This window comes from Pseudomonas sp. GW821-FHT09H03, from assembly GCF_059415945.1.
In genome coordinates this window covers 1-56,549 of record NZ_JBWKOF010000021.1, presented here as the reverse complement: position 1 = coordinate 56,549, position 56,549 = coordinate 1, and the positions used below count along the sequence as shown (strand labels likewise).

Below are 56,549 nucleotides of genomic sequence, written 5' to 3'. Positions count from 1 at the left end.
TAGCAGACCGATTCTCCCGATAGGGGTGTCAAACACCGGGAATCCCAGGTTTCCAGGGGTAAACCAGAGCTTCTCCATATTCCACAAGTGGGCTTTGCGGTACTTGCCAATAAAGCCGTCAGGGCCCAGCAGAACTGCCGTGTCGAACAATTGCATTCCATCTCGCTCGGCAACACCAGCGACTAGATAAACGTCGTGTTTCTTCGCGAAGTCCATCCAGATCTGGACGCTAGGGCCATTCGGCACACCTTCCGCATGCTCGAAAGCTTCCTGCCGATTGGTAAAGAGATAGCCCGTGTTTGCAAGCTCCGGCAACACAATGAGGTTCGCACCACCTTCGACTGCCTGTAGCGCCATTGCCAAGCCGTGCCTCAAATTGCGCTCACGGTTTTCCATGCCGACCTGAGGATCGAACTGCACCACAGCCACTCGAACTGGACTCACTTTCTCTTTCGTACTTTCGTTCATCGCTGAAACCTCGTCTTTATTGTTTTAACCCAAACGTTTGGGTTTGGCGGCGGATCGCTACCCAAACGTTTGGGTAGGCAAACTATGCTCTGAATATTTGGAAAGTCAATATGGTAGGATTGTCCATTCGTCGGCGCAGAATGGAGCCTAAAAGACGATTTTTTCTAGAAAAAGCGCCGAAATTCGTCCGATGTGTTCAAAATTTGGCCCGAAGCCCGCACACTCAAACGTTTGACAATCTCGGGCTTTCGCCCCCTATTGGGCTGAAATAGTCGCGTGAGAAGGAATGTATGAGCACACCAGGAAAACCGATCACACTGAGAGCACTCTCGCAGCAGCTCGGCGTTTCTGTCTCCACCGTTTCCCGCGTCTTGAATGGCTCACAAGATGACGCTGCTTTGGCGGCATCTGCTGAGACAGTGTTGCGAATTAGGAAACTGGCTGCCGAACTGCAATATCGCCCAAACCCACACGCTACCAGCCTGAAAACACAACGTAGTCAGGCGGTCGGCGTACTCGTACCGAGGCTGTCCGACCTTGTACTGGCAACGATTTACGAGGGCATTGACGAAGCTGCCTATAAGAATCGGGTCTTCACCTTCGTTTCCAACACCCAGGATTCACCAGCCATCCAGCGAGAGCTGGGTGAAATGGCGCTGGCACGCCGAGTTGACGGACTGATTATTGGTGATGCACATGTGGACTCGGCCAATGAGTTCCTAGAGGACATCGCAGGACGAGGCATACCGTTTGTACTGGTTAGCCGTCGCGCTGGCGATTACTGTTCTGTCACTTGCGATGACTACCGGGGTGGGGCTCTAGCAGCTGAGCACTTCATTTCTCAAGGGCATACGCAACTCGCAGTGATTGCAGGGGAGTCCTTTGCGAGTACCGGCGTAGAGCGTGCAGCGGGCTTTGTGGGTTATTGTCGAACTGTTGGCATCGATATCTCATCTGACTTGATTGTCCCAAGCCATTTTGATACCGCAGCAGGTTACGAAGCAGGGATGAAGCTTCTCTCGCGATCAATACGCCCTACTGCCGTATTCGCCGTAAACGACTTCATCGCGATTGGCGTCATGGGGGCAGCGCGTACGCTCGGCCTCACACCAGGGCACGACATAGCAATTGTCGGCTTCAACGATACCCCTCTGGCTGCGCAGCTTCCGATTCCACTCAGCAGCATTCGGTCGCCGATGCATGAAATGGGGTATCGAGCTATGGAACTGCTACTTCAGAAAATTAAAGGGAGGTCAGTTAGCTCAATCAGGCTAGAACCCGAACTTGTTGCCCGTGACAGTTCACTTCTACGGTTGAATTAACTTTATGAACTAATGCGATGGATACGCGGAGTACACATCCCTCATGCTAAGTGATGATTCGATTTTCGTCACCAACCTCACTTTTAAACTGGCCGATGCGACTTGCTGAAACACCTTGGAGAGAAAATCTATCTGGTTACCCATCCCCTTGGAGGCACCTTGAGGCTGGGCTGAATATAGAGTGGGGTGAAAAGGCCTGATTGGCTCGGAGCCCGGTGTTCGATCTACATTCCCAGCTCAGTCTCAAGCCGGAAACCCTTCAAGCTAGACGGTAGAATGAATCGCCCCGGGTTTTCTAGACACTCTCCAAGCTCGCTGTGTAACGCTTTTCAAACTCTACCGGTGACAGCTGATTGTTGAAACCATGGCGACGCTTCGAGTTGTAAAACATCTCGATGTAATCGAACACATCACCACGAGCATCCTGTCGTGTGGTGTAAATTTTCCGCTTGATCCGTTCCAGTTTCAGCAGCTGGAAGAAGCTCTCAGCTACGGCATTGTCGTGGCAGTTTCCTCGACGGCTCATGCTGGCGACCAGGTTGTTGGCCTTTAAAAAACTGCGCCAATCAGAGCTGCTGTACTGGCTGCCCTGATCAGAGTGAATCATCACCTCCTGCTTCGGTTTGCGCCTCCAAACCGCCATCAGCAGCGCATCAATGGCCAAGTCGCTGGTCATTATGGATCTTGCGATAGCGATAAACACCACCGCTTTCCAACCAGGAATGCTTGATCAAACCGAGCAATCGCTGATCGTCTTTAGCCCGAGCAGATTTCGGTTCGGACAGCCACGCGTAGTAGCCGCTGGGATGAACCTTCAGCGTCTGGCAAAGCCGTCGAATGGAGTAGTCGTCCGCAAGATGCTTAATAAAGGCGTACTTCAGCCGCACTCCTTGGCAAAGTACGCGGCGGCCTTTTTTAAGATGTCTCGCTCCTCCGTCACCCGCTTTAGCTCAGCACGTAGACGGCGAAGCTCAGCGCTCTGATCGTCCTCCTGGACGCGCTGCTCTTGGGGCTTGGTGTAGCGCTTAATCCAAGCATAGAGGCTGTGCACGGACACGCCCAATCGCGCAGCCACCTCTGAGACAGGAAGCTGCTTTTCGGTCACTTGGTTGACCGCTTGGATTTTGAATTCTTCGGGATAACGCTGGTTGCTCATGGCACCTCCTAATGGGCCTCATTTTAAGGCTTGGAGGTGTCTACGAAACCCGGGGCGATTCAGAAGGGATTTTTTCATGTAAACCAAAAACCCCCTTTATTATCAGGGGGTTGGTGGTGTCTTGCTAGTTAATGTATACGTTTATTTGTACCTGGCTCTCATTGGCAAGCTTCGCAATCCGGCTCGTCGATGGCGCAAGCCTTCGGTACCGGAGCAGGACCTGCAGGAGCTGCCAGGACCGAGTCGTCACCGTGGTTGCCGCCGCTGGAAACAGCGTTCAGCTTACCGGTGTTGATGGTCGACTTCTCGGTGCTGGTCGCGGCCAGGGCACGGAGGTAGTAAGTGGTTTTCAGACCACGGTACCAGGCCATGCGGTAGGTCACGTCGAGCTTCTTGCCCGATGCGCCGGCGATGTACAGGTTCAGCGACTGGGCCTGGTCGATCCACTTCTGACGACGGCTGGCCGCGTCAACGATCCACTTGGTGTCCACTTCGAACGCGGTTGCGTAGAGCTCTTTGAGTTCTTGCGGGATGCGCTCGATCTGCTGCACCGAACCGTCGTAGTACTTCAGGTCGTTGATCATGACCGAGTCCCACAGACCGCGAGCCTTGAGGTCGCGAACCAGGTACGGGTTGATCACGGTGAATTCGCCCGACAGGTTCGATTTCACATACAGGTTCTGGTAGGTCGGTTCGATCGACTGCGATACGCCGGTGATGTTGGCGATGGTCGCGGTCGGTGCGATGGCCATGATGTTGGAGTTACGAATGCCTTTCTGCACACGGGCACGTACCGGCGCCCAGTCCAGGGATTCGTTCAGGTCAACGTCGATGTACTTCTGGCCACGGGCTTCGATCAGGATCTGTTGCGAATCCAGCGGCAGGATGCCTTTGGACCACAGCGAACCCTGGAACGTCTCGTAGGCACCGCGCTCGTCAGCCAGGTCGCAGGAAGCCTGGATCGCGTAGTAGCTGACCGCTTCCATCGACTTGTCGGCGAACTCGACGGCAGCGTCGGAACCGTAAGGGATGTGCTGCAGGTACAAAGCGTCCTGGAAGCCCATGATGCCCAGGCCGACCGGACGGTGGCGGAAGTTCGAGTTCTTCGCTTGCGGCACCGAGTAGTAGTTGATGTCGATCACGTTGTCGAGCATGCGCACGGCAGTGTTGACGGTGCGTTGCAGCTTGGCGGTGTCCAGCTTGCCGTCGACGATGTGGTTCGGCAGGTTGATCGAGCCCAGGTTGCAAACGGCGATCTCGTCCTTGTTGGTGTTCAAGGTGATCTCGGTGCACAGGTTCGAGCTGTGGACCACACCCACGTGTTGCTGCGGGCTACGCAGGTTGCACGGGTCTTTGAACGTCAGCCATGGGTGGCCGGTTTCGAACAGCATGGACAGCATCTTGCGCCACAGGTCTTTGGCCTGGATGGTCTTGAACAGCTTGACCTTGCCCGGGTACTCGGTCAGGGCTTCGTAGTACTCGTAGCGCTCTTCGAAGGCCTTGCCGGTCAGGTCGTGCAGGTCCGGAACTTCCGATGGCGAGAACAGGGTCCACTTGCCGTCATCGAAGACGCGCTTCATGAACAGGTCAGGGATCCAGTTGGCGGTGTTCATGTCGTGGGTACGACGACGATCATCACCGGTGTTCTTGCGCAGTTCGATGAACTCTTCGATGTCCATGTGCCAGGTTTCCAGGTAGGCACACACAGCGCCCTTGCGCTTGCCACCCTGGTTAACGGCTACGGCGGTGTCGTTCACTACTTTGAGGAACGGCACGACGCCCTGGGATTTGCCGTTGGTGCCCTTGATGTAAGAGCCCAGTGCACGGACCGGAGTCCAGTCGTTACCCAGGCCGCCAGCGAATTTCGACAGCATGGCGTTGTCGTGGATCGCGTGGTAGATGCCCGACAGGTCATCCGGCACGGTGGTCAGGTAGCAGCTCGACAGCTGTGGACGCAGGGTACCGGCGTTGAACAGGGTCGGGGTCGAGGACATGTAGTCGAAGGACGACAACAGGTTGTAGAACTCGATCGCACGGTCTTCTTTGTGCTTCTCTTCGATTGCCAGGCCCATGGCCACGCGCATGAAGAAGATCTGCGGCAGTTCGAAACGCACGCCATCCTTGTGGATGAAGTAACGGTCGTACAAGGTTTGCAGGCCCAGGTAGGTGAACTGCTGGTCGCGCTCGTGGTTGATCGCCTTGCCCAGTTTTTCCAGGTCGAAGGAGGCCAGCACAGGGTTCAGCAACTCGAATTCGATACCCTTGGCGATGTAGGCAGGCAGGGCCTTGGCGTACAGGTCGACCATCTCGTGGTGGGTTGCGCTTTCGGCGACGCCGAGGAAGCCCAGGCCTTCGGCACGCAGGGTGTCCATCAGCAGGCGGGCGGTGACGAACGAGTAGTTCGGCTCACGCTCGACCAGGGTACGGGCGGTCATCACCAGGGCGGTGTTGACGTCGGTCAGGGCCACGCCGTCGTACAGGTTCTTCAGGGTTTCGCGCTGGATCAGGTCGCCGTCGACTTCTTCCAGGCCTTCGCACGCTTCGGTGACGATGGTGTTCAGGCGGCCCATGTCCAGCGGCGCCAGGCTGCCGTCGGCACGGGTGATGCGGATCGACGGGTGCGCTTGTACCGGCTCCTCGGTGGTGCGAACGGCACGTTCCTTGGAACGGGCGTCACGGTAGATCACGTAATCGCGGGCGACTTTCTGCTCACCGGCACGCATCAGGGCCAGTTCGACCTGGTCCTGGATTTCTTCGATGTGGATGGTCCCACCCGATGGCATGCGACGCTTGAAGGTCGCGGTGACCTGTTCGGTCAGGCGGGCCACGGTGTCATGGATTCGCGACGAGGCAGCAGCGGTGCCGCCTTCAACTGCGAGGAACGCTTTGGTGATGGCGACGGTGATCTTGTCATCGGTGTAAGGAACGACAGTGCCGTTACGCTTGATCACACGCAGCTGACCTGGCGCGGTGGCGGACAGATCCGAATTCGAATCGGCGGCCTGCGGCAAGGTACCCTGCGGGTTCTCGCGAGTTGTGTCGGTTTGCATGGGGGAGTGTCTCCACATTCTCTATGTTTGTTTGGGCACCATCACGGTGCCCACCGTTCTGTCCTGAAGCACTACAACCGGCGTGGGGCCGGGCATAACAACTTCGGGACAGTAGGAAAAGGCTAATGATGCCGCTTCCTTGCCGAAGTCTTTGGCCGCGAGCCTGGCCTCGAGGCCGGATTCCTTTCTGGGGTGTCAGTGATGACTGCAACACCCGTACCGTTTTGACCCTTCTGGCCTGAAAAAACGGTGCCCTCCGCGTACGCAGTTTGGGCTTGTAAAATCGTGCTTGGTTCAACCATAAACTGGCAATAAAAGCGCTTGAGTTTGTGGTCTGAAATGTGGTTGGGCTTTTAAGCTAAAACCCTACATGTAGGGTTTTTTTAGCGCCGAGGTACAAGATAATGCGTTTTGGAGGGGGTTGCAACGTACTACCTGTGGATAAACCTGTGCGTAAATTGTGTGTGAAAGAGCGAACGGGCGTGTAGGCCGCGACCTAGCTGGAGCGGAGTGTTTTACACTGGTTTTCAATGATCGAAAACAGTCGTTCTGATTTTTAAGGGCGCGAACCCTATCACAAAAGAGCCCGTTGTCCGAACGCATTTGCCCGCTTGTGTTCTCGGCGGGTGGCGTTTATACAATCGGCCAGCATGTACAGCGTTTTATCCTCCCCAATCATTACAAAAAGACGGGCGGATCCTTCCTTATTAGTGTTTTTGGCAAGCAGAGGTCACCGTGGAACAAGAAGCCTGGCAGGTATTGATTGTGGAGGACGACCAGCGACTGGCCGAACTGACCCGCGATTACCTGGAGGCCAATGGCCTGCGTGTTTCAATCGAAGGTGATGGCGCACTGGCCGCGGCACGCATCATCAATGAGCAGCCGGACCTGGTGATCCTCGACCTGATGCTCCCGGGTGAAGACGGCCTGAGCATTTGTCGCAAGGTCCGCGCCCGGTATGACGGTCCGATCCTGATGCTCACCGCCCGCACCGATGACACCGACCAGATCCTTGGCCTGGACCTGGGTGCCGATGACTATGTGTGCAAACCCGTTCGCCCGCGCCTCTTGCTGGCGCGTATCCAGGCTCTATTGCGACGCAGCGAAACCCCTGAGGCAATCCCGGAAAAACAACGGCGCCTGCAGTTCGGTCCACTGATCGTGGACAACGCCTTGCGCGAGGCCTGGTTGCAGGGCAACGGCATCGAACTGACCAGCGCAGAGTTCGACTTGCTCTGGCTGCTGGTGGCCAATGCCGGGCGCATCCTGTCCCGGGAAGAAATCTTCACTGCGTTGCGGGGCATCGGTTATGACGGCCAGGACCGCTCCATCGACGTGCGCATTTCGCGCATCCGCCCCAAGATCGGCGACGACCCGGAGCACCCGCGCCTGATCAAGACCGTGCGTAGCAAAGGCTATCTGTTCGTGCCCGAAGCCTGCGTAGACCCGTCCCTGTGAATTCAATCTTCCTGCGCATCTATGGCGGCATGTGCGCCGCGCTGATTCTGGTGGCGGTGCTGGGCGTGCTGGCCTTGCATCTGCTCAACCAGGTTCGCAGCGAGCAGTACCGCGAGCGTCTGGCCCACGGCACGTTTTCGCTGATGGCCGACAACTTGCAACCGATGAACCAGACCGAGCGCCACCGGGCCTTGCTGGTGTGGGAACGGCTGCTGGGGATTCCGCTGGGGCTGAAAACCTTTGCCGACACCGACCTTGACCTGACCCAGCGCACTCGTGTGTTACGCGGCCAGGCATTGGTCGAACAGATCGGCCCGCATGCGGCGAAGGTATACAAGCTGGTCAGCGACAAGGAACAGTTGATGCTCACCGGGGAAGTGCAGCAGATCAGCGAACAACTGGCCCGGGCGACCATCTACCTGTTGACCGATGAACTGGTGCGCACCCCGGTAGCCGATCAGCCCATGCGCCTGGCGCAATTGAAGGAAAGCAAGGGGTTCGGCTTCGACCTGCGGCTGGTCACGGTGGATGAAGCGGACATGGACGAGGACCAGAGCCGCCGGGTGTCCGAGGGGGACACCGTGATGGCGCTGGGCAAGGGCGGCGACTCGATCCGCGTGTTCGCCGGCATGGTCGGCACGCCGTGGGTCCTGGAAATCGGTCCGTTGTATCAGATGAATCCTTATCCGCCTGAGTGGTTGGTGCTGATTGCCGCGCTCGGGTTGACGCTGATCGGTTTGATTGTCTACCTGCTGGTGCGCCAATTGGAGCGGCGCTTGCGGGGCCTCGAAGCCGCCGCGACGCGCATCGCCCAGGGCAGCCTGGAAACCCGTGTGCCGACCCGCGGCGCCGACTCGGTGGGGCGCCTGGCGTCGGCTTTCAACGGGATGGCCGAGCACTTGCAACAGTTGCTGGCGATCCAGCGTGAACTGGTGCGCGCGGTATCCCACGAGTTGCGCACGCCGGTGGCGCGCCTGCGTTTTGGCCTGGAAATGATCGGCTCGGCCACCACGCCGCAAGCCCTGGAAAAATACTGTCAGGGCATGGACAACGACATCGAGGATCTCGACCGCTTGGTGGACGAGATGCTGACGTACGCGCGGCTGGAGCAGGGTTCGCCGGCGCTGAATTTTCAGCGTATCGATCTGGACGCCTTGGTCAATCAAGTGATCGAGGAACTCGCGCCCTTGCGTGCACAGGTCACGGTGCAACGGGGCTTGTGCCTGTCGGCCGCCGATTGCGATGACGCCTGGGTCGAGGCCGAACCGCGCTACCTGCACCGGGCGATCCAGAACCTGGTGACCAACGCCATGCGTCACGCGCAATCACGGGTGACCATCAGTTACCAGGTCGGGCAGCAACGTTGTCGGGTGGATATCGAAGATGACGGGCCGGGTGTGCCGGAGTCGGCGTGGGAAAAAATCTTCACGCCATTCCTGCGCCTGGACGACAGTCGCACCCGTGCTTCGGGTGGGCATGGGCTGGGGTTGTCGATCGTGCGGCGGATCATCCATTGGCATGACGGGCGCGCCTTGGTCGGCAAGAGTAAAAGCCTGGGCGGGGCGTGTTTCAGTTTGAGCTGGCCGAGGAATCAGGAGCGACGTTGATATTTGTGTGTGCGTTGCGACCTGGGGGGGGGCAGCGCCCTGATAGACTTCAGGCCTTGATACTTACCAGACTCAACAACTGCCCGTCCCTGACTGCGAACTGCGCATCCAGTTCGGTGCCATGGCGCCATTCATTGGACAGGTCGGTCAACAAGCGCAAGCGTACTTCCCCCGTCTCGTGCCACTCCAGCACTTCGGCATGTTCAAAATAAAAACGCTGCTCAACGATCGGATAAAGCGCCTTGAACAGGCTTTCCTTGACCGAGAAGGTCAGGGTTACCAGCAGGGCCAGATGGTCTCGGGGGCCGGCCGCCATGCGCTGTAGCTCCGCGGGGTTGAGGATTTCCCCGGCCAGGCGCTCGGCCCGTTCGGCATTCAACAGGTTTTCCAGGTCCATGCCCAAGCCGCGCCAATGGCGCTTGTTGGCGACGATTGCTGCTGCCCGGCCGGTGCTATGGGTGATCGAACCTGCGATATGGGCCGGCCAGACCGGAGCGCGGTCCTCACCTATGGCTGGAGTGAAGTTCAATCCTTCCAGTCGCTGCAATGCGGCCCGGGCGCAAACCCGTCCGGCAAGAAACTCCGCCCGGCGTTTGGCGACCGAACGCTGGATGCTCGCCGGCACCTCGACAGCACTGCGCTGAAAGTCATCAGGCGCCAATTGCAAACTGTCGAAATGAGTACTCAACAGCACTGTATCCGGCAGCAGCAAAGGCAACGGCCAATGGTCATCAAGTGGGGTGCAGCAGAGGGGCAGGGCGGGGACATGATTCATGGCGGGTATTTTGCCGGGTTGCCTTGACGGTGGGTAGTTCTGAAATCGTGTACCGCCAAGCTCAATTCTCCTGTTGAAAACTATTGAGACATTCAGGCCGGGTTGGTTCAGCCCAGGTTCAGAGTGCGTTCAGGGGGAGTTCAGGGCTCCGTGGGTAATCTTGCCCCGTACCCAAAAGCAACTACCCCCAACAGGAACGACACCAATGACTACATTGAAGAATCTGCTTCTGGCTTTCACCGTAATGGGCGCCAGTGCCGCCGTTCAGGCCAACGATAACTTCGCGGGCCTTACGCTTGGACAGACCAGTGACAAAGTGAAAAAGTCCCACGCACTGAACGATAACCTCAATAGCCCGAACGCCGATGGCGTGATCGGCAAGGACACCACCTGGGGTGTGCGTGCGGGTCAGCAAAACAGTCAGGGCCGCTACTACGCTACTTACGACAACGTGTCGGGCTCGCACAATGGCATTAAACTGCGTCAGGAAAACCTCCTGGGCAGCTACGACCTGTTCTATCCGGTAGGCAGCGACACCAAGCTGTTCGGCGGTGCCACTGCCGGTCTGACCAAGCTGACACAGGAGTCGTCTGGCTTCAGCCGCGACAGCAACATCGGATACGCCCTGGGCGGACAAGTCGGTGTCCTGCAACAGGTTTCAAAAAACACGTCGGTTGAACTGGGTTATCGTTACCTGCGCAGCAATGCCAGCACCGAGATGGTTCAGCGCAGTGGCAGCAAACAAGGTTCGCTGGATCTGACCAGCAGCGCCCAGACTTACCTGGCTGCCAACTTCGCTTTCTAAAAAGTGTATTGCAATGGTCTGCGCCGGATCGCCTCAGTGGCTGATCCGGCATAGTCCTGTTAGCCGCCGAGGTACACTGTCGCACCTTTGCAGATGTTGATTTGCCTGGAGAGCGTTATGAAATTGCTGGTCGTCGAGGATGAAGCGCTATTGCGTCATCACCTGCAAACCCGCTTGACCGATAGTGGCCATGTGGTCGAGTCCGTTGCCAATGCCGAAGAGGCGCTGTATCAGACACAGCAGTTCAACCACGACCTGGCGGTGATTGACCTGGGCCTGCCGGGCATGGGCGGCCTCGACCTGATCCGACAACTGCGCTCCTCGGGCAAGACCTTTCCGATCCTGATCCTTACGGCTCGAGGCAACTGGCAAGACAAGGTCGAGGGCCTGGCCGCCGGTGCCGACGATTACGTGGTCAAGCCGTTCCAGTTCGAAGAGCTGGACGCCCGGCTGAATGCCTTGCTGCGTCGCTCCAGCGGATTCACCCAGTCGACCATTGTCGCCGGCCCCTTGTTGCTCGATCTCAATCGCAAACAGGCGTCCCTCGACGAACAACCCCTGGCGTTGACCGCGTATGAATATCGCATCCTCGAGTATTTGATGCGCCACCATCAGCAGGTGGTGCCCAAGGATCGTCTGATGGAGCAACTCTACCCGGATGACGATGAGCGTGATCCGAACGTGATCGAGGTATTGGTCGGCCGCCTGCGCCGTAAACTGGAAGCTCCGGCGGGGTTTAAACCGATCGATACCGTTCGAGGCCTCGGTTACCTGTTCAATGAGCGTTGCACTTGATTCGCTCGCTTCGCGTTCGTCTGATGCTTGCCGCCACGCTCCTGGCGGTGTTGTTCATGCTGGCGTTGTTGCCAGCGATGCAGGGCGCGTTCAGTCTGGCGCTGCAGGATTCCATCGAGCAGCGCCTGGCGTCGGATGTCACCACGCTGATTTCCGCCGCCCGGGTTGAAAACAACGGCCTGCAGATGCCGGCGCAATTGCCTGACGAGCGTTTCAACCTCACCGACAGCCGTTTGCTCGGCTACATCTACGACCGCGAAGGTCAACTGGTTTGGCGCTCGAAAGCCACCCAGGAAGAGCACATCAATTACAAGCCGCGTTATGACGGACGTGGCAATGAGTTCGCGCGAATCCGCGAAGCCAACGGCCAGGAATTCTTCGTCTATGACGTCGAGGTCAAATTGCTGGGCGGCAAGAGTGCTGCGTTCAGCATTGTTGCGCTGCAACCGGTTCGCGAGTATGAAATTACCCTCGAAGGACTGCGGGAAAATCTCTATCTGGGCTTCGGCGCTGCATTGCTGGTGCTGCTGGCGTTGCTGTGGATAGGTTTGACCTGGGGCCTGCAGGCGTTGCGTCGCTTGAGCCAGGAACTGGACCAGATCGAAGGCGGTACGCGCGAAAGCCTCAGTGAAGAGCATCCCCGGGAACTGTTGCGCCTGACCGGTTCCCTGAACCGTCTGCTGCACAGCGAACGTGAGCAGCGCAGCCGCTATCGGGACTCTCTCGATGATCTGGCCCACAGCCTGAAAACTCCGCTGGCGGTGCTGCAAGGTGTCAGCGAGGACATGGCTCAGCGTCCGGAAGATCGTGATCAGGCCTGGGTGCTGCAGACCCAGATCGAACGCATGAGTCAGCAGATAAGCTATCAGTTGCAGCGCGCCAGCCTGCGCAAAAGCGGTCTGGTGCGGCATCAGGTGCGGCTACGGCCGGTGCTGCAAAGTCTGTGCGATACGCTGGACAAGGTCTACCGCGACAAACGGGTGAAAGTCGCTTTTGATCTGCCGGAGCCCTGTTATGTGCCGATCGAGCAGGGGGCCTTGCTGGAAATGCTGGGTAATCTGCTGGAAAACGCCTATCGCCTGTGCCTCGGTGAAATTCGTATCATCGTGCGCCAAACCCTCGGCGGCACCGAATTGTGTGTCGAGGACGACGGTCCCGGTGTACCACAGGATCAGCGCGCGCGAATCCTGCAACGTGGTGAACGCCTGGATCGTCAGCATCCGGGGCAGGGGATTGGCCTGGCGGTGGTCAAGGACATCATCGAGAGTTACAACGCCAAGCTGACCCTGGAGGACTCGTCGATGGGCGGGGCGGCGTTCAGGATCCATTTTCCGGTGGCGTGATTCAGGCGCGAGCCTGTCGCGTCAACCCTCGCAGGAGCCTGGCGTGCAGCGGTGCTCCTACATTTCCTGCGCCCGATAGGCGCCCGGTGTAAGCCCTGTCCACTTCTTGAACGCGCGGTGAAACGCCGAAGGCTCGGAAAAGCCGAGTTGTTCGGCAATCTGTTGCAATGACAAATCGGCGCGGTTCAGGTGATAAATCGCGATATCCCGGCGCAACTGATCCTTCAGCTCCTGAAAACTGGAACCTTCCTCACGCAGGTGCCTGCGCAATGTCTGCGGGCTGATGTGCAGATGTGCCGCCACGGCTTCCAGATCCGGCCAGTGCGAACTGTCGCGGCTGAGCAGGCGCCGCAACTGACTGGTCAGGCTGTCGCCGTCGTCCGGGCGCGACAACAGGTCGGCGGGGGAGCGCTCAAGGAAGTGCTTGAGCGTACGTTCGTCCTGGAGCAGTGGCATGTTCAGGTAGCGACTGTGAAAGCGCAGGCTGCTGCGGTCAGTGGAAAACTCGAGCGGGCAGGAGAACAGTAAATCGTATTCGGCACCGTGGTCGGGCCTGGGGTAACCGAAGGTGGCCTGCTCCAGACGAATGCGCTGGCCGATCAGCCAGCTGCCGAAGCGGTGCCAGATCACCAGCAGACTCTCGCTGAGGAAGTGGTCCGGGTCCCACAGTTGCGAGTCGTCCAGGCTCAGGCACACCCAATCGTCCTCCTGGCTCAGGGTCAGGCGCGGAGCCCCGGGGAATAGGCTATAAAACAATAAGCCGCGACGCAGTGCCTTTTCCAGATTGCGGCAGTGAATCACGGCATGACACATCATCGCGAAGCTGCCTGGTCTGCTTGGGGCTTGCCCAAACCCCAGGTATTCGTCGTCCAGTGCCAGCCATAACCCTTGTATCAGTTGGGTGAACTGCTCTGGCGCAATGCGCGCCTTGGGCTCCTGGAGCAACTCGGGACTGATCCCCAGTTGCTGCAACAGGCCCGAATAATCGTAGCCGTGCCGACGCGCACCGCCGAGAGCGGCCCGGGCGAAATGACTGGCGATGGTACGTTCGCGCATAACAGGCAGATCCATCCATTGAGCGACGGATGGTAGCTGCTCGGCAGCTGGTGTGAACAGGGCGGATATCCGCCAATTTGCAGGACCGGTTTTAGTGGAAGGGCGGATATCCGCCACCTGGATGTAACTGTCAGGCGACCTGGGAAACCCTGCAACCCTTGATGGCATGAGGCTGGCGGAGTTTTCGCATTAAGTGGCACGGGCCTTGCGATGCCATGAGCAGATGCCTGCCATGGAGCAGCTCGGAAAAACAAATCCCTCCAGTGCAGGAGGGTTCGCAATTGAGGTGTCACGTGCAACAGATGGATGTTGTCACCGGGCACCCTTGAGGAACTTTGCAATGACGACTCGTCAGCCACTGTACAAATCCCTGTATTTCCAGGTGATCGTTGCAATTGTCATCGGTATTTTGCTCGGTCACTTCTATCCACAGCTCGGTGTGGCCGTAAAGCCGCTGGGTGACGGGTTCATCAAGCTGATCAAGATGATCATCGCCCCGATCATCTTCTGTACCGTGGTCAGCGGTATTGCCGGCATGCAGAACATGAAGTCAGTGGGCAAGACTGGCGGGTATGCGTTGCTGTACTTCGAGATCGTGTCGACCATTGCCCTGCTGGTGGGGCTGGTTGTGGTCAACATCGTGCAACCGGGCGACGGCATGCATATCGACGTGACGACCCTGGACACCTCGAAAATCGCCAGCTACGTCGCAGCCAGTGCTGATCAAAGCGTTGTCGGCTTCCTCCTCAATGTGATCCCGAACACCATCGTCGGCGCATTCGCCACCGGTGACATCCTGCAAGTGTTGATGTTCTCGGTGATCTTCGGTTTCGCCCTGCATCGCCTGGGCGCCTACGGCAAGCCACTGCTGGACTTCATCGATCGCTTCGCCCACGTGATGTTCAACATCATCAACATGATCATGAAGCTCGCGCCACTGGGTGCCTTTGGTGCCATGGCGTTCACCATCGGTGCCTACGGCGTCGGCTCGCTGGTGCAACTGGGCCAGTTGATGATCTGCTTCTACATCACCTGCCTGTTGTTCATCCTGATCGTGCTGGGTTCGATTGCCCGTATGCACGGCTTCAGCGTGTTGAAGATGATCCGCTACATCCGTGAGGAACTGCTGATCGTACTGGGTACCTCCTCTTCGGAGTCGGTGCTGCCACGCATGCTGATCAAAATGGAACGCCTGGGCGCGCAGAAGTCCGTAGTTGGCCTGGTGATCCCGACTGGTTACTCGTTCAACCTCGACGGTACCGCGATCTACCTGACCATGGCGGCGGTGTTCATTGCCCAGGCAACCGACACTCACATGGACATCACCCACCAGATCACGCTCCTGGTGGTATTGCTGTTGTCCTCCAAAGGGGCTGCGGGCGTGACCGGCAGCGGTTTCATTGTCCTGGCTGCCACCCTGTCCGCGGTGGGCCACCTGCCGGTTGCCGGCCTGGCGCTGATCCTCGGGATCGACCGTTTCATGTCCGAAGCCCGGGCCCTGACCAATCTGGTGGGTAACGCGGTTGCTACCATCGTTGTGGCCAAGTGGGTCAAGGAGCTGGATACCGACGTGCTGCAAGCGGAACTGGCTAGCGGCGGTCGCGGCATCGCCGATGAGCGTCCGCAAGACGACCTGGGTGTGGCCGAGGGCCCGACCCCGAGCAACGTCAAGTAAGACAGGCTGCAATGAAAAACCCGCTTCGGCGGGTTTTTCATGGGCAGGATTTGAGCGTTACGGTCATTGCAACTGGCGCATAAGGTGATTGCCGCAACGCCCTCGGCTGCCTAGGCTGGGGCATCGTAAAGGGAGAACTCTCATGCTCGGTCCACTGGCGTCACTCAAGGTTCTGGATTTCTCGACATTGCTGCCGGGGCCGTTCGCCTCCTTGCTGCTGGCGGACATGGGCGCCGAGGTGTTGCGCATCGAATCGCCGACCCGCATGGACCTGCTGCGGGTCCTGCCGCCCCAGGATCACGGGGTGTCGGCCAGCCATGCCTATCTCAATCGCAACAAACGCAGCCTTGCCCTGGACCTCAAGAAGCCTGAGGCACTGGAGGTGATCAAGCAGTTGCTCGAAGACTACGACATCGTGCTCGAGCAGTTCCGCCCTGGCGTCATGGATCGATTGGGCCTGGGCTATGAAGCCCTGAAGGCGATCAATCCGAAGCTGATCTATGTGTCGATTACCGGTTACGGTCAGACCGGCCCCTACAAGGACCGCGCCGGCCATGACATCAATTATCTGGCGCTGGCCGGGCTGGCGAGCTACACCGGTCGTGCCGACGCGGGGCCGCTGCCATTGGGAGTGCAGGTGGCGGATGTCGCCGGTGGGTCGCTGCACGGGGTGATCGGCCTGCTGGCGGCGGTCATCGCCCGGCAGCAAAGCGGTCTGGGGCAGCATCTGGATGTGAGCATGACCGACTGTGCGTTCAGCCTCAACGCTATGTCGGGTGCCGGGTATCTGGCCTGTGGCGTTGAGCCGGGGCCGGAGGAGCAGCTCCTCAATGGCGGCAGTTTCTACGATTACTACCGCTCCCGGGATGGGCGCTGGCTGTCGGTGGGTAGCCTGGAACCGGCATTCATGAAACCGTTGTGCGCGGCGCTGGGGCTGGAAGAACTGGCCAGTCTGGGTCTGTCAGCGCAACCGGCGCAGCAGAAAAAGCTCAAGGACGCGCTGAAGGTCGAGTTCGAAAAGCACGACTTCGCCGATTTATGCGCGTTGTTCGCCGAACTTGATGCCTGCGTCGAGCCGGTGTTGAGTCTGGGCGAGGCAGTGCTGCATCCGCAGTTGCAGGCGCGGGAACTGGTGACGCAAGTGCCGCGAGGTGATGGTTCGAGCCAGGCGCAGATGGCGTGTCCGTTGAAGTTTTCGCAAGGTTTGCCTGAGCCTCGGCATATTGGCGCGGCGCTGGGGCAACATACCGATCAGGTGTTGGGGGAGTTGGGGTTCAGTGCGCAGCGGATTGAGCAATTGCGGCGAGCCAAGGTAATTCTCTAGCGCCTGCTCTGGCCCCATCGCGAGCAGGCTCGCTCCCTCACAGGTTCTGCGCCGTACACAACATTTGCGTCTGATAGAAATCCAATGTGGGAGCGAGCCTGCTCGCGATGGGCCCCGACCAGACACCGCAAATCTGCTTTACTCAACCCGCATCTCCCCACTGAACACCAGCGTATTGCGACAGCGCCGGCACAAATACCGCCGCCCCTTTCTCACCAAACCATGGCGCTGGGCCGAGAAGGGAAAGTCGCTGTCGGCGCACGGGCACTTGTAGATATAGCGGGTCACGCTGCGGCGCTTGACGTCGTAGGTGTGGCAGCGATTGGGTGGCAGTTCATACACGCCGCGCATGATCAACTGCCACTCTTCGCCGTGGGGCTGGATGCGGTCGCCGAACAATTGATGGGCGATCAGGTGCGCGACTTCGTGGGCCACCGTCTGCTTGAGGAAGTCTGCGCTGTTTTCCCGGTACAGCTGTGGATTGAAGCGCAGCAGGTTTTCGTGCAGGTGGGCGACACCGGCTTTTTGCCCGCGCAACTTGAGGCTGACCACCGGGCGTTTGAACGATCGTTTGAAAAAGGATTCGGCTTGTTGGAAGCAGTCTTCGACGCGGGTATTGAGTTGCTCGGGCATGCTTGATGGATCTCCAGAGCAATCGAGTATGCCGCAACCTTGGGGCCATGCGAATCGTCCGGGCGCCGAATGGTTATTCACCTTGCGATTAACCGGGGAACGAAAAGGCCGCCTTGCGGCGGCCTGTGTCGGCAGATCTGAGTTTTTTGTGGTGAGTTGCTAATTGGTATAGACCGGGCCCACGCCGAGTCCCCAGACAATCACGGTGAATGCCATGATGGCCACCAGCACCACCAGGCCAACGGCGAGCACCGAACTGGAAAACAGGAAGCCCTCGTCGGATGGAATGTTCATGAACGTTGGTAGCCCGACATAGAGCAGGTACACCGTGTAGCAGATGGCCGCGGTGCCGACGATCATCCCCAGCCACAGGTGCGGATACAGGGCCGCGAGGCCACCGATGAACAGAGGGGTCGCGGTATAGGTGGCAAAAGCAATGCAGCGTGCCAGGCTCGGATTGGCGTCATAGGTGCGAGCCATCCAGTGGATGAACGCGCCCATCACCGCGACTCCACCGATCATTGCCAGATACGACATGACCGTCATCCACAGCGCACTCTCCATGGTCAGCATCACCGGTGGCCGATTGCCGATCACCCAGCCGACCTGCGTGGTGCCGATAAAGGCCGACACTGCGGGAATCGCTGCCAGGATGAGGGTATGGGTCAAGTACATGTGGCTGATGCTTTCCTCCTGGTCGCCACGAATATCTTTCCATTCTTGGTCGGGGTGGGTGAAGAGCCCCACTACGTGATGGATCATGCCAGTCACTCCTCTTGTTTTTACCGTCGCCCCCCAGCGGAGCGCCTACGGGCCAAGGTGGCCAAGTAAGTTGCAGGTCTCGTGCGACCTTATGTCGCAGTATAGAAAGGAGTTCCCTCGAGGGCTTAGAGCAAATTGCGCTGTAAAGCCCCCAGGTAATCGCGGTTGTGTCTGTAGAGTCACCGCAGGAGCCGGCTGTGTTCGGCAGCTCTGCACAGGTTCGGATTTTTGCGTAAAATGCCGGCCTTTCGTCACACCTCACGGATTTCGCGTCATGGGCACTCTTACGGTCAACCAGAACAAACTGCAAAAGCGCCTTCGCCGTCAGGCCGGTGAGGCTGTCGCCGATTTCAACATGATTGAAGACGGCGACAAGGTCATGGTCTGCCTGTCCGGAGGCAAGGACAGCTACACCATGCTCGATGTGCTGATGCACTTGCAGAAGGTCGCCCCGATCAAGTTCGAGATCGTGGCCGTGAACATGGACCAGAAGCAGCCAGGTTTCCCCGAGCATGTGCTGCCGGCCTACCTCAAGGAACTGGGCATCGAGTATCACATTGTCGAGAAAGACACCTACTCGGTGGTCAAGGAGCTGATCCCGGAAGGCAAGACCACCTGTTCGCTGTGCTCGCGCCTGCGTCGTGGCACGCTCTACACTTTCGCCGATGAAATCGGTGCGACCAAGATGGCGCTCGGTCACCACCGTGACGACATCGTCGAAACCTTCTTCCTCAACATGTTCTTCAACGGTTCGCTCAAGGCCATGCCGCCAAAACTGCGCGCCGATGACGGTCGCAACGTGGTGATCCGCCCGCTGGCCTACTGCAACGAAAAAGATATCCAGGCCTATTCGGACCTCAAGCAGTTCCCGATCATCCCGTGCAACCTCTGTGGTTCCCAGGAAAACCTGCAGCGGCAGGTGGTCAAGGACATGCTGCAGGATTGGGAACGCAAGACCCCGGGTCGTACCGAGAGCATATTCCGCAGCCTGCAGAACGTGATCCCCTCGCAATTGGCGGACCGTAATCTGTTCGACTTCACCAGCCTCAAGATCGACGAAACGGCGGCCTCGCGGTTCGTCAATGTTGTAAACCTCTGATCTAACCTGTGGGAGCGGGCTTGCTCGCGAATGCGTAGTGTCTTCAACATATTTGTCGACTGACACTACGCATTCGCGAGCAAGCCCGCTCCCACAAGTTTTTTGCTTCGTTTCAACTTTCAGGAGAGGGCATGCGCGACTACAAGTGGCTGAATGAATACTGCTTGAACCGCTTCGGTTCGGCAGCAGAGCTGGAAGCCCATCTGCCCGTTCCCAAGACGCCCGTGCAATTGCGCAAGATCAGCGACGACCGTTACCTCTCGACCATGGCTTTGCGCGTTTTTCGGGCCGGGCTCAAGCACAGCCTGGTGGACGCCAAATGGCCGGCCTTTGAGGAAGTGTTTTTCCGCTTCGATCCGGAAAAGGTCGTGCTGATGAGCGCCGAGCACCTCGAACGCCTGATGCAGGACACGCGGATCATCCGCCATCTGGGCAAGCTCAAGAGCGTGCCGCGCAACGCGCAGTTCCTGCTGGACATTGCCCATGAAAAGGGCAGTTTTGGCGAGTTGATCGCTGAGTGGCCGGTGACCGATATTGTCGGGCTCTGGACCTTCCTGAAAAAACGCGGTCACCAGCTGGGCGGTCTGTCAGCTCCACGCTTCCTGCGCATGGTCGGCAAGGATACTTTTGTGCCGAGCTATGACGTGGTGGCGGCGTTGAATGCGCAGAAGATCATCGACAAGGTGCCGAGCAGCCTGCGCGACCTGGCGTTGGTGCAGGATGTGTTCAACCAGTGGCATGAGCAAAGTGGCGGCCGGCCGATGAGCCAGATTTCGATGATGCTGGCTTACACCGTTAATCATTGAGACCGGCCAATCGCCAGCAGGCTGGGATCTGCGGCATACACAGGTCCCCTGTGGGAGCCAGCCTGCTGGCGATTGCAATGTGTCAGGCGACGGAAATTTCGCCCTCGCCAGCCAGCTTGCGGTTCAACTGATACCGCCAGCGCACATACATCAGTGCCGAGCAGAACACCGCCAGGCTCGCGCCCATCTCCAGCAAACCGAAGATCTGCCGGTTCGGATCGTAGGCGGCCAGTGCACCCTTGATGAAATACAGGTTCACCACAAAACACATCCACGAATGCCCCCGGGCACTGCCGACGATCATCCCCGGCGCCAACAGCAGCAGCGGCACCAGTTCGATCAGCAGGATCACCCAGGGGCGCGCGCCATGCAGATCGGCGACCAACAGGTAGTAAATGCAGAGCAGTCCCGCCAGGCCGAAAAAGCACAGCAGACTGATGATGCGCATCGCCCGCACCCGGGGCTCCAGCCACTCGATGGCGGGCAGAATCTTCGGCTTTTTCGCCACCTCAGCTCTCCAGTTTCTGTGCAGTCTTCGCCAACCGCAGGCCCAGCGCCCGGCATAGCGCCACTTCATGTTCATTCAAACCGAGCTTGCCGTCCGCCCCGGCGTGATGACTGGCGCCATACGGCGTGCCGCCGCCACGGGTTTCCAGCAGCGCCGACTCGCTGTAGGGCAGGCCGGTGATCAGCATGCCGTGGTGCAGCAATGGCAGCATCATCGACAGCAGGGTGGTTTCCTGACCGCCGTGCAGGCTCGCCGTGGAGGTGAACACACCGGCGGGTTTGCCCACCAGCGCGCCAGTCAGCCACAGGTTGCTGGTGCCATCGAGGAAGTACTTGAGCGGCGCCGCCATGTTGCCGAAGCGGGTCGGGCTGCCAAGCGCCAGGCCGGCGCAGTTTTTCAGGTCGTCGAGGCTGGCGTACAGCGCGCCTTCATCCGGAATGTCCGGTGACACAGCTTCGCATTCGGTGGAAATCGCCGGCACCGTGCGCAACCGCGCTTCCAGCCCGGCCTGTTCGACGCCCCGGGCAATCTGCCGGGCCATTTCGTTGGTCGAGCCGTTGCGGCTGTAGTACAGAACCAGAATGTACGGCGCACTCATGGCAACAGTTCCAGGATCTGCTCCGGTGGACGGCCAATGACGGCTTTGTCGCCGACTTCAAGAATCGGACGTTCCATCAATTTCGGGTGGGCGGCGATGGCAGCGATCAATTGCGCTTCGCTCAGGCTGCTGTCGGCCAGGTTGAGGGCTTTGTACTCGTCTTCGCCGGTGCGCAGCAATTGCCTGGCGCTCAGGCCGAGCTTGCCCAGCAGGCTCTGGATTTGTGCGTCGTTCAGCGGAGTTTCCAGGTAGCGCACCACGGTCGGAGTCAGGCCGCGGGCTTCGAGCAGTTCGAGCGCACCGCGCGATTTCGAGCAGCGCGGATTGTGATAAAGCGTCAGATCGGTCATGAGCGGGTCGCATCTTGCGTAAGGTGGCGGCTATTCTAACTGTGCAGCGCGCATTCCAGAACCTTGAGAGGCGATGGGTCGCAGGCGCATTCAATTTTTCACAAGGAATACGACATGACTAGGCGACTGGCAGCAGCATTGACGATCATCGGGACGTTGATGCTGGGGGGCTGCGGTAATGACTATGGCATCGACCAGAACGGTCAGAAAGTAGTCGCCGAGCGTCTGGACGACAAATGGCTGGTGCTCAATTACTGGGCCGAATGGTGTGGCCCGTGCCGAACCGAGATTCCTGAATTGAACACATTGGCCGAGCAGCTCAAGGACAAGAAGATCGGGGTATTCGGGGTCAATTTCGACAATGTGCAGGGCGAAGAGCTGAAAAGCGCGAGCGAGAAGCTCGGGATCAGGTTCACCGTGCTGGCCCAGGACCCTGCCGAACTGTTCGAATTGCCACGCAGCGAGGCGTTGCCGGTGACCTACATCATCGATGACAAGGGCAAGGTGCGTGAGCAGTTGATGGGTGAGCAGACGGCGGCGGGAGTGATGGCGAAGCTTGAGGCGTTGCAGGCGAAGAATTGACGGGGAAGTGTAAAGAGCCTCCCCTAACCCCAGCCCTCCCGAAACGTCGGACCGCCCGTGGGAGAGGGGGGGCGTTCGAACCTGAGTTCGACCCGGTCGTTCAGGTCGATGTATAGCGAAAGAACGACTCCGTCGGTCCCCTCTCCCTGTGGGAGAGGGTTAGGGTGAGGGCCAGCGGTCTACCGGCTCAACCCTCTTCCAGCCACCACCTTAACGGCTTGCCTTCAGCCGGCCAGAAGCGCATCTGGTCGATCGACGAGACGTCCCAGCGCTGCACATTCTCCAGCGCTTGCAGGAAACGCTTCTCCTGTTCCATCAGCGCCGGCGCGCAGAGCTTGCGAGTGCTGCCGACTTTGCCGAAGCTCAGCTTGTTGCCTTCAAGGGTGTATGGGGCGAACCAGTGGTTGCAGCCGCCGTTACCGTAGGCCCGGCCGTCTGCACCGAGGGTGATGGTCAGGTGGCTGTAGTCCATCAACGGACGCTCACCGATCCACTCCAGGATGTAGCTGCGGTTCTGTTCGAGCTGCACCGGATCGGCGGCGCAGCCCAGCAGACTGGCGCCGACCATACCGGTCAGAGCGAGGTGTTTCATCACGCGGGCTCCTGGCATTTCGGGCACAGGTGTTTCTCGGCGACGCTGGTCCAGCCCAACTCGGCGATCCGCGCGGTGGCCGCAGGCTTTTCAGCCTTGTTGCCCAGTTTGGCGTCGACCGCAAACTCGAAGCTCAGCTCTTTGGCGCAGCTGTCGCAATTGACTTGCCAGGTGTGGATCGCCAGTTCACCGAACACCGGACCGCTGGCCACCGCGACCCATTGACCGGGCGGGTTGATCAGGTGGCGAACGGTTTCGACGGTCAGGCGCATGGACAGGTCCTTGGCACCTTTGAGGGTCACTACCAGCACGTCGTTGTTGCGAATCGAGCCGCCGTTGCCGGTGACTTGATAACGCCCCGGCACCAGAGCGCGGCATTCAGTGAGGGTGTGTTGCGGGTTCATCAGGCTGTAGCGGAAATCGTGTTCGACCATGGGTCCTCCAAATATGCGCGATATGCTAGCACGGGCTAACACGCGGTATCGCGCAGGAGGATGACCTTCGATCCGTTTCAGTCGTCTGGAACCTGATTTTGTGGCGTGCCCGCCGCCCAGGCCGCGATGTTCTGCAGGGTGGTATCTGCAATCGCTCCCAGTGCTTCACGGGTCAGAAATGCCTGGTGCGCCGTGACGATCACATTCGGGAAGGTCAGCAACCTTGCCAGCACATCGTCTTGCAGCGGCAGGTCGGAGCGGTCCTCGAAGAACAGTTGTGCTTCTTCTTCATAGACATCCAGCCCCAGATAACCCAGGCGACCGTCCTTCAAGGCATCGATCAGGGCCGGCGTGTCGACCAGGCCACCACGCCCGGTGTTGATCAGCATTGCTCCCGGTTGCATGTGGGCCAGTGACTGGCGGTTGATCAAGTGCTTGCTCTGCTCGTTGAGCGGGCAGTGCAGGCTGATGATCTGCGACTCGGCCAGCAATTGCGGCAGGCTCAGGTACCGCGCGCCGAGGGCTTCGACCTGTGGGTTGGGGTACGGGTCGTAAGCGAGCAACTGGCAGCCGAAACCGTTCATGATTTTGGCGAAGGTCGCGCCGATCTGTCCGGTGCCGACCACGCCGACAGTCTTGCCCCGCAGATCGAAGCCGGTCAGCCCGTGCAGGCTGAAATCCCCTTCGCGGGTGCGATTGTAGGCGCGGTGCAGGCGGCGATTGAGCGCCAGGATCAGCGCTACCGCATGCTCGGCCACCGCGTGGGGCGAATAGGCAGGAACGCGCACGATGGTCAGCCCCAGGCGCTTTGCCGTCGGCAGGTCGACGTGGTTGAAACCGGCCGAGCGCAATGCAATCAGGCGGGTGCCACCGGCGGCCAGGCGTTCGAGCACGGCGGCACTCAGGTCATCGTTGATGAACGCGCAGACCACTTCATGACCCTGGGCCAGCGCTGCAGTGTCCAGACTCAGGCGTGCCGTCTGAAAATGCAGTTCGATGCCGGCCGGTAGCTGGGCACCGAGGAAGCTGTCCTGGTCGTAGGTCTGGCTGCTGAAAAGAATCGTACGCATGACTTCCTCCTTGTCCGGTTCCTGTAGGAGCGAGTTTGCTCCGGGTGGCGTTCCGACGATGGGCGACAACGATAATGCGGGCATCCTGAATGCCCGCGGCGCCCTCAGGTTTTTCGCGAGCAGGCTCGCTCCTACAGGGTTTGCGTTGAGTTTACGCGGTTGCGTGGCAACGCCATTGCTGTGAATCAAGCATTCATGCGCGACTGGGCAGCCAGGCGATTGATTGCCCGGTCCAGCTCTTCCAGGGCAATGGCAGCTTTCGGGTCCTGTTGCTTGAGCAGGGTCTCGCTGCGCTGGCAGGCGGCGCGCAATTGCGGTACGCCGCAATAACGCGTCGCGCCATGCAGGCGATGCACCCGTTCGATCAGCGCGTTATGGTCGGCGGCGTGGCGAGCGCTACGTATGGCTTCGCGGTCGGCTTCCAGTGACGCCAGCAGCATTGCCAGCATGTCCGCCGCCAGATCCGCCTTGCCGGCGGCCAGGCGCAAACCTTCTTCGTGATCGAGCACCAGCAGGTCATGGGTTCCACCATGGCTATCACTGGCGCGATCCAGGCGGTGATCGCGCAGCGCCAGGCCACTCCACTTCAACACGACCTGCGCCAATTGCCGTTCGCTGATCGGTTTGGTCAGGTAGTCGTCCATGCCGCTTTGCAGCAGCGCGCGTTTTTCGTTGGCCATGGCGTGGGCGGTGAGGGCGATGATCGGTAGCGGTGTGCAGTGCCGTTCACTCTCCCATAGACGGATCGCCTCGGTGCTCTGGCGTCCGTCCATGCCCGGCATCTGTACGTCCATCAGTACCAGGTCGAATGTCTCGTGCTGAACCGCCTTGATCGCAGCGTAACCGCTGTCCACGGCGAGCACCTTGGCCCCCATGTCTTCGAGCAGGGTCTGCACCAACAGCAGGTTGGCCGGGTTGTCGTCGACGCACAGCACCTTCGGCGCACGGCTGGACAGCGGTTCGCCAGGCTCGCTGCGCGGCGGGCGCGGGCTGACCAGATCGGACAGGGCCCGGCGCAGTTTGCGGGTGCAGGCCGGTTTGGCCTGTAGCTGGCTGTGCGGGTTGGGCACCGAGAGATGGAATAGCGTCTGTTCAGTGGTCGGGCACAGTACCAGCACTTTGCAGCCGAGGTGTTCGAGGTCCCAGATATGCTGGTTGAGGCGCTCCGGCGGCATATCGTTGCTGGTAATTCCCAACACCGCCAGATCGATGGCCTGATCGGTCTGATGGGCGCTGGTAACCCCGTTGGTCAGACTTTCCAGGGTATTGAACGGGATGACCGAGAGGCCGCAGTCTTCCAGTTGATGCTGCAACGCCTGCCTGGCCAGTTCGTGGTTTTCCAGCACCGCCACGCGGCGGCCGAACAGCGGCGCTGCGGGCAGGTCTTCGGCATCGTCACGGGTTTTGGGCAGGCTCAGGCTGATCCAGAATTCCGAACCTTCGCCCGGCGTGCTGTCTACGCCGATTTCGCCGCCCATCTGTTCGATAAGACGCTTGGAAATCACCAACCCCAGGCCGGTACCGCCAGGTTGGCGCGACAGTGAATTGTCCGCCTGGCTGAAGGCCTGGAACAGGGCGCGCACGTCCTGGCTCGACAGGCCGATGCCGGTGTCTTGAATGCTGATGCGCAGTTGCACGGTGTCGTCGTGATCTTCTTCGAGCATGGCACGGGCGACGATGGTGCCTTCACGGGTGAACTTGATCGCGTTGCTCACAAGGTTGGTGAGAATCTGCTTGAGCCGCAGCGGATCGCCCACCAGGGACAGCGGTGTGTCGCGATAAACCAGGCTCACCAGCTCCAGCTGCTTGGCGTGGGCGGCGGGGGCGAGGATGGTCAGCGTGTCCTGTATCAAGTCGCGCAGGTTGAACGGAATATGGTCCAGGACCAGCTTGCCGGCCTCGATCTTCGAGAAGTCGAGGATCTCGTTGATGATCCCCAGCAGGCTGTCGGCGGATTTTTCGATGGTGCCCAGATAGTCCAGCTGACGCGGTGTCAGTTCGCTTTTCTGCAGCAGGTGGGTGAAGCCGAGGATGCCGTTGAGTGGTGTGCGGATTTCATGGCTCATGTTGGCGAGGAATTCGGACTTGATCCGGCTCGCTTCCAGGGCTTCCTTGCGCGCCAGGTCCAGTTCGATGTTCTGGATCTCGATGGTTTCCAGGTTCTGGCGCACGTCTTCGGTGGCCTGGTCGATGCTGTGCTGCAATTCTTCCTGGGCGTTTTGCAGGGTGCCGGCCATGCGGTTGATGCCGGAGGCCAGCTCGTCCAGTTCCTGGCTGCCCAGGGGTGGAAGGCGGGTTTCCAGATGACCGTCCTTGAGCTGGGCCACCGCTTGCTTGATCTGGCCCAACGGGCGATTGATCGTGCGGCCCATGCGTAACGCCAGCAGCGCCGCGCCCAGCAGCCCGATACCGATCAGCAGCAGGCTGGCGAACAGGCTGCGGTAACCGCGTAACAGCATGCCGTTGTGCGACAGTTCGATTTCCACCCACCCCAGCAGGCGTTCCGCTTCTTCGGGGATCACGTCGCCCGCCAGATTGCGGTGTTTGCCGAACACGGGAAGCAGGTAACGTGTCGCATCGTTGCCGCTGCGGCGCAGCATCTGCGTGCCGTCGCCCGAAGGCGCCGCATTGAGCATCGTCGGGCCGGCATGGGCCAGGAGAGTGCGGTCGGGCGCCAGGAAGGTGACTGCGCGCACATCCGGATGCTCCAGGGCCTGAGTGGCGATACGTTCGAGCAACTCATTGTCCTGGTGGCCCATGGCCGGGGCCACCAACGGGGCGAGTTGCTCGGTGAGCATTTCACCGTGCTTCAGCAGTTGGGTTTGCAGGTCCGATTGCTGCATCCAGGTAAAATAGCCGCCCAGGACCAATGCCATCAGGCTGGTCGGCAGCAAGGTCAGCATCAACACGCGGCCTTTGATTCCCAGTTTCTTGTGCACGCCTCTCTCCTGCATCCGGCTATTCATAGACCTGCACATGCGTCCGGCATGCACCACTTGCGCAGTGTAGCGATTTGCATGCGGGCGATCCTGGCAAAATTAATGTTGTCACGGGTAACGCTGGACCGCTCTTTTGCCATACCGGCAAACCTTGGGTTGCTCCTGGCGAAGCAATCTTGAATAATTGCTTAACTGAGAATTATTAGCAGATAGTCATGAATCCCATTGCTGCCGGCCATCCTCGAATCCTGTCCATCGAAGACGACCTCGTGCTGGGCGCCTATGTTCACGAGCATCTGGACCGCAGCGGTTTCCAGGTGACCTGGTGCCAGAACGGCCAGGAAGGCCTGGCCTTGGCCCGCGAGCAATCGTTCGATGTGGTGTTGATGGATATCCTGTTGCCGGGCATGGACGGCCTGGCGGTGCTGACTCAATTGCGCCAGAGCCATTCCACCCCGGTTTTGCTGATGTCAGCCCTTGGCGCCGAGGCGGATCGCATCAGCGGTTTTCGCCTCGGCGCCGATGACTACCTGCCCAAACCCTTCAGCATGGCGGAGTTGCGAGTTCGTATCGAGGCGATTCTGCGACGGGTGGCGCTCGATCGGCGGCCGGCGCCGGCAGTGCCAGCACCCTCGACGGACAGTCTGCGATTCGATGATGAGTGTGGCGAGGTTTTCTACGGCGAGCAGGCGGTTGGACTGACGCGCAGCGAGTATCGGCTGCTGGAAACACTCAAGCGCGCCGATGAGGTGCTGAGCAAGGCCTTTCTTTACCAGCATGTGCTCAAACGCGGTTATGCAGCGCATGATCGTAGCCTGGACATGCATATCAGCCAGATCCGCCGCAAGCTCAAGGCCGTCGGCTACACCGAGCGCGAAGTGCTTACGGTCTGGGGCAAGGGTTACATCCTGAGCGCAGCCGATGATTTGTAATCTGCCGGGCCGGCATTCACTGTTCTGGAAGCTGGCCTGCCTGCTGGTGGCGTTCTGTCTGCTGATGATCTGGCTCAGTTGGTCCTGGGGGCGCTACATGGAACAGCGCAACCAGTTTCTGTCGGATGGCGCCCGGGGCACACTGACGCGTTATGCCGCCGAGGCCGAGCAGGCGTGGCGGCAAGGCCAGGAGTCAGGCGTCGATAGTTGGTTGCAGGCGACGCGTGAGCGCGAAGCAGTCTGGGTAGGCGTGATCGACGGGAACTTGCAGTCGTTGAGCAGTCAGCCGCTGACAGACGATGAGATCCGCCACCTGACCTTCCTGCGCGGCCTCGACTGGCCAATCCACAAGAAAGGCCAGCCCTGGATGCGCGTGCCGTTTCCCGGTGATCCGTCCGACGGCAGCCTGGTCATCGAGTTGCCCCAGCGCTTCGTGCCCGGGCAGTACCGGGTGTTCTGGCGCGTGATCACCAATGGTGTCATACCAGGGCTGTTTACCTTGCTGCTGTGCGTCGGGCTGTACCGCCTTCTGGTGGTGCCGCTCAATCACCTGCGTGAACAGGCCAATGCCTGGCGCGCCGATCAATTGAATGTGCGGCTGTCGAGCAGCACTACCAGGCGTTCCGATGAGCTGGGCGAACTGGGCCGGGCGTTCGATCACATGTCCGAACGTTTGCAGAATACCGTGGCGTTGCAGCAGCAACTGCTGCGCGACCTTTCCCACGAATTGCGTACGCCGCTTAGCCGCCTGCGGGTGGCCAGCGAAAGCGAGCAGGGGCTGGAGCAACTACGCGAGCGCATCGGTCGTGAAGTCGATGGCATGCAACGTCTGGTGGAGGACACTCTGCAACTGGCCTGGCTCGACACCGAACGCAAACGATTACCCGACGAGGCGATTCAGATCCAGGCCTTGTGGGAGATGCTCACGGAAAACGCCTGCTATGAAAGCGGCTGGCCTTCTGCCCAGTTGCAATGCACGGTGGATGCGTCCTGCTGGGTTCGCGGGAATCTCAATACCCTGGCCCAGGCGCTGGAGAACATCCTGCGTAACGCCATTCGACATTCACCTGATGGCGGCATCGTTCACCTCGGTGGGCGGCGTGAGGGCACGTTCTGGCATTTATGGCTGGAGGACCAGGGCGGTGGCGTGGCTGAAGCTGATCTGGAGCGCATCTTTCTACCTTTTACCCGACTCGACGGTTCGCGCCCGGGGGATGGTGGATTCGGCCTGGGCTTGAGCATTGCGAGGAATGCGGTGCGGCGGCAGGGTGGCCGGCTTTGGGCGCAGAACACGGGAGCCGGGTTGCGCCTGAATATGTGTCTGCCGGCGGATTTCGATAGTGCAGGTGACGACGCCTTCGCGAGCAAGCCCGCTCCCACGCTGACTGTGTTCCAGTCGTCGAATGTGTGAGCAACCTGGTCCCGCTGTGGGAGCGGCGGTGCGGCAAGCCGGCTTGCCCGCGAAGCGGCCCTTGCTCCCATCACAATACTCCCCTGTTTTCTTGCCCCCAGAGCCACCTCCAATGTCGCTTGCCGCTCCAGGCTTGCTGCTTATTCCCATAAACCATAAGCACCGCACTTTGCGTGATATGGCCTGCGAACGTTTGCCGGTATGATAGTCGCCCCCGCAGTCTGGATTGCGAATACGCCATGACCTTGCAGTACCCAACCATCGCCGATTGCGTCGGCAACACTCCGCTGGTCCGTTTGCAGCGCCTGCCCGGCGCCACCAGCAACACCCTTTTGCTCAAGCTCGAAGGGAACAACCCGGCGGGTTCGGTCAAGGACCGTCCGGCGCTGTCGATGATCACCCGTGCCGAGTTGCGCGGGCAGATCCACGCCGGCGATACGCTGATCGAAGCGACTTCCGGTAACACCGGGATCGCCCTGGCCATGGCCGCCGCGATCAAGGGTTATAAAATGATCCTGATCATGCCGGACAACTCCAGCGCCGAACGCAAGGCAGCCATGACCGCGTATGGCGCCGAGCTGATCTTGGTCACTCAGGAAGAAGGCATGGAAGGCGCCCGCGACCTCGCTCAGCGAATGGAAGCCGAAGGCCGTGGCAAGGTGCTGGATCAGTTCGCCAATGGTGACAACCCCGAGGCGCACTACACCACCACCGGCCCGGAAATCTGGCGCCAGACCGAGGGCACCATCACCCATTTCGTCAGCTCCATGGGTACTACCGGTACCATCATGGGCGTCTCGCGCTACTTGAAAGAGCAGAGCGAGAGCGTGCAGATCATCGGCCTGCAACCGATGGAAGGCTCGGCGATTCCGGGCATTCGTCGCTGGCCCGAAGAATACCTGCCGAAAATCTACCAGGCCGACCGCGTCGATCGCATCGTCGACATGGCGCAAAGCGAAGCCGAAGACGTGACCCGTCGTCTGGCCCGCGAAGAAGGCATCTTCTGTGGTGTGTCCTCGGGCGGTGCCGTGGCAGCGATGCTGCGCCTGTCCAGAGAAGTTGAAAACGCGGTGATCGTCGCGATCATCTGCGACCGTGGCGACCGATACCTGTCGACCGGCATTTTCGACGCGCCCAACTGATGGCCAAACATGAAAGAGGTCTGCGCTTCCAGCCCACCGGCGGCAGCAAGGCCCCGCAAGTCCCGACCGGCAAAAAGCAGCGCCTGAGCATCGAGCGCCTGGCCAATGACGGTCGCGGTATCGCGTTTTTCGAAGGCCGCACCTGGTTCGTCATCGGCGCGTTGGCCGGTGAGGAGATCGAGGCGCGCGTGCTCGGTGCCCACGGCAAAGTGGTTGAAGCGCGCACCGAGCGGGTGTTCAAGGCCAGCGAATTGCGCCGCCCGGCGCCGTGCGCCCATGCAGGTCGTTGCGGCGGTTGCAGCGTGCAGCATCTGCCGCATAACGAACAGCTCGCCCTGAAACAGCGCATGCTCGCCGAGCAGTTGTCCAAGGTCGCCGGTGTCGAGCCCGAAGAGTGGGCTGCGCCATTGAGTGGTCCGGAGTTCGGCTACCGTCGTCGCGCCCGTGTCGCCGTGCGCTGGGACATGAAGGCAAAGAAACTCGAAGTCGGTTTCCGCGCCGCCGGCAGCCAGGACATTGTTGGTATCAATGAATGTCCGGTGCTGGTACAGCCTTTGCAACCGATCATGACCGGCTTGCCGGAAATGTTGCGGAGACTGAGCAAACCTCAGGCGCTCGGGCATGTGGAGTTGTTCAGCGGTTCCTCGCTGGCGGTGTTGCTGCGGCACATGGCGCCGTTGTCTGAAGCTGACCTGACGATCCTCAAGGATTTCTGCGCGTTCCATGAAGCCCAGTTGTGGCTGCATGGCGACGGTGAGCCGCAGCCGGTCGAGGCCGGTCAATCGCTGGGTTATCGTCTGGAGCAGTGGGACCTGGAACTGGCGTATCGCCCGGGGGATTTCATCCAGGTCAATGCCGGCGTCAACGAAGCGATGGTTGCCCAGGCGCTGGACTGGTTGAAGCCGGCGGCGGATGAACGGGTACTGGATCTGTTCTGCGGGCTGGGCAACTTTGCCTTGCCGCTGGCCCAGGCTGCTCGTGAAGTGGTGGCGGTCGAAGGTGTGCAGGTGATGGTCGACCGCGCAGCGGCAAACGCCGCCAGCAACAATCTGCATAACGCGAAGTTTTTTCAGGCCGATTTATCCCAGCCTTTGGCTGACGCCGAATGGGCCGCCGAAGGCTTTTGTGCGGTACTCTTGGACCCACCGCGTGACGGTGCTTTCGAGGTTGTGCGCAAGCTCAAGACCTTGGGCGCCGAACGGTTGGTGTATGTGTCGTGCAACCCTGCAACTCTGGCGCGCGACACGGTCGAATTGATCAAGCAGGGCTACCGGTTAAAACGTGCCGGGATTCTCGATATGTTTCCTCAAACGGCACATGTCGAGGCCATGGCGTTATTTGAAGCGAGCTAGGATGCTCGTCTGGTCCGACTGGCCCGTCCGTGCAGCCGCACTCCAGCCCGGCGTGGCGCACGGGCACCGAAGGTCAGCGATTTGACGCATTGAATCTGCGTCGTAGGGAAGGTAAGCAAGATGGTACAGGTGAGAGCACACCAGCCGATCAACACCGACGGCAGTATCAATCTCGAGGCTTGGCTCGATCATGCGGTCAGTGTCGATCTGGCACTGGATCGCGAAGCCTTGAAGGAAGCCTGCGAGTACGCTCGCGAGGCCGAACAACAAGCCAATGCGGCACAGAATCTGTGGTCGGAAGGCAACTCGACTTTCCGCACCGGCCTTGAGATCGCCGAGATCCTCGCCGACCTCAAGCTCGATCAGGACTCACTGGTCGCCGCGATCCTGTATCGGTGCGTGCGCGAAGACCAGATCAAGCTGCCGGCCGTCAGCCAACGCTTCGGCCCGGTGGTCGCCAAGCTGATCGACGGCGTGTTGCGCATGGCTGCGATCAGCGACAGTCTGAGCCCGCGCAAATCCCTGGTGCTGGGCACACAGGGCCAAGTGGAAAACCTGCGCAAAATGCTGGTGGCCATGGTCGACGACGTGCGCGTTGCCCTGATCAAACTGGCCGAGCGAACCTGCGCGATCCGCGCGGTGAAAACCGCCGACGATGAAAAGCGCAACCGCGTGGCCCGTGAAGTTTTCGACATCTACGCGCCGCTGGCCCATCGTCTCGGTATCGGCCATATCAAGTGGGAGCTGGAAGACCTGTCTTTCCGTTACCTGGAGCCGGACCAGTACAAGCAGATCGCCAAGTTGCTCCACGAGCGGCGACTGGATCGCGAGCGCTTCATCAGCGACGTGATGAGCCAGCTGAAAAACGAACTGCACGCCACCGGCGTTGATGCGGACATCAGCGGTCGGGCCAAACACATCTATTCGATCTGGCGCAAAATGCAGCGCAAGGGTCTGGAGTTCAGCCAGATCTACGACGTGCGCGCCGTTCGCGTGCTGGTGCCGGAAATGCGCGACTGCTACACCGCGCTCGGTATCGTCCACACCCTGTGGCGGCACATCCCGAAAGAGTTCGACGACTACATCGCCAACCCCAAGGAAAACGGCTATCGCTCGCTGCACACCGCGGTGATCGGGCCCGAGGGCAAAGTGCTGGAAGTGCAGATCCGCACCCACGCGATGCACGAGGAAGCCGAGCTCGGCGTGTGCGCGCACTGGCGCTACAAGGGCACCGACGTCAAGTCTGGCTCCAATCACTACGAAGAGAAAATCTCCTGGCTGCGTCAGGTGCTCGAGTGGCATGAGGAGCTGGGCGACATCGGTGGCCTGGCGGAACAGCTGCGGGTCGATATCGAGCCTGACCGGGTGTACATCTTTACCCCGGACGGTCACGCCATCGACTTGCCGAAGGGTGCCACACCGCTGGACTTCGCCTACCGCGTACACACCGAAATCGGTCACAACTGCCGTGGTGCGAAGATCAACGGGCGCATCGTGCCGCTCAACTACAGCCTGCAAACCGGTGAGCAGGTCGAGATCATCACCAGCAAGCACGGCACTCCGAGCCGTGACTGGCTGAACCCGAACCTGGGTTATGTCACGACCTCCAGGGCGCGGGCGAAGATCGTTCACTGGTTCAAGCTGCAGGCCCGCGACCAGAACGTCGCGGCCGGTAAAACCTTGCTGGAGCGAGAACTCAATCGCCTCGGTCTGCCGGCGGTGGATTTCGACAAGCTGGCTGACAAAGCCAACATGAAAACCGCCGAAGACCTGTTTGCCGCCCTCGGTGCCGGTGATTTGCGCCTGGCGCAACTGGTCAATCTGGCACAGCAACTGGTCGAGCCGGAGCGCGGCAACGAGCAACTGGAACTGATTCCACGCAAAGCTACCGGCTACAAGCCGGGCAAGCGCGGCGACATCCAGATCCAGGGTGTTGGCAACCTGATGACCCAGATGGCCGGCTGCTGCCAGCCGTTGCCGGGTGATGCGATCGTCGGTTACATCACCCAGGGTCGAGGCGTGAGCATTCACCGTCAGGACTGTGCTTCGGTGCTGCAACTGTCGGGTCGCGAACCGGAGCGAATCATCCAGGTCAGTTGGGGGCCGGTACCGGTGCTCACCTATCCGGTGGACATCGTTATCCGCGCCTACGACCGTTCGGGGTTGCTGCGTGACGTCTCGCAAGTGCTGCTCAACGAGCGGATCAACGTGCTGGCGGTCAATACCCGCTCGAACAAGGAGGACAACACCGCGCTGATGTCCCTGACCATCGAGATTCCGGGGCTGGATGCACTGGGGCGGTTGCTGGGGCGGATTTCCCAGTTGCCGAACATCATCGAAACCCGGCGTAACCGAACCCCCTGAAGAACGACGCCAATCAACTGTGGGAGCGGGCTTGCTCGCGAAGAGGGCGTGTCAGTCGGAATGTGCACTGAATGACACACCGCATTCGCGAGCAAGCCCGCTCCCACATTGGTTTTGTGTAGAGACATGACAGATGTATTCACTCGAAGACCTGCTGCACCTGATGAACCGCCTGCGTGACCCGCAGTACGGTTGCCCGTGGGACATCAAGCAAACCTACGCCACCATCGTCCCGCACACCCTCGAAGAAGCCTATGAAGTGGCCGATGCCATCGAGCGCGGTGATTTCGATCACTTGCAGGGCGAGTTGGGCGATCTGTTGTTTCAGGTCGTCTATTACAGTCAATTGGCTCGGGAAGAAGGGCGCTTCGAGTTTTCCGGCGTGATCGACAGCATCACCCGCAAGCTGATCCGCCGTCATCCGCACGTATTTCCCACCGGTGATCTGTATGCGCCGCTGGATGTGCCGCGCCTGAATGAAGAGCAGGTCAAGCAGCGCTGGGAGGAGATCAAGGCCGAGGAACGCGCCGAGAAATCCGTCGCACCGCAGCAACTGTCTTTGCTCGATGATGTGCCTGCCGCGTTGCCGGCGCTGTCGCGTTCGGCCAAGCTGCAGAAGCGCGCAGGGCAGGTCGGTTTCGACTGGCCCGATGCGCTTGCGGTGCTGGACAAGGTGCGTGAAGAGCTCGATGAAGTGCTCGAAGCCATGTCCGAAAACGATCCGCAAGCTGTGGCCGAGGAGATCGGTGACCTGCTGTTTTCCGTGGTCAATCTGGCGCGGCATCTCAAGGTCGACCCGGAAACCGCATTGCGGGGCGCCAACGGCAAGTTCGAAAGGCGCTTCCGTTTTATCGAACAGGCATTGCGCGATACCCTGCGTCCCATACAAGATTGCACCCTCGAAGAGTTGGACGCCCTGTGGGGCGAGGCCAAACGACAGGAAAAGAATTTGCCCAGCTGCGGTTGAGCAGTTGCCTAAGTGAGTAATAAGCACCATGAGCATTTCCCTTCGTGACCAGTTGCTCAAAGCAGGGCTGGTCAACCAGAAGCAGGCCAAGCAGGTCAGCAAAGACAAACAGAAACAACAGCGTCTGGCTCACAAAGGCCAGATCGAACTCGATGACTCCCAGCAGCGTGCTGCACAGGAAGCCATGGCCGAGAAGGTCAAACGCGACCAGGAGCTCAACCGCCAGCAGCAGGAGAAAGCCGAGGCGAAAGCCCGCGCCGCTCAGGTCAAGCAACTGATCGAAGTCTCGCGCCTGCCGAAACTGACGACCGAGGACTACTACAACTTCGTCGACGACAAGAAGGTCAAGCGTATTTGCGTCAATACGCTGATGCGCAACAAGCTCAGCAGCGGCTCGCTGGCCATCGTGCATCATGCCGGGGGCTATGAAGTGATTCCCCGTGAAGCTGCGCTGAAGATCCAGGAGCGCGACCCGCAGCGTATCGTGCAGCTGAATGTGCAGACCGAAGAAGTCATCGCCGAGGATGATCCGTACGCGGCCTATCAGATCCCGGATGATCTGATGTGGTAAGCGGCCAATGACAATACCCCCATTGTAGGAGCGAGCCTGCTCGCGATGGACTCAAGAGCACCGCGGGGAATCAGACTTCCCGCGTTATCGTTAGCGACCATCGCGAGCCTGCTCGCTCCTACAGGGGGGCGTTTTTTATGCAGGTTGTGCCGATTGCAGCTCGCGTTGCCACTCCTGTACTTCCAGTTCGGCCTTGTAATTGTGGGCGTCGATCTCGTTGTGGAACATCCCCACCAACAAATCCTGTTGATGCACATCCCAGATCCGTACCCCGGCGGCTACGCCTTCATGGGACATGTGTGAATCGTCGCGTTCAGTCACTTTTACAGTCATCTGCTAGCTCCAATCTCTGATATCTGCAGCAAGGCGTGTGCAGGACTCAGTTATAGAGTTTGTTAGCTTGCTAAGTAAACCTTCGCTTTGTGCAATGTATTTTTGCGAAAACCGCAACAGTGCTGCAGCCCGCTAAATCCGCGACATTCGGTCACAGGGCGATTGGTTGCATGACAGAAGTTTCATTTTCAGCACGCCACAGACCCTTGTAGGAGTGAGCCTGCTCGCGATGACGGAGTGTCAGTCACCGATGATGGTGGCTGATCCACCGCTATCGCGAGCAGGCTCACTCCTACAGGGGGTTTGTGTTGGGGCATGATGTTTTCGCAGACCAAAAAAAACGCCCCGAACCAGTCGGGGCGTTTTCATGTGCGGCTCAGCGGCGGGGAATTACTTGCCTTCCCAGCGCTTCAGTACCAGCGTGGCATTGGTGCCACCGAAACCGAAGCTGTTGCTCATCACGGTGTTGATGGTGGCGTTTTCGCGAGTCTTGGTCAGCACCGGCAGGTCAGCCACTTCCGGATCCAGCTCGTCGATGTTGGCGGAGCCGGCAATGAAGTTGCCTTCCATCATCAGCATGCAGTAGATCGCTTCGTGAACGCCGGCGGCGCCCAGGGAGTGACCCGACAGGCTCTTGGTCGAGCTGATGGCTGGAGCCTTGTCGCCGAACACTTCACGCACACCTTTCATTTCCGCAACGTCGCCGACCGGAGTCGAGGTGCCGTGGGTATTGAGGTAGTCGATCGGGGTGTCGACGGTGGACAGCGCCTGCTGCATGCAGCGGATCGCGCCTTCGCCACTTGGGGCAACCATGTCGTAGCCGTCGGAAGTCGCGCCGTAGCCAACGATTTCGGCGTAGATCTTCGCGCCGCGAGCCAGAGCGTGTTCCAGCTCCTCAACCACAACCATGCCGCCACCGCCGGCGATGACGAAGCCGTCACGGTCGGCATCGTAGGCGCGGGAAGCTTTTTCCGGCGTGTCGTTGCGCTTGCTGGACAGGGCGCCCATGGCGTCGAACAGGAACGACTGGCTCCAATGCTCTTCTTCACCGCCACCGGCGAAGACGATGTCCTGCTTGCCCATCTGGATCTGTTCCATGGCGGTACCGATGCAGTGAGCACTGGTGGCGCAGGCAGAAGCGATGGAGTAGTTCAGGCCCTTGATCTTGAACGGCGTGGCCAGGCACGCGGAAACGGTGCTGCTCATGGTCCGCGTTACACGGTATGGGCCGACGCGCTTGACGCCTTTCTCACGCAGGATGTCCAGCGCTTCCATCTGGTTGAGGGTCGATGCGCCACCGGAACCGGCGATCAGGCCGGTGCGCGGGTTGGACACCTGCTCTTCGGTCAGGCCGGAGTCGGTGATGGCGTCTTTCATGGCCAGGTAGGCATAAGCTGCCGCGTGGCCGACGAAGCGATAGATCTTGCGATCGATCAGCTCTTCAAGGTTGAGGTCAATGGAGCCGGAAACCTGGCTACGCAGACCCATTTCGGCATATTCCGGGTTGAACCGGATGCCAGGGCGGCTTGCACGCAGGTTAGCGGAGACGGTCTCTTTGTCATTGCCCAGGCACGAAACAATGCCCAGACCAGTGATAACGACGCGGCGCATGCGAATAACCCTTAGAAGTTGTCAGTGGAGGTGAATACGCCGACCCGGAGGCCTTCGGCGGTGTAGATTTCGCGACCGTCGACGGTAACCGAACCATCGGCGATGGCCAGGTTCAGCTTGCCCTTGAGGACGCGCTTGATATGAATGTTATAGGTGACTTTCTTGGCGGTTGGCAGGACCTGGCCGAAGAATTTCACTTCGCCCGAACCCAGCGCACGGCCACGGCCCGGCAGACCTTGCCAGCCGAGGAAGAAGCCGACCAGTTGCCACATGGCATCGAGGCCCAGGCAGCCTGGCATCACCGGGTCACCTTCGAAGTGGCAGGCGAAGAACCACAGGTCCGGGGTGATATCCAGCTCGGCGACCAATTCACCTTTGCCGTACTTGCCACCTTCTTCGCTGATCAGGGTGATGCGATCGACCATCAGCATGTTCGGGGCGGGCAGTTGCGCGTTACCAGGGCCGAACAGCTCACCGCGACTGCAGCGCAGCAGGTCTTCCCGGGTAAAGGCGTTTTGTTTGGTCATGCGAGCTCCTCAATAATCCCATGCGGCAGGTGGGGCAGATCTTCCCGGCCGATCGACGCGTTCATGCCTCGAATCGGCAGCCTACTCATAGACTATTGCGTTGTGGTGAAAGTCACAGTACCAAGGACATGAATGTACACTTGTGCACTGAAATTATTATTCAAGCCCATTTTCGGGCCAGTCGAGGTGCCTAAGACTGCCGCACTTTCGCCTTTCACGCCAGTCGCAGATGGTCGAAAGGCCTGCACTACTGCACCCAACGCTGCAGAATTTGCTGCAAATCAGTGCGTTTGAACGGCTTGGCCAGGTAATCGTTCATGCCCACTGACAAACAGGCTTCGCGGTCGCCCTGCAAGGCGTTGGCGGTCAGGGCAATGATTGGCACATCGGAGCATCCGGGCAACTGGCGGATTTGCCGAGTGGCCTCATAGCCATCGATGATCGGCAACCGGCAATCCATCAGAATCGCCTCGAAAATCAGACTCTCGGCACTGCGTACCGCCTGCGCGCCGTCGCCAGCAATGCTGACCTTGAAACCCAGGCTGCGCAACATGGCTTCGATGACCGTCTGGTTGACCGGATTGTCCTCGACCAGCAGTACATTGCGCCCCTCACCGTCGCTGTTGCCGCTTGGCGCGCGCGGGGTCGGGGTCGGTTGTGTGTGTTGATCGAGTGCCAGGGGGATTTCCAGGGTGAACGCCGAACCCAGACCTTCCTCGCTCCGGGCGCGTAGCGTGCCACCCATGCGTTCGGCGAGGGTGCGCGCAATCGGCAAGCCCAGCCCGGTACCGCCATAGCGCCGGGAAATGGAACTGTCGGCCTGCTGAAAGGCGTTGAACATCAATTCCAGGCTCTCGGCCGGGATGCCGATGCCGCTGTCACGGACGGTGCAGGTGAACCACAGCAATTCGTGATCCAGCGACTGCCACTGCGCTTCGATGCTGATGTTTCCCTGCTCGGTGAATTTCAGCGCGTTGCCGATCAGGTTGACCAGTATCTGGCGGATGCGCGTCGGATCGCCTTTCACCTGCAACCCGCGCATGTCTTCGGGGACTCTCAATTGCAGATCGAGCCTGCGTTGCGCAGCGCTGTGATGGAACGACTGGGCACAGCTGGCGATCAGGTCGGCAAGGTTGAACGCAATGTGTTCGAGCTCCAGTTCCGAGCGCTCGATACGGGAGAAATCCAGAATGTCGTTGATGACCTTGAGCAGATGTTCGGTGGATTCGCAGGCCAGCGCCGCGTATTCGACCTGCTCTTCGGTGAGGTCGGTGGTTTCCAGCAACTGCAGCATGCCCAGCACGCCATTCATCGGCGTGCGCAATTCATGGCTCATCATGGCGAGGAAGTCGGACTTGGCGTTATTGGCCATTTCCGCTTCTTCACGGGTCTGGATCAACTGAGCCATTGCCTGATGCTGTTCGCGACTGGCCTGTTCAAGGGCTCCGGCGAGGTTGTTGATGTGTTGCGACAACGCTCCCAGCTCGGTGTCGTCGACGATGGGCAGCGGTCTTTTGTAATCACCTTGCTGGATCGCCTTGACCGCGTTGCCGATATCGCGGATCGGTTGCGACAGACTGCTGGCCAGGCGCCGGGCCACCAAAAATGTGAACAACAGTGCGAATAGCGCCAGTATCGCCGCCTTGAGCAGGATTTCCTGCTGGCGCCGACTGAAGGCATCGTTGGAAAGCCCGACAATGACCCGGCCCAGATAGTCCTCGCCCGGGGTGGTTGTGGCGACTTTGCCGCTCTGCAGAAAATCGTTTTGCAAGGCGATCCGTTGCAGCCGGACAGGCGCCTGGAAGACTTCCACCTGTTGCGCGCGATTGTGGTGTGCGGTGGGTTGCTCGACGTACACCAGCACCCGGTTGGCACTGTCCTGGACCTCCAGAAAACGCACGTTGGGCGTGGCCAGGGTGGCTTTGAGCAGACTTTCAAGCACTTCGTTATTGCCCGAGATCACTCCGTACTCGGTGGCGGGGGCCAGTTGGTTGGCGATCAACTGACCCGTGTGAGTGATCTCCTGACGCAAATCCTGAATGCGCACGAAGGTGAAGAAGCTGATCAACATCAATGTCAGCAGCAGGGCAGGGCCGAGGCTGATGAGCTGGGTGCGGGTATTGATGTCCCAGCTGCGACGCAAGCTCATGGGCGGCGTTCTCCTTCGGCCAGCAATTTTGCGACTGACGCTTCGTTTATCTGTTCGATGCCTAATGAGCGAGCTACCTGCGGGTTGCTTGCGACCTTGAATCGGTGCGGGTATTGCGTGCGCGGCCAGGTCGCCGGCGGTCGGTCGAGCAATTCGTCGAGGATGGCCAGCCAATCGCTCTGATCACTGTAAGTGCTGGCCAGGCTGCCGGCCTTGACGAAACCGGCATTGGGACCGATCAGCGCCAGCTGGCGTGCATAACTGCTCAGCAGCAGGTTTTTCGCGGTCAACGAGTTGTACAGGTCGGGGTCGTCCAAGCCGAGCAGGACTTCGCATTTTCTCAGCAGTTTGTTTAATGGACGGCTGTCGCGGGTATCGTCCCAGCGCTGAGGGACCACCTCCAGACCCAAGGGGTGGGCCGACTCCCGCAATTCGCTCAGAAGGAATTCGCTGTGCGTGTCATAGAGCACGCCGACCCGTTTGACCTGAGGCAATAACAGGCGGGTCAGGCGCAACTGACGTTCCAGCGGGGGATCGCTCCACAGCAGGCTGAGCCGGGGTGGCAGGCTGGTGTTCAGGCGTTGCCGTGCTTGCAGGCGGCTGATGCGCAACACCAGCGTGGCCGGGCCCTGTGCATCTTGCAGGCGCCAATCGAGGCTCGGCAGGTCGAGCAAAATCAATCGGGTATCGTCAGGCAGTTTGCCTGGCCCAGGTAAGTTGGCCAGCACCTGGAAGCGCACGCTGTCGCTCGGCCGCAACTCGGCCAGGGCTTGAGTAAACGCCTGCATACCGGGGGTTTCTTCGGCAGCGGTCAGCAGAATGTTCGCAGCATGACCTGGCGGGCTGCCTGCAAGACTGCTCAGCAGCAGGCATAGCACCGCCATCAGGCGCCCCAGGCCTGGCGTTCTCCATGATTGGCAATGCAGCATCTTAAAGTTCCAGCTCGGCGCTGAAGTACATCACCTGGCGCTCGTCATAATTGTTATCGACGAAGGTGGTCGGCTGGTTGTCCAGGCGTTGCTGGAGCACGCCGGCCAGTTCCAGATTGGCCTTGCCCAGGCCGATGCGCTTGGCGATGCGTGCATCGACCCGTTCGAAGCGGTAACCATTGAGGGCATCGTCGCCATAGTAGAAGAGGGCGCTGTTCCAGCCCCGCCCCCAGTCGCGCAGCCAGCCGGCAGAACCGCTGTTGCGCGCAGTCTGCCTGGCGTCCAGAGGATCGCTGGTGTCGGCATCGACATAGGCATACGTCAGCCGCAGGCGATCGGCATTGCCGAGCCGCCAGTCGAACTGGGTTTCGGCGCCTGAGAAGCGTGATTTGTTCGAGTTACTGGCAATGTACTGATTGTTGCGCAGTGGTTCGCTGATCATGCCGGTGATTTCGTCGTGGAACAGCTTCACATCCAGCGCCAGCCCGATCTCGGCAAAATAGCCGTTGTAGCCCAGTTCCCGCGAGCGCATGTGCTCTTGTTCGAGGTCACCGGGACCGCGGGTTCTGACGAAGTAACGGGCACTGGACTGGCCAAAGGCCCCGGGTCGCAGATTGCTGACCCGATAGCTCCAGTTGACGTTGTCCTCGAACATGTCCGGCGAACGGATCGCTTCAGAATACACCGCACGCAAGCCGTGGCGCGGGTTGATCAGGTAATTGACGGCGACGCGCGGGGTCAGTGAGCTGCCGATCAAGCGGGTGTCTTCGTACATGGCGCCGCCTTGCAGCAGCCAGTGTTGCGTGGCGCGCCACTCGAATTGGCCGAATGCCCGCCACGTCGTGTCATCGAGCGTGCCATCGAAGTAGGTCTCGGAATCCGCCCGGTCGTAACGATAGTTCAAGCCGCTGACCAGTCGCAGGCTGTCGGACAGGCTCAGGGTGTCCTGCAGTTCCAGGTCGTAGCGCGATTCGCGCACACTCTGGTCGATGTCACCACAGACGGTCTGACTGGCACCGTTGCGCCATTGCTCGAGTACCTGATTGGCCAGCGCCTGCTCGGCCGGGGTGCCGGGTGGTGCGCCGGAGCCGATGAACCGTGTGATATTGCGGGCCAGGCGTTCGGTGTAGTTCGGGTTGAGCTGCCACAGTTCGGTCAGTTGCGGGCTGAACGAAATCTCGGCATCACAGGCACGCCAGGTTTGCTGGCGATCCCAGTGCTGGGCCGAGCCCTGGACATACAGACTGTGATCGGGGTTGAAGTCCAGATTCCAGCGCAAGGAGCCGGCGTAATCCTTGGAGGTGACGTCGGAATTGTCGCCGGCTCTGGTTATCCCGGAAAACACCGGACGGTAGTCATAGGGTCGCTGATTGGTGCCGTCCTTGGCATTCAATTGCCAATCGAGGCTCTGGCGTTCGTCGAGTGTGTGACTGACCGCGAGGTTGAAGCGGTCCAGGCGACGGCTGTCATGGTAATCGGCGCCCCTGCGGTCGTAGTCGAAGCCATCGTCCTGCTGGCCGGACAGGGACAGTCGCAAGTCACCGTCATCCCAGCCGACACCCTGGCTGGCGTAAAAATCGTTGATGCCACGCTGCCCCCGGGTCACCTTCAGGCGCGTGCCGTGGCTGTCGGCCGGTCGCCGGGTGATGATGTTGACCACCGCCATCAGGGCATTGGCGCCGTAACTGACCGTGTTCGGGCCGCGAAACACTTCGATGCGCTCGATGTCTTCCATGGCTACCGGGATGTCACTCCAGTCCACCACCGCCAGGCCGGCGCGGTAGACCGAGCGGCCGTCGATCAATACCTGCATGCGCCGTGCTTCGGTGGCATTGGTGCCGTGATAGTTCACTGCCGCCTGATTGCCACTGATGTTGCCGACCATCATTCCTGGCACCAGACGCAACAGTTCGCTGACGTCCCTGGCGCCACTGGCGCTAATCAGCGCGCTATCGATCACGGTCATGCTCCCCGGCACGGCAGCCGGCGACTGCTTCAGGCGCGTGGCCGTCAACACTTGCGGCATTTCCTCACCGTCGAGAAACAGGTCGTCGGCCAGCAATGGCGAACTGAAGATCAGCGCCAGCACCAGCGGCGAACGTGATGAAGCGAAATCCGGGGTCACAGCACATCCCTGTCAACGATGGATGGCGCGCATGTTAACCGAGCTGATCGACTTTTCCATTGACGATGCTGGCATTTTCCGTGGACCTATCAGGCTTCTTCCTACAAAAGTCGGTAATTAACAGCGGGGCTGGTCGAGGATGGGCCGCTCCGTATAATGCCAACATCGCCACTGGTATGGATTAACGGATTGCATATGACTGAACAGCGCCCAATTGCGGTCCTGGGAGGCGGAAGTTTTGGTACCGCCGTGGCTAATCTGCTGGCCGAGAACGGGCATCAGGTGCTGCAGTGGATGCGTGACCCCGAGCAGGCCGAGGCCATTCGGGTCAATCGCGAGAACCCGCGCTACCTCAAAGGCATCAAGATTCTGCCCGGCGTCACGCCGGTCACCGACCTTGTGGCCACCCTCGAAGCCTGCGAGCTGTGTTTCGTTGCACTGCCGTCCAGCGCGTTGCGCTCGGTGCTGGTGCCCCATGCCGAACGCTTGACTGGCAAGTTGCTGGTAAGCCTGACCAAAGGCATCGAAGCCCAGACGTTCAAACTGATGAGCGAGATTCTCGAAGAGATCGCTCCGCAAGCTCGCATCGGTGTGTTGTCGGGGCCCAACCTCGCGCGGGAAATCGCTGAACACGCGCTGACCGCGACTGTGGTTGCCAGTGAAGACGAAGAGCTGTGCCGGCAGGTCCAGGCGGCTTTGCATGGCCGGACTTTTCGCGTCTACGCCAGCGCCGACCGTTTCGGCGTGGAGTTGGGTGGGGCCCTGAAGAACGTCTACGCAATCATCGCCGGCATGGCGGTGGCGCTGGGCATGGGGGAAAATACCAAAAGCATGCTGATCACCCGGGCGCTGGCGGAAATGACCCGCTTCGCGGTGAACCAGGGCGCCAACCCGATGACGTTCCTCGGGCTTGCCGGCGTGGGTGACCTGATCGTCACCTGCTCTTCACCCAAGAGCCGTAACTACCAGGTCGGGTTCGCCCTCGGCCAGGGCCTGAGCCTGGAAGAGGCGGTCACGCGCCTGGGCGAAGTCGCCGAGGGGGTCAACACCCTCAAGGTGCTCAAGGCCAAGGCCCAGGAAGTCGGTGTGTACATGCCGCTGGTCGCCGGGTTGCACGCGATTCTGTTCGAAGGGCGCACGTTGGAGCAGGTCATTGGTCTGTTAATGCGTGGCGAGCCGAAAACCGACGTCGATTTCATTTCCACCAGTGGTTTCAACTAAGCATCAGGGAGCTCGCATGAACGATCCGAAAATAGAAGCCCGGTACGAATCCATCCTGCTGCGGGTGTTGTGGATGGTCGTCTATGTAGTGATCTGGCAAGTGGCGCAGTTCATCCTGGGCGGCGTCGTGCTGGTGCAGTTGATCTATCGTTTGGTCTATGGCGCTCCGAGCGCCAGCTTGATGAACTTCGGCGACAGCCTGAGCCAGTTCCTGGCACAGATCGGTCGTTTCGGCACTTTTCACAGCGACCAGAAGCCCTGGCCGTTCGCCGACTGGCCGACGCCACGCACACCGGAAGGTGAAGCACCGCATGCCGTGGCGCCCGCACCGCATCCGGTACGAGATGAGGAACCCAAACTATGAAACTCTGGGTATTGCGTCATGGTGAAGCCGTGCCACACGGTTCGCGCGTCCACGATTCGGAGCGGGAGCTGACGGAGCGGGGGCGCGAGGAAGTGCTTCACAGCGCCGCGTTGTTGATGGGGCAACCGCTGACTGCGATTTATGCCAGCCCTTACCTGCGCGCACAGCAGACCGCGCAACTGGTGCGCGAGACGTTGGGCTTCGAACCGGAAATCCGCACCGTCGACTGGCTGACCCCGGACTCCGATTCGGACAAAGTGGCCGAGCAACTGGTGTCGGTGAGTGACGTCCTGCTGGTCAGTCACAACCCGCTGGTGGGCAACTTGTTGAGCTACCTGCAACACGGTGCGGGATACCCGCCGGAAAAGGTGAGCACCGCCGGGTTGGCAGAAATCAAGGGTGATGAGCTTCTGGTCGGGTCGATGACGCTCGACAGCATCAAGCATCCTTAAAAAAATAACCAAGCACTTGCTTGGTTGACTACGCTTGCTCCAGAACAAAAAAAACACTGGAGCGAGTCGCATGTCTGCTGCTTTTCGTTTGCCGCTGGACGTTTTCTACGAGCGTGAGGCCCGTCATCCCCGGCAGCGCTTCCTGGTGCAGCCTGTCGGAGGCGGCCAGGTCGAGACATTGACCTGGGCGGACGTCGGTCATCAGGCCCGTTGCGCAGCCCACTGGTTGCGCGCGCGGGAACTGCCCCAGGGTAGCCACATCGCCCTGATATCGAAAAACTGCGCGCACTGGATCATCGCCGACCTGGCGATCTGGATGGCCGGGCACGTGTCAGTGCCGCTGTACCCGAACCTCACCGCAGAGTCAGTTGCCCAGGTACTTGAGCATTCCGAAGCGGCGCTGGCGTTCATCGGCAAACTCGACGACTGGCCGGGGATGTCCCGCGGGGTCAACCCGCAACTGCCGACCATCAGCCTGCCGTTGCATCCGCCTGGCACCTTTGATTTCGCCTGGAGCGATCTGCTACGCAGCTCACCGATCCAGGACAACCCAAAGCCCGCTGCCGATCAACTGGCAACCATCATCTACACCTCTGGCACCACCGGCGTGCCCAAAGGGGTGATGCACAGCTTCGGAAACCTGGGGTTTGCGACCACTCGCGGCACCGGACTGTTCGGCCTCAATGAATCGGACCGGCTTCTGTCGTATCTGCCGCTGTGCCACGTGGCCGAGCGGATGTTCGTCGAGATGGCGTCGATCTATACGGGGCAAACGGTATTCTTTGCCGAGAGCCTCGACACCTTTTTGACTGACCTGCAAAGGGCGCGGCCAACGGCACTGTTTGGCGTGCCACGCATCTGGACCAAATTCCAGATGGGCGTCTACGGCAAAATCCCGGCCAAACGCCTCGACTTCCTGCTCGGCCTGCCATTTATCGGCAAGCGGGTCGGGCACAAGGTCCTGGTCGGGCTTGGGCTCGATGCCCTGCGCGTAGCCTTGTCCGGTGCTGCGCCGGTGCCGCAGACCTTGCTCCTGTGGTACCGCAAGTTGGGGCTGGATGTGCTGGAGGTCTACGGCATGACCGAAAGCTGCGGTTATTCGCATATCTGCTTGCCGGGGCAGAACAAGCCGGGCTGGATCGGCAAGCCTTGCCCGGATGTCAAAGTGCGGATTGACGACACGGGGGAGGTTTTGGTGCGCAGTGGCGCCACCATGCTCGGGTATTACAAGGAACCGGAAAAAACCGCCGACACCCTCACCGTAGACGGTTTTTTGCGCACCGGCGACAAGGGCGAGGAGGACGCCGAAGGCAACCTGCGCCTGACCGGGCGCCTGAAAGAAATCTTCAAGACCAGCAAAGGCAAATACGTGGCTCCGGCGCCGATCGAAAATCGCCTGGCGGTGCACTCACGCATTGAACAGGTCTGTGTGGTTGGCGATGGCTTGAGTGCGCCGCTGGGGTTGTGCGTGTTGTCCGCGGTCGGTCAACAGGATGCCGGCGGGTCTGCGCGCGCCGGATTGCATTCGAGCCTGGAAAAACTTCTGGAAGAGGTCAACAGCGCCCTCGACAAGCACGAACGTTTGCGCCGCCTGGTGGTGGTCAAGGACAGTTGGGCGGTGGAAAACGGCTTTCTCACGCCGACCTTGAAGATCAAGCGCAACGTGATCGAAGCGGCTTACGGCGGGCGCTTCGAAGAGTGGAGCGAGCGCAGCGAAGCCGTGTTGTGGCAGGATTGATGGACGAACAAAACCAATAAGGGAAATCTGCGATGAGCCTGTGGCGTACCACTCCCAACATCGAACAGTTGAACGCAATCCAGAAAAACACCATTGGCGAAGTGCTGGATATCCGTTTCGAAGCCTTCGACGAAGAGTCCCTGACCGCGAGCATGGTCATCGATCACCGCACTCACCAGCCTTACGGCTTGCTGCACGGTGGCGCCTCGGTGGTATTGGCCGAAACGGTGGGCTCAATGGCCAGCTATCTGTGTATCGACGCCAGCAAGTTCTATTGCGTGGGCCTTGAAATCAACGCCAATCATCTGCGTGGGCTGCGCAGCGGGCGGGTGACGGCGGTGGCCAAGCCGATTCACATCGGGCGCACGACCCATGTCTGGGATATTCGCTTGACCAGCGACGAAGGCAAGGCCAGTTGCGTGTCGCGCTTGACCATGGCGGTGGTGCCGCTGGGTGAGCAGCCGCCGGCACGTTGAGATCGGGTTCGCGCAGTTGGATCGATCCCTCACTGTAGAGACCGGTACATCCTTTACACATGAGACCGGGGACATCGTTTACACCTTTTACAGGGGGAGAGGGGACTGATCGTGGGTTTCTTTAGAAATACTGCGACCTGACAGTGCTGGGGTGAGTCCGTAATCAGCTCGACTCTTGGGTTAGCTCCCTCACCCTAACCCTCTCCCGGAGGGAGAGGGAACTGATCGTGGGTTTCTTTAAAAATAATGCGACCTGACAGTGCTGGGGTGAATCCGTAATCAGCTCGACTCTTGGGTTAGCTCCCTCACCCTAACCCTCTCCCGGGGGGAGAGGGGACTGATCGTGGGTTTCTTTAGAATGCGACCTGACAGTGCTGTGCGAATCCATAATCGACTCGATTTCTCAGGTCGATGTATGACACCAGACACCTCGGTCGGCCCCCTCTCCCTCTGGGAGAGGGCTGGGGTGAGGGGCAAACGATTCAACAGCCCCCCATGATTGATCTGACCTGACTGTCATCATTCCTGTCAGTTACGGTCATTGCTGCAAGATGTTTCCTTGCGGACAATGAACCCCTGTTCTCGCTCATGGATTTGCAGGTATGTCGCAACAGATATTTTTCGCCCACGCCAATGGTTTTCCTTCCGGGACCTACGGCAAGTTGTTTGCGGCGCTGGCACCCGAGTTTCAGGTGACGCATCTGGAGCAACACGCCCATGACCCGCGCTTCCCGGCGGACGACAACTGGTACAACCTGGTCGATGAGCTGATTCATCACCTGCAGCAGCAATCACAACCGGTGTGGGGCGTTGGCCACTCCTTCGGTGGCGTGTTGCACCTGCACGCGGCATTGCGTTGTCCCGAGCTGTATCGCGGCGTAGTCATGCTCGATTCACCGGTACTGACCCGCACCGATCAATGGGTCATCCGCGCGGCCAAGCGTTTCGGTTTCATCGACCGCCTGACCCCGGCCGGACGCACCCTGGGACGTCGCGAGGAGTTTTGCGACCTGGAAAGTGCCCGTCGCTATTTTGCCGGGAAAACCCTGTTTCGCGGTTTCGATCCGGAATGCTTTGATGCCTACCTGCAGCATGGCCTGCACCAGGTGGGTGACAAGCTGCGCCTGCGTTTCGACCCGGCCACGGAAATCAGCATCTACCGTGGCGTTCCACACACCAGTCCAGGCAGCACCCGGCAATTGAAAGTGCCCCTGGCGGTGGTGCGCGGGCACAATAGCCGCGTGGTGATGCGTCACCATTCCAGTTCCGTCGGCCGCCTGCCCCAGGGCGAGTCCCTGACCATGCCCGGCGGCCACATGTTTCCCCTTGAGCGACCGCTGGATACCGCCTCGTTGTTGAAAGATCTGTTCAACCGCTGGGATGGCCGCCAACAACAGGATTGCGCATGAACCACGTCTTCGAAGAAGTCCGCCTGAGCCTGCCGCACATCGAGCTGGCGGCGCACTTGTTCGGCCCGCAAGACGGTTTGCCGGTCATTGCCCTGCACGGCTGGCTGGACAACGCCAACAGCTTCGCGCGCCTGGCGCCCAAGCTCAAATGCCTGCGCATCATCGCCCTGGACATGGCCGGCCACGGCCATTCCGGACACCGCCCGCCGGGTGCCGGATACGCCATGTGGGATTATGCCCATGACGTACTGCAGGTCGCCGAACAACTGGGCTTGCAGCGTTTTGCCCTGCTGGGGCACTCCATGGGTGCCATCGCTTCATTGATCATTGCCGGTTCGATGCCGGAGCGTGTCACTCACCTGGCGTTGATCGATGGAATCATTCCTCCTACCGACAAAGGCGAAAACGCCGCCGAACGCATGGGCATGGCCCTGCAGGCGCAGCTGGATCTGCGGGAAAAGCGCAAACCGGTCTATGACACACTCGATCATGCCATCGAGGTGCGCATGAAAGGTCTGGTGGCAGTCAGTCGTGAAGCCGCCGGACTGCTGGCGCAACGTGGCCTGATGCCGGTGCCGGGCGGTTACACCTGGCGCACAGACAGTCGTCTCACGTTGCCATCGCCGCTGCGTCTGACCACCGAGCAGGCCATGGCTTTCGTCCAGCGAGTCAGCTGTCCGGCGAAACTGGTGGTGGCTGCCGACGGCATGCTCGCCAAACATCCCGAGTTGCTGGAACGTCTACCCTTTAGCCATGAACAGCTGCCAGGCGGGCACCATTTGCACCTGAATGACGAAGCCGGTGCGGATCTTGTCGCAGACTGTTTCAATCGGTTCTTCGCCATTCCTTGACTTGCGCCGGGCAACTGTCGAGGCTGGGCGGGTTGAAAAGGGAGACAACCATGATAGATCTCTACACCGCGACCCCGAATGTCGATCGCGCCATCGGTGGAACTGCCTGGGCGCCGCAACGCCCCGATCAAGCCACTGTCGTCAAGGATGCCCAGGCCATGCTGATCCAATGAGTCTATCCGTGCGTTCCATCAGCCTGTTGGCGCTATGCTGTCTCAGCCCCCAGTTGTTTGCCGCCGATGTTCCGGGAAGTCAGGACCTGCCGATCGTGCCGCGCATGGCCGACGCGCAGATCGTCGACTATCGCCCCGCAGCCGAACTGGAGCGGATCTATCCCTTGGGCTCGATCCGCAAGATCAGCGGCCAGTTGCGCTTCGACGGTCAGGTCAGCACCCGTGGCAGTGCCACTTCGGTGACCTACGAGTTGCCACCGGAACATTCATCGACCGAAGCCTTCACCGCCGCCCGCGAGGCGTTGCAGAAGCAGGACGCGCAATTGCTGTTCTGGTGCCAGGCCCGCGATTGCGGTGAAAGCAGCCTATGGGCCAACGAAGTCTTCGGCAATGCCAAGCTGTATGGCTCCGACGATCAACAAGCCTATTTGTTGCTGCGTCTGGCCGCCCCCCGGGACAACACCCTGGTAGCGCTCTACAGCATCACCCGTGGCAATCGCAAAGCCTATCTGCACGTCGAACAGTTCGACGCCGCAGCGCCATTGGGCGATTTGCTGCCGACGTCGGCGACCTTGTTGCGTGAACTCAAGAGCACCGGCGAACTCGATTTCCCCAAACTGACTTCAGCACCTGATGACGCTTGGCTGCGTCTGATTTCTCGCGGACTGAACCTGGACACCACCCTGCGGGTCAGTGTTTCCGGAGCAAATGCCGAGGCCTGGCGTCAGGCGCTGATCGGCCAGGGCGTACGCGCGGCGCGCCTGGAAACCGGCAGTGTCGAAGGCTCTGGCCTGCACATCGTACTATTGCGGTAGGCTTTACCCGGCGAACGTGGGCGACACGTTCGCCTACTCTTTTGCTGACTGACTTTTTCGAGATTGCAGATGATCAATAACGATCGCCTTTTGGTGCAGATCCTGCTCGTGGTGCTGTTTGGCGCGAGCCTGTGGGTGATGGCGCCGTTCTGGTCGGCGATGTTCTGGGGCGCGGTCCTGGCCTTTGCCAGTTGGCCATTGATGCGTCTGCTGACCCGCTGGCTCAATGGCCGCGAATCCCTGGCGGCGGCATTGCTGACGCTGGGCTGGATGGTGCTGGTAGCAGCTCCGCTGGTATGGCTGGGTTTCAACCTTGCCGATCATGTGCGCGATGCCACGGCGTTCATCAAGGATGCACAGGTCGAAGGCCTGCCTGAAGCTCCGGCCTGGTTGGGCAGCATTCCGCTGGTGGGCGAGCGCCTGACGGGGATCTGGAACAGCATCGACCAGCAAGGTGCGGCGATGCTGCAATCGCTCAAGCCTTATCTAGGGCAGGTCGGCAACTGGTTGCTGGCGCGCAGCGCGCAGATCGGCGGCGGGATTCTCGAGCTGACCCTGAGCATCGTCTTCGTGTTCTTCTTCTATCGGGACGGGCCTCGGCTGGCGGCGTTTGTTCACGGCTTGCTGGAGCGCCTGATCGGTCAGCGTGCCGGCTATTACATCGAGCTGGTGGCCGGTACGGTGCAGCGGGTGGTAAATGGTGTGATCGGTACTGCGGCGGCCCAGGCCGTGCTGGCGCTTATCGGCTTCCTGATTGCCGGGGTGCCCGGGGCGCTGGTGCTCGGTATCGTGACTTTCCTGCTCAGCCTGATTCCCATGGGACCACCGCTGGTATGGATTCCGGCCACGGCCTGGCTGGCCTGGAAGGGCGAGTACGGCATGGCGGTATTTCTCGGCGCCTGGGGCATGTTCATCATCAGCGGCGTCGACAACGTGCTCAAGCCGTACCTGATCAGCCGGGGCGGCAACCTGCCGTTGGTGATCGTGCTGCTTGGGGTGTTTGGCGGGTTGATCGCCTTTGGCTTCATCGGTTTGTTCATTGGCCCGACGTTGCTGGCGGTGGCTTACAGCCTGTTGACTGACTGGAGCAAGACGCAAGCCCGCGTTGAAGATCGCAGGCCCTGAAGTCCTGAGGCGGGGGTGTCGAGAGTGTGTCGTGTCTGTATCGGACTCGACACAATGGCCCCAAAGACTAGTCTTGGCTGAGTGTTCTCGACGATTTACCGATCATCGGGTCCCGCAGCGGCGCTGGTTCCGCTACAATGCGCGCCGATTTCGACTTGCCTGAGAGCCCACTCATGTCCGCCTGCCAGACTCCTATCATCGTCGCCCTGGATTTCCCCACCCGTGACGCCGCACTGAAGCTGGCCGATCAGTTGGACCCGAAGCTGTGCCGGGTCAAAGTCGGCAAGGAACTGTTCACCAGCTGTGCCTCGGAAATCGTCGGCACCCTGCGTGACAAGGGTTTCGAAGTGTTCCTCGACCTCAAGTTCCATGACATCCCCAACACCACTGCCATGGCCGTCAAAGCGGCTGCGGAGATGGGCGTATGGATGGTCAACGTACATTGCTCCGGTGGCCTGCGCATGATGGCTGCGTGCCGTGAAGTGCTCGACCAGCGCAGCGGTCCGAAGCCGCTGCTGATCGGTGTGACCGTGCTGACCAGCATGGAGCGTGAGGATCTGGCCGGTATCGGCCTGGACATCGAGCCGCAAGAGCAGGTTCTGCGCCTGGCGGCACTGGCCGAAAAAGCCGGGATGGACGGTCTGGTGTGCTCGGCAATGGAAGCCCAGGCCCTGAAAACGGCGCACCCGTCCCTGCAACTGGTGACCCCGGGGATTCGCCCGGCGGGCAGCGCCCAGGACGACCAGCGCCGGATCCTGACCCCGCGCCAGGCGCTGGATGCCGGTTCCGACTATCTGGTGATCGGCCGCCCGATCAGCCAGGCGGCAGACCCGGCCAAAGCGCTGGCTGCGGTGGTGGCCGAACTCGCCTGATCAATCGCTGAAAACCAAATGTGGGAGCGGGCTTGCTCGCGAAGAGGGCATGTCAGGCAACATTGATGTTGACTGACACACCCCCATTCGCGAGCAAGCCCGCTCCCACATTGGCAAATGGGTAGATCAAATAACGGTCATACCTTCAGAACCAACTTGCCGAAATTCTCCCCGCTGAACAACTTCATCAGCGTCTCCGGGAACGTCTCCAGTCCCTCGACAATATCTTCCTTGCTCTTGAGCTGTCCCTGGGCCATCCAGCCGGCCATTTCCTGCCCGGCCGCAGCGAATCGGCTGGCGTAGTCCATCACCACAAAACCTTCCATGCGTGCGCGGTTGACCAGCAGTGACAGGTAGTTGGCCGGCCCCTTGACCGCTTCCTTGTTGTTGTACTGGCTGATTGCGCCGCAGATCACCACCCGGGCCTTCATGTTCAGGCGGCTCAGCACCGCGTCGAGAATGTCACCGCCGACGTTATCGAAATACACGTCCACGCCTTTAGGACATTCGCGCTTGAGGCCGGCGATGACGTCTTCGTTCTTGTAGTCGATGACGCCGTCGAAACCCAGTTCATCGATGAGGAACTTGCACTTGTCAGCACCACCGGCGATGCCGACGACCCGGCAACCCTTGATCTTGGCGATCTGCCCGGCAATGCTGCCCACCGCCCCGGCTGCACCCGACAACACCACGGTTTCACCGGTCTTCGGCGCACCGACGTCGAGCAGGGCGAAGTACGCGGTCATCCCGGTCATGCCCAGTGCCGACAAATAGCGCGGCAGCGGCGCCAACTGCGGATCGACCTTGTAGAAACCCCGCGGCTCGCCAAGGAAATAATCCTGCACACCCAGTGCACCGTTGACGTAGTCCCCGACCGCGAACCCCGGATTATTCGAAGCGACGACTTTACCTACACCCAGTGCGCGCATGACTTCACCGAGACCGACCGGCGGGATGTAGGACTTGCCCTCGTTCATCCAGCCGCGCATCGCCGGGTCCAGGGACAGGTATTCGTTTTTGACCAGTATCTGACCCGCCGCCGGCTCACCAACCGGTACTTCCTGATAAGTGAACGTCTCACGGGTCGCCGCGCCTACAGGACGTTTGGCGAGCAGGAATTGGCGATTGGTCTGGGTAGTCATGACAGGCACTCAAGATGAATGGAGCTTTGTTGATAGCCCTTCAACGTCAATGCCGCAAGTTTGGCTGATGTGGCGAATGCAGGTTGATCCAGAGCAGTGATAGTTGGTACGGCAGTTCCATCACTGCAAATCATGGGCGTCCAACCGGGCTTCTGATAGTGCTGCCGCCGGCAGCGTGCCTGTCGCTAGACTGAAAACAGGCGATCCCCCGTTTTCTTCTTTTCGAGGACACAGCAATGAGCATGACGTTTTCCGGGCAGGTAGCAGTGGTGACAGGTGCAGCAGCCGGTATCGGTCGCGCGACCGCCCAGGCGTTCGCCGCCGAAGGTCTGAAGGTGGTGGTGGCGGACATGGACGCGGCGGGCGGTGAAGGGACGGTGGCGCTGATTCGTACAGCGGGTGGCGAAGCGACCTTCGTGCGCTGCAACGTGACGCTGGAAAGCGATGTAAAAAACCTGATGGATGAAGTGGTCGCCACCTACGGTCGCCTGGACTATGCCTTCAACAATGCCGGCATCGAGATCGAGAAAGGCAAGCTGGCCGATGGCACGCTCGATGAGTTCGACGCGATCATGGGCGTCAACGTCAAAGGCGTCTGGCTGTGCATGAAATACCAGTTGCCACTGTTGTTGGCCCAGGGCGGCGGTGCGATCGTCAATACTGCTTCGGTTGCCGGTCTCGGGGCAGCACCGAAAATGAGCATCTATGCAGCCTCCAAGCACGCGGTGATCGGTTTGACAAAATCGGCGGCCATCGAATACGCCAAGAAAAAGATTCGGGTCAACGCGGTATGTCCGGCGGTGATCGACACCGACATGTTCCGTCGCGCTTATGAGGCCGACCCGAAAAAAGGCGAGTTCGCCAATGCCATGCACCCGGTAGGTCGCATCGGCAAGGTCGAAGAAATCGCCAGCGCCGTGTTGTATCTGTGCAGTGATGGTGCGGCCTTCACTACGGGGCATTCGCTGGCTGTGGATGGTGGCGTGACGGCGTTCTGAAGACGGCTTGCAGGCCACGCCCCCGAATCGACATAAAAAAGCCACCTCATTCGGTGGCTTTTTAACATCCCATGATCAGTCGTAGATCACTTTCTTCTTCCAGTCCGCATCCGCCTCGACGTCCTTGAGGCCTTGGGTCAGTTGATTCACTTCGCCTTCCATCGGCGCTGTGCGGTCCATGACCTGGTCATTGGCCCGGGCCAGGAGTTTTTCCAGGTACTCCAGTTGTTCGGCGTAGAGCTGTGCTTCCTGTTGCTTGCGCAGGTATTGCACGCCACGTTCGAACGCCAGGCGCGCCTGGCCGGGCTGGTTCTGTTGCAGGCAGTGCTGGCCGAGGTTGTTGAAGAACTCGATGTGCAGCAGGACGAGGATGTGGCGGACTTCGCGAATCCAGCGTTTGGCTTCGGTGGGCAGCAGGAAACCGTCCTGTGCGGCGCGGGTGATCTGGCCGTGCAGGGCTTCGAGTAAAAAGCGTACATCCTTGGCCTTGGCTTCGGTCTGGATCGGTGCCGGCGGGTTGTTGACCGGGATGGATTCACCCTGGGCGGCAAGGGTTTCCAGTTCGATGATTCGCGCCTTGAGGTTGGCACTGGATTTTTCCAGATTAAGCAGGCGATGGCACACGTTCAGTTCCAGGCGGGTCAGCAGCAACTTGAGCGCGGGTGTCATCAACTGGCCGGGGAAGGTTTCGGTGATCTCGCCGCAGCGACGCAAGCGGTCATTGAGTTCAGCCTTGGTACGGGCCTTTTCCAGCTTGTTGTTTTCCACTACATGGTTCATGTAGCCAATGACGATCAGCAGTGCGATCCCGGCTACGACTAGCAGGGTGATCATGAGTGGTGTCACCGGTAAGACCTCTTCTTATAGGTTTGCCTGTGAGTCCGGTGGCTTGCATATATGCGCCCGGGCCCGCACGACGGGAGGAATCGGAAATCCCTGTAATTGTATCGGCCGCATCCCTGCTTCTATAAATGATGGCACCTACTATAGAGAGTGCCATCACTGGGCTGACTATAACGCCTTGAGAGGTGTCAGAATATAGGCGCCAGATGTCGACCAGCGGAAAATCCTCAGGGGCGCCCAAAAGCAGGTCGAAGTCATTGATTTAAATAAATTTATATCAGGGGGTTGACGACCTCTCAATCCATCCATAGAATGCGCGCCACTTGCAGCGTAAAGCACACAGCGAAACGAAGCAGGGAGTGAATGTTGTACGTGTGTCCCCTTCGTCTAGTGGCCTAGGACACCGCCCTTTCACGGCGGTAACAGGGGTTCGAGTCCCCTAGGGGACGC

At 59.9% G+C, this 56,549-nt stretch carries 53 protein-coding genes and 1 tRNA gene (1 of these 54 running past the window's edge); 31 read left to right on the top strand and 23 right to left on the bottom strand.

The window, feature by feature from the left end; all coding sequences use genetic code 11:
• A protein-coding gene (locus AC07OG_RS24030) for a nitrilase family protein (RefSeq protein WP_495068269.1) crosses the window boundary here: on the bottom strand, positions 1-468 show its 5' portion. Its footprint begins 432 nt before the window's first position; only the first 468 of its 900 coding nucleotides appear in the window; the start codon lies at positions 466-468; its stop codon lies off the left edge, out of view.
• A gap of 290 nt (positions 469-758) precedes the next feature.
• Here AC07OG_RS24030 and AC07OG_RS24025 point away from each other — a divergent pair, with 290 nt between their 5' ends.
• Complete coding sequence (locus tag AC07OG_RS24025) at positions 759-1,790, top strand: LacI family DNA-binding transcriptional regulator (protein ID WP_495068268.1); 1,032 nt, start codon at positions 759-761, stop codon at positions 1,788-1,790.
• A gap of 295 nt (positions 1,791-2,085) precedes the next feature.
• On the opposite strand, the gene AC07OG_RS24020 is transcribed toward AC07OG_RS24025, so the two are convergent.
• The 3 genes from AC07OG_RS24020 to AC07OG_RS24010 all read right to left on the bottom strand — a co-directional run bounded on the left by AC07OG_RS24020 (position 2,086) and on the right by AC07OG_RS24010 (position 5,996).
• Entirely contained in the window at positions 2,086-2,493 is a 408-nt protein-coding gene (locus AC07OG_RS24020) for a DDE-type integrase/transposase/recombinase (protein WP_495068267.1), read from the bottom strand.
• Between the two features lie 174 nt (positions 2,494-2,667).
• Positions 2,668-2,946 (bottom strand): transposase, encoded by a 279-nt coding sequence (locus AC07OG_RS24015; protein ID WP_028944980.1) that lies wholly within the window; start codon positions 2,944-2,946, stop codon positions 2,668-2,670.
• Positions 2,947-3,104: 158 nt separating this feature from the next.
• The gene (locus AC07OG_RS24010; protein WP_495068266.1) at positions 3,105-5,996 is read right to left on the bottom strand and encodes a ribonucleoside-diphosphate reductase subunit alpha; all 2,892 of its coding nucleotides are present in this window, start codon (positions 5,994-5,996) and stop codon (positions 3,105-3,107) included.
• Positions 5,997-6,731: 735 nt separating this feature from the next.
• Between AC07OG_RS24010 and AC07OG_RS24005 the strand changes: the two genes are divergently transcribed.
• Together AC07OG_RS24005 and AC07OG_RS24000 are read left to right on the top strand one after the other, a co-directional pair.
• Positions 6,732-7,454, top strand: coding sequence for a winged helix-turn-helix domain-containing protein (locus AC07OG_RS24005; RefSeq protein ID WP_060540778.1), 723 nt, complete (start codon positions 6,732-6,734; stop codon positions 7,452-7,454).
• Positions 7,451-9,061 carry an ATP-binding protein gene (locus tag AC07OG_RS24000; protein WP_495068265.1) on the top strand — a complete coding sequence of 537 codons (1,611 nt, stop codon included), beginning with the start codon at positions 7,451-7,453 and terminating at the stop codon, positions 9,059-9,061. Before AC07OG_RS24005 ends, AC07OG_RS24000 begins: the two co-directional genes overlap by 4 nt.
• Before the next feature lie 49 nt (positions 9,062-9,110).
• Here the strand turns inward: AC07OG_RS24000 and AC07OG_RS23995 are convergent, their stop codons facing one another.
• On the bottom strand, positions 9,111-9,836 hold the full coding sequence (locus AC07OG_RS23995) for a 4'-phosphopantetheinyl transferase family protein (RefSeq protein ID WP_495068264.1): 726 nt from the start codon (positions 9,834-9,836) through the stop codon (positions 9,111-9,113).
• Between the two features lie 205 nt (positions 9,837-10,041).
• Here AC07OG_RS23995 and AC07OG_RS23990 point away from each other — a divergent pair, with 205 nt between their 5' ends.
• From AC07OG_RS23990 to AC07OG_RS23980, 3 genes are all read left to right on the top strand, one after another.
• Positions 10,042-10,641 carry an outer membrane beta-barrel protein gene (locus AC07OG_RS23990; protein ID WP_060540775.1) on the top strand — a complete coding sequence of 200 codons (600 nt, stop codon included), beginning with the start codon at positions 10,042-10,044 and terminating at the stop codon, positions 10,639-10,641.
• 117 nt (positions 10,642-10,758) lie between these two features.
• Positions 10,759-11,436, top strand: coding sequence for a response regulator (locus AC07OG_RS23985; RefSeq protein ID WP_060540774.1), 678 nt, complete (start codon positions 10,759-10,761; stop codon positions 11,434-11,436).
• Positions 11,433-12,779 carry an ATP-binding protein gene (locus AC07OG_RS23980; RefSeq protein ID WP_495068263.1) on the top strand — a complete coding sequence of 449 codons (1,347 nt, stop codon included), beginning with the start codon at positions 11,433-11,435 and terminating at the stop codon, positions 12,777-12,779. The genes AC07OG_RS23985 and AC07OG_RS23980 overlap by 4 nt, the downstream gene beginning before the upstream one ends.
• 57 nt (positions 12,780-12,836) lie before the next feature.
• On the opposite strand, the gene AC07OG_RS23975 is transcribed toward AC07OG_RS23980, so the two are convergent.
• Positions 12,837-13,835 carry an AraC family transcriptional regulator gene (locus AC07OG_RS23975; RefSeq protein ID WP_495068262.1) on the bottom strand — a complete coding sequence of 333 codons (999 nt, stop codon included), beginning with the start codon at positions 13,833-13,835 and terminating at the stop codon, positions 12,837-12,839.
• 340 nt (positions 13,836-14,175) lie between these two features.
• Between AC07OG_RS23975 and AC07OG_RS23970 the strand changes: the two genes are divergently transcribed.
• On the top strand, positions 14,176-15,510 hold the full coding sequence (locus AC07OG_RS23970; RefSeq protein WP_495068261.1) for a dicarboxylate/amino acid:cation symporter: 1,335 nt from the start codon (positions 14,176-14,178) through the stop codon (positions 15,508-15,510).
• Positions 15,511-15,652: 142 nt separating this feature from the next.
• Positions 15,653-16,834: a CaiB/BaiF CoA transferase family protein gene (locus tag AC07OG_RS23965; protein WP_495068260.1), complete on the top strand. Its 1,182-nt coding sequence runs from the start codon at positions 15,653-15,655 to the stop codon at positions 16,832-16,834.
• A 138-nt stretch (positions 16,835-16,972) separates the two neighbouring features.
• Here the strand turns inward: AC07OG_RS23965 and AC07OG_RS23960 are convergent, their stop codons facing one another.
• Both AC07OG_RS23960 and AC07OG_RS23955 read right to left on the bottom strand, forming a co-directional pair.
• The gene (locus AC07OG_RS23960) at positions 16,973-17,467 is read right to left on the bottom strand and encodes a SprT family zinc-dependent metalloprotease (RefSeq protein WP_495068259.1); all 495 of its coding nucleotides are present in this window, start codon (positions 17,465-17,467) and stop codon (positions 16,973-16,975) included.
• Between the two features lie 159 nt (positions 17,468-17,626).
• Positions 17,627-18,229 (bottom strand): Yip1 family protein, encoded by a 603-nt coding sequence (locus tag AC07OG_RS23955; RefSeq protein WP_060540768.1) that lies wholly within the window; start codon positions 18,227-18,229, stop codon positions 17,627-17,629.
• A 274-nt stretch (positions 18,230-18,503) separates the two neighbouring features.
• On the opposite strand from AC07OG_RS23955, the gene ttcA reads away from it, so the two are divergent.
• Together ttcA and AC07OG_RS23945 are read left to right on the top strand one after the other, a co-directional pair.
• The gene (gene ttcA, locus AC07OG_RS23950) at positions 18,504-19,328 is read left to right on the top strand and encodes a tRNA 2-thiocytidine(32) synthetase TtcA (protein ID WP_060540767.1); all 825 of its coding nucleotides are present in this window, start codon (positions 18,504-18,506) and stop codon (positions 19,326-19,328) included.
• A gap of 131 nt (positions 19,329-19,459) precedes the next feature.
• On the top strand, positions 19,460-20,134 hold the full coding sequence (locus AC07OG_RS23945; protein WP_218425644.1) for a DNA-3-methyladenine glycosylase I: 675 nt from the start codon (positions 19,460-19,462) through the stop codon (positions 20,132-20,134).
• Between the two features lie 82 nt (positions 20,135-20,216).
• On the opposite strand, the gene AC07OG_RS23940 is transcribed toward AC07OG_RS23945, so the two are convergent.
• From AC07OG_RS23940 to arsC, 3 genes are read right to left on the bottom strand one after another with little or no spacing between them, the layout of a single operon-like run.
• Complete coding sequence (locus AC07OG_RS23940; protein WP_495068258.1) at positions 20,217-20,642, bottom strand: DUF2069 domain-containing protein; 426 nt, start codon at positions 20,640-20,642, stop codon at positions 20,217-20,219.
• Between the two features lies 1 nt (position 20,643).
• On the bottom strand, positions 20,644-21,240 hold the full coding sequence (wrbA, locus tag AC07OG_RS23935; RefSeq protein WP_060540764.1) for an NAD(P)H:quinone oxidoreductase: 597 nt from the start codon (positions 21,238-21,240) through the stop codon (positions 20,644-20,646).
• Complete coding sequence (arsC, locus tag AC07OG_RS23930; protein ID WP_495068257.1) at positions 21,237-21,590, bottom strand: arsenate reductase (glutaredoxin); 354 nt, start codon at positions 21,588-21,590, stop codon at positions 21,237-21,239. Before arsC ends, wrbA begins: the two co-directional genes overlap by 4 nt.
• A 114-nt stretch (positions 21,591-21,704) precedes the next feature.
• Between arsC and AC07OG_RS23925 the strand changes: the two genes are divergently transcribed.
• Entirely contained in the window at positions 21,705-22,172 is a 468-nt protein-coding gene (locus tag AC07OG_RS23925; protein ID WP_060540762.1) for a TlpA disulfide reductase family protein, read from the top strand.
• 187 nt (positions 22,173-22,359) lie between these two features.
• Here the strand turns inward: AC07OG_RS23925 and AC07OG_RS23920 are convergent, their stop codons facing one another.
• From AC07OG_RS23920 to AC07OG_RS23905, 4 genes are all read right to left on the bottom strand, one after another.
• On the bottom strand, positions 22,360-22,764 hold the full coding sequence (locus tag AC07OG_RS23920; protein WP_060540761.1) for an META domain-containing protein: 405 nt from the start codon (positions 22,762-22,764) through the stop codon (positions 22,360-22,362).
• Entirely contained in the window at positions 22,764-23,198 is a 435-nt protein-coding gene (locus AC07OG_RS23915; protein ID WP_060540760.1) for a hypothetical protein, read from the bottom strand. Before AC07OG_RS23915 ends, AC07OG_RS23920 begins: the two co-directional genes overlap by 1 nt.
• 77 nt (positions 23,199-23,275) lie before the next feature.
• Complete coding sequence (locus AC07OG_RS23910; RefSeq protein WP_060540759.1) at positions 23,276-24,268, bottom strand: 2-hydroxyacid dehydrogenase; 993 nt, start codon at positions 24,266-24,268, stop codon at positions 23,276-23,278.
• Positions 24,269-24,453: 185 nt separating this feature from the next.
• Complete coding sequence (locus AC07OG_RS23905) at positions 24,454-27,207, bottom strand: response regulator (RefSeq protein ID WP_060540757.1); 2,754 nt, start codon at positions 27,205-27,207, stop codon at positions 24,454-24,456.
• Positions 27,208-27,422: 215 nt separating this feature from the next.
• Here AC07OG_RS23905 and AC07OG_RS23900 point away from each other — a divergent pair, with 215 nt between their 5' ends.
• The 7 genes from AC07OG_RS23900 (at position 27,423) to AC07OG_RS23870 (ending at position 35,946) form a co-directional block, all read left to right on the top strand.
• A complete protein-coding gene (locus tag AC07OG_RS23900; RefSeq protein ID WP_495068256.1) occupies positions 27,423-28,139 on the top strand; it encodes a response regulator transcription factor in 717 nt (238 codons plus the stop codon).
• A complete protein-coding gene (locus AC07OG_RS23895; RefSeq protein ID WP_495068255.1) occupies positions 28,129-29,550 on the top strand; it encodes a sensor histidine kinase in 1,422 nt (473 codons plus the stop codon). The genes AC07OG_RS23900 and AC07OG_RS23895 overlap by 11 nt, the downstream gene beginning before the upstream one ends.
• A gap of 239 nt (positions 29,551-29,789) precedes the next feature.
• On the top strand, positions 29,790-30,692 hold the full coding sequence (gene cysM / locus AC07OG_RS23890) for a cysteine synthase CysM (RefSeq protein ID WP_060540754.1): 903 nt from the start codon (positions 29,790-29,792) through the stop codon (positions 30,690-30,692).
• Complete coding sequence (gene rlmD / locus AC07OG_RS23885; protein ID WP_495068254.1) at positions 30,692-32,044, top strand: 23S rRNA (uracil(1939)-C(5))-methyltransferase RlmD; 1,353 nt, start codon at positions 30,692-30,694, stop codon at positions 32,042-32,044. Before cysM ends, rlmD begins: the two co-directional genes overlap by 1 nt.
• A 120-nt stretch (positions 32,045-32,164) precedes the next feature.
• Complete coding sequence (gene relA / locus AC07OG_RS23880; RefSeq protein WP_060540752.1) at positions 32,165-34,408, top strand: GTP diphosphokinase; 2,244 nt, start codon at positions 32,165-32,167, stop codon at positions 34,406-34,408.
• 133 nt (positions 34,409-34,541) lie between these two features.
• On the top strand, positions 34,542-35,375 hold the full coding sequence (mazG, locus tag AC07OG_RS23875) for a nucleoside triphosphate pyrophosphohydrolase (protein ID WP_495068253.1): 834 nt from the start codon (positions 34,542-34,544) through the stop codon (positions 35,373-35,375).
• A gap of 28 nt (positions 35,376-35,403) precedes the next feature.
• Complete coding sequence (locus tag AC07OG_RS23870) at positions 35,404-35,946, top strand: DUF2058 domain-containing protein (RefSeq protein WP_007974544.1); 543 nt, start codon at positions 35,404-35,406, stop codon at positions 35,944-35,946.
• Between the two features lie 135 nt (positions 35,947-36,081).
• Here AC07OG_RS23870 and AC07OG_RS23865 read toward each other — a convergent pair whose 3' ends face one another.
• The 6 genes from AC07OG_RS23865 to AC07OG_RS23840 all read right to left on the bottom strand — a co-directional run bounded on the left by AC07OG_RS23865 (position 36,082) and on the right by AC07OG_RS23840 (position 43,620).
• Positions 36,082-36,279 carry a hypothetical protein gene (locus AC07OG_RS23865; protein ID WP_218425650.1) on the bottom strand — a complete coding sequence of 66 codons (198 nt, stop codon included), beginning with the start codon at positions 36,277-36,279 and terminating at the stop codon, positions 36,082-36,084.
• A gap of 390 nt (positions 36,280-36,669) precedes the next feature.
• Positions 36,670-37,890 (bottom strand): beta-ketoacyl-ACP synthase I, encoded by a 1,221-nt coding sequence (gene fabB, locus AC07OG_RS23860; RefSeq protein WP_007974551.1) that lies wholly within the window; start codon positions 37,888-37,890, stop codon positions 36,670-36,672.
• Positions 37,891-37,901: 11 nt separating this feature from the next.
• Positions 37,902-38,417: a 3-hydroxyacyl-[acyl-carrier-protein] dehydratase FabA gene (gene fabA / locus AC07OG_RS23855; RefSeq protein WP_003179264.1), complete on the bottom strand. Its 516-nt coding sequence runs from the start codon at positions 38,415-38,417 to the stop codon at positions 37,902-37,904.
• 247 nt (positions 38,418-38,664) lie between these two features.
• Complete coding sequence (locus tag AC07OG_RS23850; RefSeq protein WP_495068252.1) at positions 38,665-40,566, bottom strand: ATP-binding protein; 1,902 nt, start codon at positions 40,564-40,566, stop codon at positions 38,665-38,667.
• Positions 40,563-41,495, bottom strand: a complete 933-nt coding sequence (locus AC07OG_RS23845; protein WP_495068251.1) for an ABC transporter substrate-binding protein — start codon at positions 41,493-41,495, stop codon at positions 40,563-40,565. Before AC07OG_RS23845 ends, AC07OG_RS23850 begins: the two co-directional genes overlap by 4 nt.
• 1 nt (position 41,496) lies before the next feature.
• Positions 41,497-43,620: a TonB-dependent receptor plug domain-containing protein gene (locus AC07OG_RS23840; RefSeq protein ID WP_495068250.1), complete on the bottom strand. Its 2,124-nt coding sequence runs from the start codon at positions 43,618-43,620 to the stop codon at positions 41,497-41,499.
• 195 nt (positions 43,621-43,815) lie between these two features.
• Here AC07OG_RS23840 and AC07OG_RS23835 point away from each other — a divergent pair, with 195 nt between their 5' ends.
• The 11 genes from AC07OG_RS23835 to pyrF all read left to right on the top strand — a co-directional run bounded on the left by AC07OG_RS23835 (position 43,816) and on the right by pyrF (position 53,116).
• A complete protein-coding gene (locus AC07OG_RS23835) occupies positions 43,816-44,841 on the top strand; it encodes an NAD(P)H-dependent glycerol-3-phosphate dehydrogenase (RefSeq protein ID WP_218425654.1) in 1,026 nt (341 codons plus the stop codon).
• Between the two features lie 16 nt (positions 44,842-44,857).
• Positions 44,858-45,205: a DUF4389 domain-containing protein gene (locus AC07OG_RS23830; protein ID WP_060540744.1), complete on the top strand. Its 348-nt coding sequence runs from the start codon at positions 44,858-44,860 to the stop codon at positions 45,203-45,205.
• Positions 45,202-45,657: a phosphohistidine phosphatase SixA gene (gene sixA, locus AC07OG_RS23825; protein ID WP_060540743.1), complete on the top strand. Its 456-nt coding sequence runs from the start codon at positions 45,202-45,204 to the stop codon at positions 45,655-45,657. The genes AC07OG_RS23830 and sixA overlap by 4 nt, the downstream gene beginning before the upstream one ends.
• A 70-nt stretch (positions 45,658-45,727) precedes the next feature.
• Positions 45,728-47,395: an AMP-binding protein gene (locus AC07OG_RS23820; RefSeq protein ID WP_495068249.1), complete on the top strand. Its 1,668-nt coding sequence runs from the start codon at positions 45,728-45,730 to the stop codon at positions 47,393-47,395.
• Positions 47,396-47,427: 32 nt separating this feature from the next.
• Complete coding sequence (locus AC07OG_RS23815; protein WP_042560476.1) at positions 47,428-47,871, top strand: hotdog fold thioesterase; 444 nt, start codon at positions 47,428-47,430, stop codon at positions 47,869-47,871.
• Positions 47,872-48,473: 602 nt separating this feature from the next.
• Entirely contained in the window at positions 48,474-49,280 is an 807-nt protein-coding gene (locus AC07OG_RS23810; protein WP_218425657.1) for an alpha/beta fold hydrolase, read from the top strand.
• The gene (locus AC07OG_RS23805; protein ID WP_495068248.1) at positions 49,277-50,131 is read left to right on the top strand and encodes an alpha/beta hydrolase; all 855 of its coding nucleotides are present in this window, start codon (positions 49,277-49,279) and stop codon (positions 50,129-50,131) included. The genes AC07OG_RS23810 and AC07OG_RS23805 overlap by 4 nt, the downstream gene beginning before the upstream one ends.
• 50 nt (positions 50,132-50,181) lie before the next feature.
• Positions 50,182-50,304 (top strand): hypothetical protein, encoded by a 123-nt coding sequence (locus tag AC07OG_RS23800; RefSeq protein WP_256352807.1) that lies wholly within the window; start codon positions 50,182-50,184, stop codon positions 50,302-50,304.
• Positions 50,305-50,312: 8 nt separating this feature from the next.
• Entirely contained in the window at positions 50,313-51,119 is an 807-nt protein-coding gene (locus tag AC07OG_RS23795; protein ID WP_495068247.1) for a DUF4892 domain-containing protein, read from the top strand.
• Positions 51,120-51,188: 69 nt separating this feature from the next.
• Positions 51,189-52,244, top strand: a complete 1,056-nt coding sequence (locus AC07OG_RS23790) for an AI-2E family transporter (protein ID WP_060540738.1) — start codon at positions 51,189-51,191, stop codon at positions 52,242-52,244.
• Between the two features lie 173 nt (positions 52,245-52,417).
• Positions 52,418-53,116 (top strand): orotidine-5'-phosphate decarboxylase, encoded by a 699-nt coding sequence (gene pyrF / locus AC07OG_RS23785; RefSeq protein WP_495068246.1) that lies wholly within the window; start codon positions 52,418-52,420, stop codon positions 53,114-53,116.
• Between the two features lie 137 nt (positions 53,117-53,253).
• On the opposite strand, the gene AC07OG_RS23780 is transcribed toward pyrF, so the two are convergent.
• Positions 53,254-54,258: an NADP-dependent oxidoreductase gene (locus AC07OG_RS23780; RefSeq protein ID WP_060540736.1), complete on the bottom strand. Its 1,005-nt coding sequence runs from the start codon at positions 54,256-54,258 to the stop codon at positions 53,254-53,256.
• Positions 54,259-54,494: 236 nt separating this feature from the next.
• On the opposite strand from AC07OG_RS23780, the gene AC07OG_RS23775 reads away from it, so the two are divergent.
• Complete coding sequence (locus tag AC07OG_RS23775) at positions 54,495-55,256, top strand: SDR family oxidoreductase (protein ID WP_060540735.1); 762 nt, start codon at positions 54,495-54,497, stop codon at positions 55,254-55,256.
• A gap of 75 nt (positions 55,257-55,331) precedes the next feature.
• On the opposite strand, the gene AC07OG_RS23770 is transcribed toward AC07OG_RS23775, so the two are convergent.
• Complete coding sequence (locus tag AC07OG_RS23770) at positions 55,332-56,090, bottom strand: hypothetical protein (RefSeq protein ID WP_060540734.1); 759 nt, start codon at positions 56,088-56,090, stop codon at positions 55,332-55,334.
• A 385-nt stretch (positions 56,091-56,475) separates the two neighbouring features.
• Between AC07OG_RS23770 and AC07OG_RS23765 the strand changes: the two genes are divergently transcribed.
• Positions 56,476-56,548, top strand: a tRNA-Glu gene (locus tag AC07OG_RS23765).
• The last annotated feature ends 1 nt before the right edge of the window (position 56,549 follow it).

What these genes read in the sequence shown, in the direction of transcription:
- ttcA (WP_060540767.1), top strand. Translation starts at nt 18,504, where the DNA reads ATGGGCACTCTTACGGTCAACCAGAACAAACTGCAAAAGCGCCTTCGC.
- AC07OG_RS23920 (WP_060540761.1), bottom strand. Translation starts at nt 22,764, where the DNA reads ATGAAACACCTCGCTCTGACCGGTATGGTCGGCGCCAGTCTGCTGGGC.
- arsC (WP_495068257.1), bottom strand. Translation starts at nt 21,590, where the DNA reads ATGACCGATCTGACGCTTTATCACAATCCGCGCTGCTCGAAATCGCGC.
- relA (WP_060540752.1), top strand. Translation starts at nt 32,165, where the DNA reads ATGGTACAGGTGAGAGCACACCAGCCGATCAACACCGACGGCAGTATC.
- AC07OG_RS23775 (WP_060540735.1), top strand. Translation starts at nt 54,495, where the DNA reads ATGAGCATGACGTTTTCCGGGCAGGTAGCAGTGGTGACAGGTGCAGCA.
- AC07OG_RS23915 (WP_060540760.1), bottom strand. Translation starts at nt 23,198, where the DNA reads ATGGTCGAACACGATTTCCGCTACAGCCTGATGAACCCGCAACACACC.
- AC07OG_RS23830 (WP_060540744.1), top strand. Translation starts at nt 44,858, where the DNA reads ATGAACGATCCGAAAATAGAAGCCCGGTACGAATCCATCCTGCTGCGG.
- AC07OG_RS23845 (WP_495068251.1), bottom strand. Translation starts at nt 41,495, where the DNA reads ATGCTGCATTGCCAATCATGGAGAACGCCAGGCCTGGGGCGCCTGATG.
- AC07OG_RS23815 (WP_042560476.1), top strand. Translation starts at nt 47,428, where the DNA reads ATGAGCCTGTGGCGTACCACTCCCAACATCGAACAGTTGAACGCAATC.
- AC07OG_RS23850 (WP_495068252.1), bottom strand. Translation starts at nt 40,566, where the DNA reads ATGAGCTTGCGTCGCAGCTGGGACATCAATACCCGCACCCAGCTCATC.
- AC07OG_RS23995 (WP_495068264.1), bottom strand. Translation starts at nt 9,836, where the DNA reads ATGAATCATGTCCCCGCCCTGCCCCTCTGCTGCACCCCACTTGATGAC.
- AC07OG_RS23955 (WP_060540768.1), bottom strand. Translation starts at nt 18,229, where the DNA reads ATGATCCATCACGTAGTGGGGCTCTTCACCCACCCCGACCAAGAATGG.
- pyrF (WP_495068246.1), top strand. Translation starts at nt 52,418, where the DNA reads ATGTCCGCCTGCCAGACTCCTATCATCGTCGCCCTGGATTTCCCCACC.
- fabA (WP_003179264.1), bottom strand. Translation starts at nt 38,417, where the DNA reads ATGACCAAACAAAACGCCTTTACCCGGGAAGACCTGCTGCGCTGCAGT.
- AC07OG_RS23790 (WP_060540738.1), top strand. Translation starts at nt 51,189, where the DNA reads ATGATCAATAACGATCGCCTTTTGGTGCAGATCCTGCTCGTGGTGCTG.
- AC07OG_RS23805 (WP_495068248.1), top strand. Translation starts at nt 49,277, where the DNA reads ATGAACCACGTCTTCGAAGAAGTCCGCCTGAGCCTGCCGCACATCGAG.
- sixA (WP_060540743.1), top strand. Translation starts at nt 45,202, where the DNA reads ATGAAACTCTGGGTATTGCGTCATGGTGAAGCCGTGCCACACGGTTCG.
- AC07OG_RS23870 (WP_007974544.1), top strand. Translation starts at nt 35,404, where the DNA reads ATGAGCATTTCCCTTCGTGACCAGTTGCTCAAAGCAGGGCTGGTCAAC.
- AC07OG_RS23800 (WP_256352807.1), top strand. Translation starts at nt 50,182, where the DNA reads ATGATAGATCTCTACACCGCGACCCCGAATGTCGATCGCGCCATCGGT.
- AC07OG_RS23945 (WP_218425644.1), top strand. Translation starts at nt 19,460, where the DNA reads ATGCGCGACTACAAGTGGCTGAATGAATACTGCTTGAACCGCTTCGGT.
- wrbA (WP_060540764.1), bottom strand. Translation starts at nt 21,240, where the DNA reads ATGAGTGCGCCGTACATTCTGGTTCTGTACTACAGCCGCAACGGCTCG.
- AC07OG_RS23965 (WP_495068260.1), top strand. Translation starts at nt 15,653, where the DNA reads ATGCTCGGTCCACTGGCGTCACTCAAGGTTCTGGATTTCTCGACATTG.
- AC07OG_RS23820 (WP_495068249.1), top strand. Translation starts at nt 45,728, where the DNA reads ATGTCTGCTGCTTTTCGTTTGCCGCTGGACGTTTTCTACGAGCGTGAG.
- AC07OG_RS23770 (WP_060540734.1), bottom strand. Translation starts at nt 56,090, where the DNA reads ATGATCACCCTGCTAGTCGTAGCCGGGATCGCACTGCTGATCGTCATT.
- rlmD (WP_495068254.1), top strand. Translation starts at nt 30,692, where the DNA reads ATGGCCAAACATGAAAGAGGTCTGCGCTTCCAGCCCACCGGCGGCAGC.
- AC07OG_RS23810 (WP_218425657.1), top strand. Translation starts at nt 48,474, where the DNA reads ATGTCGCAACAGATATTTTTCGCCCACGCCAATGGTTTTCCTTCCGGG.
- AC07OG_RS23960 (WP_495068259.1), bottom strand. Translation starts at nt 17,467, where the DNA reads ATGCCCGAGCAACTCAATACCCGCGTCGAAGACTGCTTCCAACAAGCC.
- AC07OG_RS23865 (WP_218425650.1), bottom strand. Translation starts at nt 36,279, where the DNA reads ATGACTGTAAAAGTGACTGAACGCGACGATTCACACATGTCCCATGAA.
- AC07OG_RS23900 (WP_495068256.1), top strand. Translation starts at nt 27,423, where the DNA reads ATGAATCCCATTGCTGCCGGCCATCCTCGAATCCTGTCCATCGAAGAC.
- AC07OG_RS23910 (WP_060540759.1), bottom strand. Translation starts at nt 24,268, where the DNA reads ATGCGTACGATTCTTTTCAGCAGCCAGACCTACGACCAGGACAGCTTC.
- AC07OG_RS23990 (WP_060540775.1), top strand. Translation starts at nt 10,042, where the DNA reads ATGACTACATTGAAGAATCTGCTTCTGGCTTTCACCGTAATGGGCGCC.
- AC07OG_RS23835 (WP_218425654.1), top strand. Translation starts at nt 43,816, where the DNA reads ATGACTGAACAGCGCCCAATTGCGGTCCTGGGAGGCGGAAGTTTTGGT.
- AC07OG_RS23975 (WP_495068262.1), bottom strand. Translation starts at nt 13,835, where the DNA reads ATGCGCGAACGTACCATCGCCAGTCATTTCGCCCGGGCCGCTCTCGGC.
- cysM (WP_060540754.1), top strand. Translation starts at nt 29,790, where the DNA reads ATGACCTTGCAGTACCCAACCATCGCCGATTGCGTCGGCAACACTCCG.
- AC07OG_RS24010 (WP_495068266.1), bottom strand. Translation starts at nt 5,996, where the DNA reads ATGCAAACCGACACAACTCGCGAGAACCCGCAGGGTACCTTGCCGCAG.
- AC07OG_RS24025 (WP_495068268.1), top strand. Translation starts at nt 759, where the DNA reads ATGAGCACACCAGGAAAACCGATCACACTGAGAGCACTCTCGCAGCAG.
- mazG (WP_495068253.1), top strand. Translation starts at nt 34,542, where the DNA reads ATGTATTCACTCGAAGACCTGCTGCACCTGATGAACCGCCTGCGTGAC.
- fabB (WP_007974551.1), bottom strand. Translation starts at nt 37,890, where the DNA reads ATGCGCCGCGTCGTTATCACTGGTCTGGGCATTGTTTCGTGCCTGGGC.
- AC07OG_RS23925 (WP_060540762.1), top strand. Translation starts at nt 21,705, where the DNA reads ATGACTAGGCGACTGGCAGCAGCATTGACGATCATCGGGACGTTGATG.
- AC07OG_RS23970 (WP_495068261.1), top strand. Translation starts at nt 14,176, where the DNA reads ATGACGACTCGTCAGCCACTGTACAAATCCCTGTATTTCCAGGTGATC.
- AC07OG_RS23780 (WP_060540736.1), bottom strand. Translation starts at nt 54,258, where the DNA reads ATGACTACCCAGACCAATCGCCAATTCCTGCTCGCCAAACGTCCTGTA.
- AC07OG_RS23895 (WP_495068255.1), top strand. Translation starts at nt 28,129, where the DNA reads ATGATTTGTAATCTGCCGGGCCGGCATTCACTGTTCTGGAAGCTGGCC.
- AC07OG_RS24015 (WP_028944980.1), bottom strand. Translation starts at nt 2,946, where the DNA reads ATGAGCAACCAGCGTTATCCCGAAGAATTCAAAATCCAAGCGGTCAAC.
- AC07OG_RS23985 (WP_060540774.1), top strand. Translation starts at nt 10,759, where the DNA reads ATGAAATTGCTGGTCGTCGAGGATGAAGCGCTATTGCGTCATCACCTG.